Annotated in this window: 37 protein-coding genes (1 of these 37 running past the window's edge); 26 read left to right on the top strand and 11 right to left on the bottom strand. The window is 70.9% G+C overall.

Going from position 1 to position 47,259, the window contains the following annotated elements:
* Positions 1 to 168: 168 nt before the first annotated feature.
* From ABZ915_RS33595 to ABZ915_RS33580, 4 genes are all read right to left on the bottom strand, one after another.
* Positions 169 to 2,553, bottom strand: coding sequence for a DUF3488 and transglutaminase-like domain-containing protein (locus ABZ915_RS33595; RefSeq protein WP_361811061.1), 2,385 nt, complete (start codon positions 2,551 to 2,553; stop codon positions 169 to 171).
* Positions 2,554 to 2,575: 22 nt separating this feature from the next.
* Positions 2,576 to 3,934: a DUF58 domain-containing protein gene (locus ABZ915_RS33590; protein ID WP_361811059.1), complete on the bottom strand. Its 1,359-nt coding sequence runs from the start codon at positions 3,932 to 3,934 to the stop codon at positions 2,576 to 2,578.
* Positions 3,934 to 4,974, bottom strand: a complete 1,041-nt coding sequence (locus ABZ915_RS33585) for a MoxR family ATPase (RefSeq protein ID WP_361811057.1) — start codon at positions 4,972 to 4,974, stop codon at positions 3,934 to 3,936. The genes ABZ915_RS33590 and ABZ915_RS33585 overlap by 1 nt, the downstream gene beginning before the upstream one ends.
* 232 nt (positions 4,975 to 5,206) lie before the next feature.
* Positions 5,207 to 5,752: a carbonic anhydrase gene (locus ABZ915_RS33580; protein ID WP_361811055.1), complete on the bottom strand. Its 546-nt coding sequence runs from the start codon at positions 5,750 to 5,752 to the stop codon at positions 5,207 to 5,209.
* A 383-nt stretch (positions 5,753 to 6,135) separates the two neighbouring features.
* Here ABZ915_RS33580 and rsmH point away from each other — a divergent pair, with 383 nt between their 5' ends.
* From rsmH to ABZ915_RS33500, 16 genes are all read left to right on the top strand, one after another.
* Positions 6,136 to 7,092: a 16S rRNA (cytosine(1402)-N(4))-methyltransferase RsmH gene (rsmH, locus tag ABZ915_RS33575; RefSeq protein ID WP_361811053.1), complete on the top strand. Its 957-nt coding sequence runs from the start codon at positions 6,136 to 6,138 to the stop codon at positions 7,090 to 7,092.
* Positions 7,093 to 7,134: 42 nt separating this feature from the next.
* Complete coding sequence (locus ABZ915_RS33570) at positions 7,135 to 7,668, top strand: septum formation initiator family protein (RefSeq protein WP_361811051.1); 534 nt, start codon at positions 7,135 to 7,137, stop codon at positions 7,666 to 7,668.
* 5 nt (positions 7,669 to 7,673) lie between these two features.
* Positions 7,674 to 9,662 (top strand): penicillin-binding protein 2, encoded by a 1,989-nt coding sequence (locus ABZ915_RS33565; protein WP_361811049.1) that lies wholly within the window; start codon positions 7,674 to 7,676, stop codon positions 9,660 to 9,662.
* 15 nt (positions 9,663 to 9,677) lie between these two features.
* Positions 9,678 to 11,333: a UDP-N-acetylmuramoyl-L-alanyl-D-glutamate--2,6-diaminopimelate ligase gene (locus tag ABZ915_RS33560; RefSeq protein ID WP_361811047.1), complete on the top strand. Its 1,656-nt coding sequence runs from the start codon at positions 9,678 to 9,680 to the stop codon at positions 11,331 to 11,333.
* 4 nt (positions 11,334 to 11,337) lie between these two features.
* Positions 11,338 to 12,753: a UDP-N-acetylmuramoyl-tripeptide--D-alanyl-D-alanine ligase gene (murF, locus tag ABZ915_RS33555; protein ID WP_361811045.1), complete on the top strand. Its 1,416-nt coding sequence runs from the start codon at positions 11,338 to 11,340 to the stop codon at positions 12,751 to 12,753.
* Positions 12,750 to 13,823: a phospho-N-acetylmuramoyl-pentapeptide-transferase gene (mraY, locus tag ABZ915_RS33550; protein WP_361811043.1), complete on the top strand. Its 1,074-nt coding sequence runs from the start codon at positions 12,750 to 12,752 to the stop codon at positions 13,821 to 13,823. Before murF ends, mraY begins: the two co-directional genes overlap by 4 nt.
* Positions 13,805 to 15,280, top strand: coding sequence for a UDP-N-acetylmuramoyl-L-alanine--D-glutamate ligase (gene murD, locus ABZ915_RS33545; RefSeq protein ID WP_361811041.1), 1,476 nt, complete (start codon positions 13,805 to 13,807; stop codon positions 15,278 to 15,280). The genes mraY and murD overlap by 19 nt, the downstream gene beginning before the upstream one ends.
* Positions 15,281 to 15,533: 253 nt before the next feature.
* Positions 15,534 to 16,907: a putative lipid II flippase FtsW gene (gene ftsW, locus ABZ915_RS33540; protein WP_361811039.1), complete on the top strand. Its 1,374-nt coding sequence runs from the start codon at positions 15,534 to 15,536 to the stop codon at positions 16,905 to 16,907.
* Positions 16,908 to 16,913: 6 nt separating this feature from the next.
* Complete coding sequence (gene murG / locus ABZ915_RS33535; protein ID WP_361811037.1) at positions 16,914 to 18,002, top strand: undecaprenyldiphospho-muramoylpentapeptide beta-N-acetylglucosaminyltransferase; 1,089 nt, start codon at positions 16,914 to 16,916, stop codon at positions 18,000 to 18,002.
* 26 nt (positions 18,003 to 18,028) lie between these two features.
* A complete protein-coding gene (locus tag ABZ915_RS33530; RefSeq protein ID WP_361811035.1) occupies positions 18,029 to 18,832 on the top strand; it encodes an FtsQ-type POTRA domain-containing protein in 804 nt (267 codons plus the stop codon).
* A 278-nt stretch (positions 18,833 to 19,110) separates the two neighbouring features.
* Positions 19,111 to 20,322, top strand: a complete 1,212-nt coding sequence (gene ftsZ, locus ABZ915_RS33525) for a cell division protein FtsZ (protein ID WP_361811033.1) — start codon at positions 19,111 to 19,113, stop codon at positions 20,320 to 20,322.
* Positions 20,323 to 20,332: 10 nt separating this feature from the next.
* Positions 20,333 to 21,064: a peptidoglycan editing factor PgeF gene (gene pgeF, locus ABZ915_RS33520; RefSeq protein ID WP_361811031.1), complete on the top strand. Its 732-nt coding sequence runs from the start codon at positions 20,333 to 20,335 to the stop codon at positions 21,062 to 21,064.
* A 6-nt stretch (positions 21,065 to 21,070) separates the two neighbouring features.
* Positions 21,071 to 21,790 carry a YggS family pyridoxal phosphate-dependent enzyme gene (locus tag ABZ915_RS33515; protein WP_361811029.1) on the top strand — a complete coding sequence of 240 codons (720 nt, stop codon included), beginning with the start codon at positions 21,071 to 21,073 and terminating at the stop codon, positions 21,788 to 21,790.
* A 129-nt stretch (positions 21,791 to 21,919) separates the two neighbouring features.
* Positions 21,920 to 22,552 (top strand): cell division protein SepF, encoded by a 633-nt coding sequence (gene sepF, locus ABZ915_RS33510; protein WP_361811027.1) that lies wholly within the window; start codon positions 21,920 to 21,922, stop codon positions 22,550 to 22,552.
* A gap of 50 nt (positions 22,553 to 22,602) precedes the next feature.
* Positions 22,603 to 22,893 (top strand): YggT family protein, encoded by a 291-nt coding sequence (locus ABZ915_RS33505; protein WP_361811025.1) that lies wholly within the window; start codon positions 22,603 to 22,605, stop codon positions 22,891 to 22,893.
* Between the two features lie 53 nt (positions 22,894 to 22,946).
* Positions 22,947 to 24,164 (top strand): DivIVA domain-containing protein, encoded by a 1,218-nt coding sequence (locus tag ABZ915_RS33500; protein WP_361811023.1) that lies wholly within the window; start codon positions 22,947 to 22,949, stop codon positions 24,162 to 24,164.
* A 169-nt stretch (positions 24,165 to 24,333) separates the two neighbouring features.
* Here ABZ915_RS33500 and ileS read toward each other — a convergent pair whose 3' ends face one another.
* Positions 24,334 to 27,519 (bottom strand): isoleucine--tRNA ligase, encoded by a 3,186-nt coding sequence (ileS, locus tag ABZ915_RS33495; protein WP_361811021.1) that lies wholly within the window; start codon positions 27,517 to 27,519, stop codon positions 24,334 to 24,336.
* Between the two features lie 613 nt (positions 27,520 to 28,132).
* Between ileS and ABZ915_RS33490 the strand changes: the two genes are divergently transcribed.
* From ABZ915_RS33490 to ABZ915_RS33470, 5 genes are all read left to right on the top strand, one after another.
* Positions 28,133 to 29,290: a TraR/DksA family transcriptional regulator gene (locus tag ABZ915_RS33490; protein WP_361811019.1), complete on the top strand. Its 1,158-nt coding sequence runs from the start codon at positions 28,133 to 28,135 to the stop codon at positions 29,288 to 29,290.
* An 81-nt stretch (positions 29,291 to 29,371) separates the two neighbouring features.
* Positions 29,372 to 29,974 carry a signal peptidase II gene (gene lspA, locus ABZ915_RS33485; protein WP_361811017.1) on the top strand — a complete coding sequence of 201 codons (603 nt, stop codon included), beginning with the start codon at positions 29,372 to 29,374 and terminating at the stop codon, positions 29,972 to 29,974.
* A gap of 108 nt (positions 29,975 to 30,082) precedes the next feature.
* Entirely contained in the window at positions 30,083 to 31,027 is a 945-nt protein-coding gene (locus tag ABZ915_RS33480; protein WP_361811015.1) for an RluA family pseudouridine synthase, read from the top strand.
* Positions 31,024 to 31,494, top strand: coding sequence for a GNAT family N-acetyltransferase (locus ABZ915_RS33475; protein WP_361811013.1), 471 nt, complete (start codon positions 31,024 to 31,026; stop codon positions 31,492 to 31,494). Before ABZ915_RS33480 ends, ABZ915_RS33475 begins: the two co-directional genes overlap by 4 nt.
* An 86-nt stretch (positions 31,495 to 31,580) precedes the next feature.
* Positions 31,581 to 33,167 carry a Na+/H+ antiporter gene (locus ABZ915_RS33470; protein ID WP_361811011.1) on the top strand — a complete coding sequence of 529 codons (1,587 nt, stop codon included), beginning with the start codon at positions 31,581 to 31,583 and terminating at the stop codon, positions 33,165 to 33,167.
* Between the two features lie 109 nt (positions 33,168 to 33,276).
* Here the strand turns inward: ABZ915_RS33470 and ABZ915_RS33465 are convergent, their stop codons facing one another.
* Positions 33,277 to 34,386 (bottom strand): mechanosensitive ion channel domain-containing protein, encoded by a 1,110-nt coding sequence (locus ABZ915_RS33465; protein ID WP_361811009.1) that lies wholly within the window; start codon positions 34,384 to 34,386, stop codon positions 33,277 to 33,279.
* Positions 34,387 to 34,503: 117 nt separating this feature from the next.
* Here ABZ915_RS33465 and ABZ915_RS33460 point away from each other — a divergent pair, with 117 nt between their 5' ends.
* A complete protein-coding gene (locus ABZ915_RS33460) occupies positions 34,504 to 35,073 on the top strand; it encodes a dienelactone hydrolase family protein (RefSeq protein WP_361811007.1) in 570 nt (189 codons plus the stop codon).
* A 7-nt stretch (positions 35,074 to 35,080) separates the two neighbouring features.
* Here ABZ915_RS33460 and ABZ915_RS33455 read toward each other — a convergent pair whose 3' ends face one another.
* The 4 genes from ABZ915_RS33455 to ABZ915_RS33440 all read right to left on the bottom strand — a co-directional run bounded on the left by ABZ915_RS33455 (position 35,081) and on the right by ABZ915_RS33440 (position 39,859).
* Entirely contained in the window at positions 35,081 to 36,751 is a 1,671-nt protein-coding gene (locus tag ABZ915_RS33455) for an alkaline phosphatase D family protein (RefSeq protein ID WP_361811005.1), read from the bottom strand.
* Positions 36,752 to 36,826: 75 nt separating this feature from the next.
* The gene (locus ABZ915_RS33450) at positions 36,827 to 37,651 is read right to left on the bottom strand and encodes a thioredoxin domain-containing protein (RefSeq protein ID WP_361811003.1); all 825 of its coding nucleotides are present in this window, start codon (positions 37,649 to 37,651) and stop codon (positions 36,827 to 36,829) included.
* Positions 37,652 to 37,728: 77 nt separating this feature from the next.
* Positions 37,729 to 38,421, bottom strand: coding sequence for a hypothetical protein (locus ABZ915_RS33445; RefSeq protein WP_361811002.1), 693 nt, complete (start codon positions 38,419 to 38,421; stop codon positions 37,729 to 37,731).
* A 112-nt stretch (positions 38,422 to 38,533) separates the two neighbouring features.
* Complete coding sequence (locus ABZ915_RS33440; protein WP_361811000.1) at positions 38,534 to 39,859, bottom strand: DUF2252 domain-containing protein; 1,326 nt, start codon at positions 39,857 to 39,859, stop codon at positions 38,534 to 38,536.
* A 193-nt stretch (positions 39,860 to 40,052) separates the two neighbouring features.
* On the opposite strand from ABZ915_RS33440, the gene dnaE reads away from it, so the two are divergent.
* Positions 40,053 to 43,592: a DNA polymerase III subunit alpha gene (dnaE, locus tag ABZ915_RS33435; protein ID WP_361810998.1), complete on the top strand. Its 3,540-nt coding sequence runs from the start codon at positions 40,053 to 40,055 to the stop codon at positions 43,590 to 43,592.
* 101 nt (positions 43,593 to 43,693) lie between these two features.
* Here dnaE and ABZ915_RS33430 read toward each other — a convergent pair whose 3' ends face one another.
* Entirely contained in the window at positions 43,694 to 43,873 is a 180-nt protein-coding gene (locus ABZ915_RS33430) for a hypothetical protein (protein ID WP_361810996.1), read from the bottom strand.
* 225 nt (positions 43,874 to 44,098) lie between these two features.
* On the opposite strand from ABZ915_RS33430, the gene ABZ915_RS33425 reads away from it, so the two are divergent.
* From ABZ915_RS33425 to ABZ915_RS33415, 3 genes are all read left to right on the top strand, one after another.
* Positions 44,099 to 45,319: an NYN domain-containing protein gene (locus ABZ915_RS33425; protein ID WP_361810994.1), complete on the top strand. Its 1,221-nt coding sequence runs from the start codon at positions 44,099 to 44,101 to the stop codon at positions 45,317 to 45,319.
* Between the two features lie 105 nt (positions 45,320 to 45,424).
* On the top strand, positions 45,425 to 46,399 hold the full coding sequence (locus tag ABZ915_RS33420; protein ID WP_361811071.1) for an ABC transporter ATP-binding protein: 975 nt from the start codon (positions 45,425 to 45,427) through the stop codon (positions 46,397 to 46,399).
* A gap of 113 nt (positions 46,400 to 46,512) precedes the next feature.
* A protein-coding gene (locus ABZ915_RS33415) for an ABC transporter permease (RefSeq protein WP_361810992.1) crosses the window boundary here: on the top strand, positions 46,513 to 47,259 show its 5' portion. 36 nt of this gene lie beyond the right edge of the window; only the first 747 of its 783 coding nucleotides appear in the window; the start codon lies at positions 46,513 to 46,515; the stop codon falls past the right edge of the window.

Below are 47,259 nucleotides of genomic sequence, written 5' to 3'. Positions count from 1 at the left end.
GTTCTCTCCCGCTTGCTCGCGCCCCGGGGGCCCCCCCCCCCCGGGCCGCCCCGGCCCCCCCGGGGGGGGGGGGGCCGGGGGGGGGGGGGGGGGGGCGCCCCCCCCCGGGGGCCCCCCCCTCAGGCATGCCGCGAGGCCCGTGGCGTACCTGCCTCAGGCCTCAGGGACTCAGCCCTGCTGGCCCGGCGCCCTGCGCAGCGTCGGCCGGGCCTCCGTGGCCCTCGCCCCGACGGACGTCCACCACGCCGACACCGCCCACAGCACCTGCACCGTCGAGCGCGGCAGGAACAACGCCCGCAACCGCGTACCGCGGCCCACCGTGGTCTCCAGCGCGGCGGTCACCCGGCGCACGTCCTCCGCCAGCCCCGCCACCGGGCGCGGCCGGGGTGCGTAGAGGACCTGCTCCACCGCGTCCGCCAGCCGGTGCACCGCCGCCCCGGCCACCGGGTCGAGATGCCCGAGCCGGACGATCCGGGCGGCCGCTCCGCGGGGGGTCTGCGACTCGTCCGGCAGGATGCCGAAGTCCCAAGCGGTGTCGGTCAGTTCCCGCCAGGCCGCCAGTGTGTGCGCCGCCGCGCCCTCCTCGGTACGGGCGTGCGCGCCCAGCCGTACCGCGCGCAGACGGGCCCGCCAGAGCATCGGCGTGAACGGCACCAGCGCGACGGCGAGTCCGCCGAGCACCCACAGCGTGTCCACCCACCACGGCCGGGGACGCGGCTGCTCGTGGAGCGCGGCCTGCGCGGACGGGCTGTCGCACGCCTGGAGCTTGCGCTCCTTGACCGTGCAGCTCTCGCTCGGGGAGACCGGCACGACGGGCGCCGCGCTCTCCGTCTGCGAGGGCCGCACCTGGTCCGGAAGGCTGCTGCCCGGCGTGTCCGACTGGGTGTACGAGGGCGCCGTGCCCCGGGTCGGGGTCGGCTCGAAGCGGGTCCAGCCCACGCCCTCGAAGTACAGCTCCGGCCAGGCGTGCGCGTCCTTCAGGCCGACCGACACCGAGCCGTCCGCCTGTGGCGACCCGGGAGCGAAGCCCACCGCGACCCGGGCCGGGATGCCCAGCGTGCGGGCCATCGCGGCCATCGCGAAGGAGAAGTGCACGCAGAAGCCCTGCTTCCGTTTCAGGAAGTTCGCTATGGCGTTCGGGCCCCGTCCGACCTCCACCTGGGTGTCGTACTGGAAGCCGCCGGTCACGGCGAAGTAGTCCTGGAGCTTGACCGCCTCCTCGTAGTGGTTCGCCGCGCCCGCGGTGACCTCCTCGGCGGTCTTCGCCACGACCTTGGGCAGCGAGGACGGCACCTTGGTGTACTCCCGCGCCAGGGCCGCCGGCGGTTGCTTGGCCGCCGTCAGCTGCTCGGCCGTCGGCTGCACGTCCAGGCTGGTCACCGAGTACGTCGTGCCGCGCGTGGTCTGGCCGTGGTCGCCGACCAGCGTCATGCCGACCGGCTCGTACCGCCAGTTGCCGCCGATCCGCACGCTGCTCGGCGGGTACGGCATCGGCAGCCAGTCCTGGGCGTACCAGTCCGCCGCCGTGACCGTGGTCCGGACGCTGCCGCGCTTGATCTCGGGGCTCAGGCCGATCGGCGTGGGGAACTGGTTCGGCACGCCGACGATGTGCCGCTGGGACGGCTTCCAGGTGGTGCCGTCGAAGTCGTCCAGGGAGACGATCCGCAGGTACAGGTCCGAGATGTCGTTGGTGCTCGTCTTCACGGACAGCACCTCGCGGTCCTGGTCCACGTTCAGGCTGTCGCGCAACGACACCAGCGGGTTCACCGCGGAGATCGTGCCGCCGGAGCCGTTGCCCGCCCCGATGCCCGTCCCGGCCGGGTCCAGCAGGCCGCCGCTCATCGCGGGCAGCGTCCACGGCACCAGCAGGGCCACGCCCAGCGCGACCACGCCGATGCGGTGCCCCGTACGGACCGGCGCCACCGTCCCGTCCCGTGTCTCGCCGGGCGTGCGCGCCTGGCCGCCGAAGAACCGGCCCCACTGCGAGAGCCGGTCGCGGCCCTCGGCGAGCAGCAGCAGCAGATAACCCGCGGCGGCGATCAGGAACCACAGCCAGTCGTACTTGCCGTCGGACAGCCCGGCGGCGACGGAGTACAGGGCGAGCAGCGGCAGACCGGCCGGGGCCGCGCTGCGGAAGGTCACCGCGAGGGTGTCCACCAGCAGGCCGATGACCAGGACGCCGCCGACGAGCATCAGCCGGATCCCGTCGGTCAGCGGCGCGGGTATCGCGTACCGGCTGACGTCGTCCGAGCCCTCCTGGAGCAGGTCGGCCAGATGCCGGAAGGCCTCGGGGCCGGGAATCAGCCCGGCGACCGCCTGCTCATGGGCGAAGAGCAGGGTCAGCAGCAGCAGAGTCACCAGGGCCTGCGCCGCCACGGTCAGCGGCCGGGCCAGCGGCACCCGCCGGGTCGCCGCGCCCACGCCCGTCTGCACCGCCACCAGGACGGCCGCCTGGAACAGCCACGCCGGCCCGTCCACCAGGGGCAGCAGCGCACACGACACCATCAGCGTGGCCGCCGCGGCGAACAGGGCCAGCCGAGCGCGCCCGCTCATGACAGTTCCTCCCAGCCGGTCCTCACAGTGCCTCCCCACCGCTCACCGCGGCCATGTCCCGGCGGTCGTGGTCCGCCTGTCGCCACAGGTCGTTCAGGGAGGTGCCGCGCGGGACGCTCACGGCGGTCCAGCCCGCCTCGCGCAGCATCCGCGCGCTCTCGCTGTGCGGCTCCGCCGGGCCGGGCACATCGGCCGTCTCACGCAGCCACGCGCCGTCCAGCAGGAAGGCGATCGCACCGCCGCTGCGCCGGCGCATCTTGGCGACCACCGCCGCCTGTTCCTCGTCGAGGTCGCCCAGGAACGCCACCAGCAGCCCTTCGTTGCCGCCGCGCAGCACGTCGTACGCGCGGGACAGGCCCGCGCCGTCCGAGTGGTCGATCACCGCGAGCGTGTCCATCATCATCCCGGCCGCGTCCGCCGTCTCCTGGCTGGCGCCGGCGAACCCGTCGGCCCCCTCGCCGGGCACCGAGCTGCCGGTATCCGTCAGCAGCCGTACCGAGAAGCCTCGTTCGAGCATGTGCACCAGCACGGACGCCGCGCCGGACACCGCCCACTCGAAGGCCGAGTCCGGGCCGGCGCCCGCGTAGGCGATGCCCCGGGTGTCCAGCAGCACCGTGCAGCGGGAGCGTTGCGGCTGCTCCTCACGGCGCACCATCAGCTCGCCGTAGCGCGCGGTGGAGCGCCAGTGCACCCGGCGCAGGTCGTCGCCGTGGCGGTATCCGCGCGGGATCACGTCGTCCTCGCCCGCCAGTGCCACCGAGCGCTGCCGTCCGTCGCCGTACCCCTTGGCCTCGCCGCTCAGCCGCACCGGCGACAGCGGCTCCACGCGCGGGATCACCGTCAGGGTGTCGTACGAGGAGAAGGAGCGGGTGAGTTCGCACAGCCCGAAGGGGTCCGTCAGGCGCAGTTGCAGCGGGCCCAGCGGATAGCGGCCGCGCAGGTCCGAGCGGACCCGGTAGGACACCTCGCGCCGGCCGCCCGGCTCCACCCGGTCCAGGACGAAGCGGGGCCGCGGACCGAGGACGTAGGGCACCCGGTCCTGGAGCATCAGCAGGCCGGTGGGCAGCCGTGAGACGTTGTCCACCCGCAGGTGCACCCGGGCCTCGCTGGCGGCGGGCACCCGCGAGGGGGAGAGCCGGCGGCTGCCCGCGACCCGGTAGCGCGTGCGGTAGAGCACGGCCGCGCAGATCAGCGGGAGGGCGGCCAGCAGCACCCCGACCCGGAGCAGGTCGCTCTGGCCCAGGACGAACGCGCAGATCACGGCGGCGACACCGGCGGCCAGGAAGGACCGGCCGCGGGTGGTCAGCCCGGCCAGGGCCGTACGGATGCCGCCCTGCTCCCCGCGGTCGGCCTCCGCCTGCCCCGTCCCCCCGGCGGTCATCACAGCCTCCGCGGGGGCTGCGAGGGATAGTCCGGCACGCCCCGGCCGAGCCCGAGGCCGCTCTGCTGCTGCGGCGCCGCCGCGGGCACCGGTGTGTGCTGAAGGATCTCCTGCACGACCTGCTCCGAGGTGCGCCGGTTGAGCTGGGCCTGCGCGGTGGGCAGCAGCCGGTGGGCCAGCACGGCCGTGGCGAGGGCCTGTACGTCGTCCGGGAGCGCGTACTCCCGCCCGCTGAGGGCGGCGGACGCCTTCGCCGCGCGCAGCAGGTGCAGCGTCGCGCGCGGGGAGGCCCCGAGTCTGAGGTCGGGGTGGGTGCGGGTGGCGGCGACCAGGTCGACCGCGTACCGCCGGACCGGTCCGGCGACGTGGACGCCGCGCACCGCCTCGATCAGCTTGACGATCTCGTGCGCGTGCGCGACCGGCTGGAGGTCCTCCAGCGGCGAGGCCCCGCCGTGCACGTCCAGCATCTGCAACTCGGCCTCGACGCTGGGGTAACCGACGGAGACACGGGCCATGAAGCGGTCGCGCTGGGCCTCGGGCAGCGGGTAGGTGCCCTCCATCTCGACCGGGTTCTGCGTGGCCACCACCATGAAGGGGCTGGGCAGTTCGTAGGTCTGCCCGTCCATCGTGACCTGGCGCTCCTCCATCGACTCCAGCAGCGCGGACTGGGTCTTGGGCGAGGCGCGGTTGATCTCGTCGCCGATCACGATCTGCGCGAAGATGGCACCCGGCTTGAACTCGAAGTCCCGGCGCTGCGGGTCCCAGATGGACACGCCGGTGACGTCCGAGGGCAGCAGGTCGGGCGTGAACTGGATGCGCCGCACCGAACAGTCGATGGACCGCGCCAGCGCCTTGGCCAGCATCGTCTTGCCGACCCCGGGAACGTCCTCGATCAGAAGATGTCCCTCGGCGAGCAGTACGGTCAGCGAAAGCCGTACGACCTCGGGCTTGCCCTCGATCACTCCTTCCACCGAACTGCGGACCCGCTCCACAGTGGCGGTCAGATCTGTGAGGCTCGCTCGATCGTCATAGGTCGTCACCCGGCCCTCCTCGGCCCGTTCTTACTCGGGCCGGCGCTCTGCGTGGCCCACCCCGAAACACGGACACCACACGGAAAGGGTTCCGCGTGACGTCACACCCCGCATTCTTGCTGCCGTTACCGTTTCGTGTCATCCGACTGTGGACAACTGCCCGCACTATGTCGGTCTTACAACCTTTTCGACCGGACTTTCGATGTCGGGCGGCGGGGTGATTCCGGGGCGGGCGGTCCGGTCAGGCCGCGTCGACCTCGCGCAGCAGGCCGGTCTTGACGTCGAAGACGAAGCCGCGCACATCGTCGGTGTGCAGCAGGAACGGTGAGGTGCGCACCCGCTGCATCGACTGGCGTACGTCCTGGTCGACGTCCTGGAAGGACTCCACCGCCCATGCCGGGCGCTGGCCGACCTCCATCTCCAGCTCGTTGCGGAAGTCCTCGGTGAGGGACTCCAGGCCGCAGCCGGTGTGGTGGATGAGGACGATGCTGCGCGTGCCCAGCTTGTGCTGGCTGATCGTGAGGGACCGGATCACGTCGTCGGTGACCACGCCGCCCGCGTTGCGGATGGTGTGACAGTCACCGAGTTCGAGGCCGAGCGCGGCGTGCAGGTCGAGCCGGGCGTCCATGCAGGCCACCACGGCGACGTGCAGGACCGGGCGGGCGTCCATGCCGGGATCGGTGAACGCGGAGGCATACCGCGTATTGGCCTCCACGAGGCGGTCGGTGACCCTGCCCCGCGTTATGGCGCCTTCGGGTCCAGTGGGAGCTGCTGCGGAAGTCGTCATAGTCATGACGTTACAAGTGCGCAGCTCAGGTGGCCTGCTGTGGGAGGGGACAAAGAACGTCATTGTGGCTTGTTGTGAGCTAACCCACACGGAGGGCAAAACTGGGCCGAACGGGTGATTCCTTTCGAATTGTGCCCCCGCCCGGGATGCGGTACGCGACGCGCAGGCCGGTTGATTGACCGCGCGACACCGTGGACTAAAGTGACGCGAAGCGGGAGGCGACGCTCTCCCTGCTGGACTGATCTACCCGCGCGGCGCGTACGCACGGCCCGGCCTCCTCCCGCTCTCGGCCGGCTGACGCCTCCGGCGCCGGCAGGCCTCCCCTTCACGAGCGGGCGGGGACCCGGCGGTGCGTACGCCCGCGCCGCACATGAGAGGCCCCCTTGAGCCAGAGTCGACACGTCCCTGTGATGCTCCAGCGGTGCCTGGACCTGCTGGCGCCCGCCCTGGAGCGGCCGGGAGCGGTGGTCGTCGACTGCACCCTCGGGCTCGGTGGCCACAGCGAGGCGCTGCTGACGAGGTTCCCCGAGGCCCGGCTCGTCGCGCTCGACCGCGACAAGGAGGCCCTGCGCCTGTCCGGTGAGCGGCTGGCGCCGTACGGGGACCGGGCGGCCCTGGTCCACGCCGTGTACGACGAGCTGCCCGCGGTGCTCGACCGGCTCGGCATCCCGCGCGTGCAGGGCGTGCTGTTCGACCTAGGTGTCTCCTCCATGCAGCTCGACGAGGCCGACCGCGGCTTCGCCTACGCCCAGGACGCCCCCCTGGACATGCGTATGGACCAGACGGCCGGCATGAGCGCCGCCGAGGTCCTCAACACCTACCCGGCCGGGGAGCTCGTGCGGATCCTGCGCGCGTACGGCGAGGAGAAGCAGGCCAAGCGGATCGTCTCCGCGATCGTCCGGGAGCGCGAGAAGGAGCCGTTCAGCAACAGCGCGCGGCTCGTCGAGCTGATCCGGGACGCGCTGCCGCAGGCCGCCAAGCGCACCGGGGGAAACCCGGCCAAGCGCACCTTCCAGGCCCTGCGGATCGAGGTCAACGGTGAACTCTCCGTCCTGGAAAGGGCGGTCCCGGCCGCGGTGAAGGCCCTCGCGGTGGGTGGCCGGATCGCCGTCCTGTCGTACCACTCGCTCGAGGACCGCCTGGTCAAGCAGGTGTTCGCGGCCGGCGCCGCCACCACCGCGCCGCCCGGCCTGCCGGTCGTCCCCGAGCGTTACCAGCCCCGGCTCAAGCTGCTCACCCGCGGTGCCGAACTTCCCACCGAGGAAGAGGTCGCCGAGAACCGCCGCGCCGCCCCGGCACGGCTGCGCGGGGCCGAGCGCATCAGGGAGGACGTCGAGTGAGCGAGCCGGGCCGTTCGGCTCCCCGAACTCACCGGAGGGCAAGTGAGTAGGAAACCCGAACTGAGGGGGCGGGCGGCCCGGCTCGCGCGGCTCTTCCCGGCCGGCCCGGGACAGGCGGCGCGCACCCCGTTCGTGCTCCTCGTCGTCCTGCTCCTCGGCGGCGGTCTCATCGGTCTGCTCGTGCTGAACTCGGCGCTCAGCGAGGGGTCGTTCAAACTCGACGACCTTCAGAAGCAGACCAAGAACCTCACCGACCAGCAACAGGCCCTCCAGCGGGACATCGACGCCTACTCCGACCCCGAAGCCCTCCAGCGCCGCGCCCGCGCCCTCGGCATGGTGCCCGGCGGGGACCCGGCCTTCCTCGATCCCGACGGCACCGTCAAGGGCGTCCCCAGCCCGGCCGCCGCGGACGAGTCCGCCGGCCCCGCCGTCCCCCTGATGGCCCCCGCCACCGCCCCGCCCCCTTCCGCCTCCCAGACCGCGACGACCCCGCCCCCGGCCCAGGCCCGGCCCCTGCCCACCACCTCGGTGCCCCCCGCCCTCCAGCCGTCCACGACCTCGACCCCCGGCAGGTGACGGAAGTGTCCGACAGGGAACCCCCGCGCCGCCGCGTGCCCGGTCCCGTGAAGCCGCCCGGTCCCCGTAAGGGCGGGGGCGGCGGCGGGGCGGGGCGTCCTGGGCCCGGTGCCCGGCCGGCCCGGCGCCCGGCCCGGCCGGCCGCCCGGTCGCGGCCGCCGGCGGCGCGCAGCATCCGGCTCGGCAGCCCGCGCCCGCGCCTGCGCATGGTGAGCCTCGCGCTCACGCTGGTGCTGGTCGCCTTCGTCGTACGCCTGCTCCAGGTCCAGGCCGTCGACGCGAGCGCGTACACCGCCAAGGCCGAGCAGAACCGCTACGTCGTCCACACGCTGGCCGCCGAGCGTGGCGGGATCACCGACCGCAACGGCGTGGCCCTGGCGATCAGCGAGGACGCCTACGACATCACGGCCGACCCCACGATGTTCAGCCGCAAGCAGCTGAAGATCGACGACGGCCCCGAGCAGGCGGCCGCCCTGCTCGCCCCGATCCTCGGCCAGGACCAGGCCGACCTGCTGCGCAAGCTGCGGCCCGCGAACAAGAACCTGCGCTACGTGAAGCTGGCGAGCCGCCAGACCCCGGAGGTCTGGAACCAGATCAAGGACATCAGGTCCGCGCTCACCGAGAAGGCGGCCAAGGACCACTCCACCGTCAACGTCCTCGCCGGCGTCTTCTCCGACCCCAGCAGCAAGCGCGTGTACCCCAACCGCGGCCTGGCCGCCGGGATACTGGGCTGGGTCAACGCCGACGGCAAGGGCGGCGGCGGCATCGAGCAGCAGCTGAACAAGCGGCTCACCGGCAAGGACGGCAAGGTCCGCTACGCCCAGTCCGGCGGCCGCCAGGTCCCCACCGCGGGCTCCACCGAGACCCCCGCCGTGCCCGGCGCCGACGTCGAACTCACCATCGACCGCGACATCCAGTGGGCCGCCCAGAACGCCATCACCGAGCAGGTGAAGAAGTCCGGGGCGGACCGCGGCTACGTGATCGTCCAGGACACCCGCACCGGCGAGATCCTGGCCATGGCCAACGCGCCCGGCTTCGACCCCAACGACCTGGCGAAGGCCGACGGCGCGGCGATGGGCAACGCGGCCGTCCAGGACGTCTACGAGCCCGGCTCCACCGCCAAGATCATGTCGATGGCGGCCGTCCTGGAGCAGAACGCCGCCACCCCGCTGACGCACGTCGTCGTGCCCAACCGGCTGCACCGCGGAGACCGGCTCTTCTCGGACGACGTCGACCACGCGACCTGGTACCTCACGCTCAACGGCGTGCTGGCCAAGTCCAGCAACATCGGCACCATCCTGGCCACCGGCCAGCTCGGCAGGACCCAGCCGCAGGCCAACAAGGTCCTCTACTCCTATCTGCGCAAGTTCGGCATCGGCAGCGCCACCGGACTCGGCTTCCCCGGCGAGACCAAGGGCATCCTGGCCCCGGCCGGCAAGTGGTCGACGTCGCAGCAGTACACGATTCCTTTCGGCCAGGGCTTCTCCCTCAGCGCCATGCAGGCCGCCTCCGTCTACTCGACCATCGCCAACGGCGGCCTCCGCGTACAGCCGACCCTGGTGCGCGGCGAGGAGGGCGCCGACGGCCGCTTCACTCCCGCGTCGAAGCCCAAGAAGACCCGGGTGATCAGCGAGAAGACCGCCAAGACCCTCGCCCGGATGCTGGAGTCGGTCGTGGACGACGAGCAGGGCACCGGTATCAAGGCCCGTATCCCGGGGTACCGGGTGGCCGGCAAGACCGGCACGGCCAACCGCGTGGATCCGGCCACCGGCAGGTACCGCGGCTACACCTCGTCGTTCGCCGGATTCGCACCCGCGGACAAGCCGCGCATCACCGTCTACTGCGCGATCCAGAACGCCACGAAGGGCAGCTACTTCGGCGGCCAGATCTGCGGCCCGATCTACAAGCAGGTGATGGAGTTCGCGCTCAAGACCCTCCAGGTCCCGCCGACCGGCGCCAAGCCCGCGAACCTGCCCGTCGACTTCAAGCCCTGACCAGGAACGATTCCCGTGACAACGATCACTCCCGCCCCCGGGAGCCCCGATGCCCCCCGGCCCTCGCTTCGCTCCGGAGCGGGTACTCCCGGTACGCTCACCGCCGTGCCACAAGCTGATCAGTCCCAAACCACCCAGAAGGGCGCTTCCGTGACATATCCGGGGCCGCCGAGGCCGGTTCAGATCTCCGCCACACCCCTCGTGGAGCTCGCCGATCAGCTGGGTGTCGAACGACCGGAGAGTGCCGCGCGGGTCACGGGCATCACCCACGACTCGCGCGCCGTCCGCCCCGGCGACCTGTACGCCGCCCGCCCCGGCGAGCGCGTGCACGGCGCCGACTTCGTCACCCAGGCCGCCGGGCTGGGCGCGGTCGCGGTCCTGACCGACCCGACCGGCGCCGAGCGCGCCGCCGCGACCGGACTGCCGGTCCTGGTCGTGGACGATCCGCGGGCGTGCATGGGCGAACTGGCGGCCACGATCTACGGCCGGCCCGGCCGGGACCTGCTCCAGATCGGCATCACCGGCACCTCCGGCAAGACCACCACCGCCTACCTCGTCGAGGGCGGTCTGAAGACGGTGAGGTCCACCGGGCTGATCGGCACGGTCGAGATGCGCATCGGCGACGAGCGCATCAAGTCCGAGCGCACCACCCCCGAGGCCACCGACCTCCAGGCGCTGTTCGCCGTCATGCGCGAGCGGGGCGTCGAGGCGGTCGCCATGGAGGTCTCCAGCCACGCCCTGGTCCTCGGCCGGGTCGACGGCTGCGTCTTCGACATCGCCGTCTTCACCAACCTCAGCCCGGAACACATGGAGTTCCACTCCGACATGGAGGACTACTTCCGGGCCAAGGCGCAGCTCTTCACCCCGGAACGCAGCAAACTGGGCGTGGTCAACGCCGACGACGAGTACGGCCGCCGGCTCGCCCGGGAGGCGACCGTCCCGGTGATCACCTTCTCCGCGGAGGGCCACCCCGACGCCGACTGGCGCGCCGAGGACGTCGAGGTCGGCCCGATGGACTCGACGTTCACCGTGCTCGGCCCCCAGGGCGAGCGGATCACCGCCAGGTCGCCGCTGCCGGGTCCCTTCAACGTGGCGAACACCCTCGCCGCCGTCGTCGCCCTCGCCGCCGCCGGTCTCGACCCGCAGGCCGCCGCCGACGGCATCGCCGCCGTACCGGGTGTGCCGGGCCGCCTGGAGCGGGTGGACGCCGGGCAGCCGTATCTGGCGGTCGTCGACTACGCCCACAAGACCGACGCGGTCGAGTCGGTGCTCAAGGCCCTGCGCAAGGTCACCAAGGGCCAGCTGCACGTCGTCCTCGGCTGCGGCGGCGACCGCGACACCACCAAGCGCGTCCCGATGGGCGCCGCCGTCGCCCGGCTCTCCGACACCGCCGTACTGACCTCCGACAACCCCCGCTCCGAGGACCCGCTCGCGATCCTGGCCACCATGCTCCAGGGCGCGGCCTCCGTGCCCGCGCACGAGCGCGGCGAGGTGCTGCTCTTCGAGGACCGGGCCGCCGCGATCGCCGCCGCCGTCGGCCGGGCGCAGCCCGGGGACACCGTGCTGGTCGCGGGCAAGGGCCACGAGCAGGGCCAGGACATCGCCGGCGTGATCCGTCCCTTCGACGACCGCCAGGTGCTTCGCGAAGCTATCCAGAAGACCCAGGGATGAACTTGTGATCGCCCTCTCCCTCGCCGAGATCGCAGCAGTCGTCGGCGGGCAGACGCACGACATACCGGATCCGTCCGTCCAGGTCACCGGGCCAGTGGTCCGGGACTCCCGGGAAGCGGTTCCGGGCAGCCTGTTCGTCGCCTTCGTCGGCGAGCGCGTCGACGGCCACGACTTCGCCGCGCAGGTCGTGGCGGCGGGCTCGGTGGCCGTCCTGGCGTCCCGGCCCGTCGGGGTGCCCGCGATCGTCGTCGAGGACGTGCAGAGCGCCCTCGGCGCCCTCGCCCGGCACGTCGTACGACGGCTCGGCACGACCCTCGTGGCCCTCACCGGCTCGGCGGGCAAGACGAGCACCAAGGACCTGATCGCCCAGGTGCTCCGGCGCAAGGCGCCGACGGTGTTCACCCCCGGCTCGCTCAACAACGAGATCGGGCTGCCGCTGACCGCCCTGTCCGCCACCGAGGAGACGCGCTTCCTGGTGCTGGAGATGGGCGCCCGGGGCATCGGCCACATCCGCTACCTCGCCGAGCTGACCCCGCCGAGGATCGGCCTCGTGCTCAACGTCGGCACCGCCCACATCGGCGAGTTCGGCGGCCGTGAGCAGATCGCGCAGGCGAAGGGCGAGCTCGTGGAGGCCCTGCCCCCCGCCGAGGACGGCGGGGCCGCGATCCTCAACGCCGACGATCCGTTGGTCCGGGCCATGGCCTCCCGTACCCAGGCGAAGGTGATCCTTTTCGGAGAGTCGGCCGAAGCGGACGTACGGGCCGAGAACGTGCGACTCACGGACAGCGGACAACCCCTATTCAGGCTTCACACACCCTCCGGTGCAAGCGATGTGACCATGCGCCTGTACGGTGAGCACCACGTGTCGAACGCGCTCGCCGCGGCCGCCGTGGCCCATGAGCTGGGCATGTCCGCGGAAGAGATCGCCACCGCGCTCTCCGAGGCGGGCTCCCTCTCCCGCTGGCGCATGGAGGTCACCGAGCGCCCGGACGGCGTGACCATCGTCAATGACGCCTACAACGCCAATCCCGAGTCCATGCGGGCCGCGCTGCGCGCGCTCGCGGCCATGGGCCAGGGGCGGCGGACCTGGGCGGTGCTCGGCAAGATGGCCGAGCTCGGGGACGAGGCGCTCGCCGAGCACGACGCTGTCGGGCGGCTCGCCGTCCGGCTCAACGTCAGCAAGCTCGTCGCGGTCGGGGGGGTCGAAGCCTCCTGGCTGCAACTGGGCGCATATAACGAGGGTTCGTGGGGTGAGGAGTCGGTGCACGTGTCCGACGCACAGGCGGCGGTCGACCTGTTGCGCAGCGAGTTGCGCCGGGGGGACGTCGTGCTCGTGAAGGCGTCCCGTTCGGTGGGGTTGGAGAGCGTTGCCCAGGCGCTCGTCGAGAGCGGTGCCGAGGGTGAGGTTGCCGCCCGATGATGAACCAGATCCTGTTCTCGGGAGTCATCGGCCTCTTCCTGACGCTGGTCGGCACCCCGCTGCTGATCAAGCTGCTGGCCCGCAAGGGCTACGGTCAGTACATCCGTGACGACGGCCCGCGTGAGCACGCCAGCAAGCGCGGTACGCCGACCATGGGCGGTATCGCGTTCATCCTGGCCACGATCGCCGCCTACTTCCTCAGCAAGGTGATCACCGGGAAGCCGCCGACCTACTCCGGGCTGCTGGTACTCGGCCTGATGGCGGGCATGGGCCTGGTCGGCTTCCTCGACGACTACATCAAGATCGTCAAGCGGCGTTCGCTGGGTCTGCGGGCCAAGGCGAAGATGGCCGGCCAGCTGATCGTCGGTATCGCCTTCGCCGTGCTGTCGCTGATGTTCTCCGACTCGCGCGGCAACACCCCGGCGTCCACGAAGCTGTCGTTCATCACGGACTTCGGCTGGTCGATCGGCCCGGTGCTGTTCGTGATCTGGGCGCTGTTCATGATCCTCGCGATGTCGAACGGCGTGAACCTGACGGACGGCCTGGACGGTCTCGCCACCGGCGCCTCCGTCCTGGTCTTCGGCGCCTACACGTTCATCGGCGTCTGGCAGTTCCAGGAGTCCTGCGCCAACGCGCAGACGCTGACCAACCCGAACGCCTGCTTCGAGGTGCGCGACCCGCTGGACCTCGCGGTCATCTCCTCGGCGCTGATGGGTTCCTGCATCGGCTTCCTGTGGTGGAACACCTCGCCGGCCAAGATCTTCATGGGCGACACCGGTTCGCTCGCCCTCGGCGGTGTCCTCACGGGCCTGGCCATCCTCTCCCGCACGGAGCTGCTGGTGGCCCTCATGGGCGGTCTGTTCGTCCTCATCACCATGTCGGTGGTCATCCAGGTCGGCTCCTTCCGGCTCACCGGAAAGCGCGTCTTCCGGATGGCGCCACTCCAGCACCACTTCGAACTCAAGGGCTGGTCCGAAGTCCTTGTGGTGGTCCGATTCTGGATCATCCAGGGCATCTGTGTAATTGTCGGACTGGGCCTCTTCTACGCGGGATGGGCAGCGGAAAAGTGACCGACTGGCAGGGCAAGCACGTCACCGTCGCCGGGCTCGGCGTCTCCGGCGTCCCGGCGGCCAAGGTGCTGCACGGACTCGGTGCGAAGGTCACCGTCGTCAACGACGGCGACGACGAGCGGGCACGGGCCCAGGCGGCCGAGCTGGAGGCGCTCGGGATCACCGTACGCCTCGGTGACGGCGACACCCTGCCGCAGGGCACCGAACTGATCGTCACCGCACCCGGCTGGAAGCCCGACAAGCCGCTGTTCGCCGCCGCCCGGCAGGCCGGCGTCCCCGTCTGGGGCGACGTCGAACTCGCCTGGCGGCTGCGCGGTCCCGACGCCGCTCCCTGGCTGGCCGTCACCGGCACCAACGGCAAGACCACCACCGTCCAGATGCTCGCCTCCATCCTCGGGGCGGCGGGCCTGCGCACGGCGGCCGTCGGCAACATCGGCGTCTCGCTGCTGGACGCCGTGCTCGGCGACGAGGAGTACGACGTCCTCGCCGTGGAGCTGTCCAGCTACCAGCTGCACTGGGCGCCCTCCCTGCGCGCGCACTCGGCCGCGGTGCTGAACCTCGCCCCCGACCACCTCGACTGGCACGGCTCCATGGAGGCCTACGCCGCCGACAAGGGCCGTATCTACGAGGGCAATCGGATCGCCTGCGTCTACAACGTCGCCGACAAGCTCACCGAGGACCTGGTGCGCGAGGCGGACGTCGAGGAGGGCTGCCGGGCCATCGGCTTCACCCTCGGCACCCCCGGGCCCTCCCAACTCGGCGTGGTGGACGGCATCCTCGTCGACCGCGCCTTCGTCGAGAACCGGCAGAAGAACGCCCAGGAGCTCGCCGAGGTCTCCGACATCGGCCCGCCCGTCGCCCACCACCGCCCTTCCAAGGAAGGCGCTTCGCGCCCCCACTTTGTTGCCCCGCACAACATCGCCAACGCCCTTGCCGCGGCGGCCCTCGCGCGCGCCTTCGGGGTGCCTCCGCAGGCCGTACGGGACGGCCTGCGGGCCTTCACCCCGGACGCCCACCGCATCGCGAAGGTGGCGGAGCTGGAGGGCGTGACCTACGTCGACGACTCGAAGGCCACCAACACCCACGCGGCCGAGGCCTCGTTGGCGTCATATGAGTCGATCGTATGGATTGCGGGCGGTCTGGCGAAGGGCGCCACCTTCGACGAGCTGGTCGCCAAGTCGGCAAAGCGACTTCGCGCCGCCGTCCTCATCGGTGCCGACCGCGCCCTGATCCGTGAGGCCCTCGCGCGACACGCGCCGGAAGTACCCGTCGTCGACCTCGACCGGACCGACACTGGGGCGATGCTCCAGGCGGTGACGGAAGCCAAGCGGCTGGCGGTCGCCGGCGACACCGTGTTGCTTGCGCCGGCCTGTGCCTCCATGGACATGTTCACCAACTACAACCAGCGCGGTGACGCGTTCGCGGAAGCGGTTCGCGAACTCGGCGCGGGCGCCTGACGACGGGTCCCGTCTCCACGGGTGCTTCGGGGCCCCAGGGCCTGTTCTGAGTTCCCCGTCTGCGCCCCGACGCCCGGCACGCACGCTCGGCGCACGGCGCCGCAGGACAGGTGGCTCCGCCACATGACCTGCGACACCGCACACCGAGCGCACGCACCGAACGCCGCTGCGCCCGCGCTCCGCGCGGACGACGGGGAACTCAGAACAGGCCCTAGGAGGGACGCGTGACTCGGATGTGGCTGAAGGTCGGGAGGTGCCGGTGAAGTCCGGTAGCCGTACAGGCCGTCCTCCGGTTCAGCGGGCCGTCAGACGGTCCCCGTCCCCCCGGCCGCCGCGCGACAACCCCGTACGACGGCTCTTCACGCGCGCGCGGAAGGCCTGGGACCGGCCGCTGACCGCCTACTACCTGATCCTCGGCGGCAGCGTGCTGATCACCGTGCTGGGGCTGGTGATGGTCTACTCGGCCTCCCAGATCACCGCGCTCCAGCTGTCGCTGCCGGGGTCGTACTTCTTCCGCAAGCAGTTCCTGGCCGCGGCCATCGGCGGCGGGCTGATGTTCGCCGCCTCCCGGATGCCGGTGAAGCTGCACCGGGCGCTGGCCTATCCCATCCTCGCGGGCGCCGTCTTCCTGATGGCCCTGGTGCAGGTGCCGGGGATAGGGATGGCGGTCAACGGCAACCAGAACTGGATCTCGCTCGGCGGCTCCTTCCAGATCCAGCCCAGCGAGTTCGGCAAGCTCGCGCTGGTGCTGTGGGGCGCCGACCTGATCGCGCGCAAGCACGACAGGAAGCTGCTGACCCAGTGGAAGCACATGCTGGTGCCGCTCGTACCGGTCGCCTTCCTGCTGCTCGGGCTGATCATGCTCGGCGGCGACATGGGCACCGCGATCATCCTCACCGCGATCCTCTTCGGGCTGCTGTGGCTGGCGGGGGCGCCGACCCGGCTGTTCGTCGGCGTGCTGTCGATCGCCGGCCTGATCGGTGTGGTCCTGATCAAGACCAGCCCCAACCGCATGGCCCGCCTCGCCTGCATCGGCGCCACCGAGCCCCGCTCCGGGGTCGCCGACTGCTGGCAGGCCGTGCACGGGATCTACGCGCTCGCCTCCGGCGGACTCTTCGGTTCCGGGCTCGGCGCGAGTGTGGAAAAATGGGGCCAACTACCGGAAGCCCACACCGACTTCATCTTCGCCGTCACCGGTGAGGAACTGGGCCTGGCGGGGACGCTGTCGGTGCTCGCCCTCTTCGCGGCTCTAGGCTATGCGGGTATCCGCGTGGCCGGACGCACGGAGGATCCCTTCGTGAGGTACGCCGCGGGAGGCGTGACCACCTGGATCACCGCCCAGGCGGTGATCAACATCGGTGCGGTGCTCGGTCTGCTGCCGATCGCCGGCGTCCCCCTCCCGCTGTTCTCCTACGGAGGGTCCGCCCTGCTGCCGACCATGTTCGCCATCGGGCTGCTGATCGCCTTCGCGCGCGACGAGCCCGCTGCGCGGGCGGCGCTTGCGATGCGGCAACCTCGCTTTGGTAGAAAGCGGGGGGCTGGGGGTCCTGTGTTTAATCGGGGGCCCCGGAGATGGAACACGATGCGACGGCGCGCCTCGGTGGCGCGCTCGTCCGGAGAGCGGTGAATTTCGGTGCATGTCGTACTCGCCGGTGGGGGGACCGCCGGCCACATCGAGCCCGCGCTCGCCCTCGCGGACGCCCTGCGCAGGCAGGACCCGACCGTGGGGATCACGGCCCTGGGCACGGAGCGGGGACTGGAGACCCGGCTCGTCCCGGAGCGCGGCTACGAACTCGCGCTGATCCCGGCGGTGCCGCTGCCCCGCAAGCCCACACCTGAGCTGATCACCGTCCCGGGCCGGCTGCGCGGCACGATCAAGGCCGCCGAGCAGATCCTGGAGCGCACCAAGGCGGACTGCGTGGTCGGCTTCGGCGGTTACGTCGCCCTGCCCGGCTATCTGGCCGCCAAGCGCCTCGGCGTGCCCATCGTGATCCACGAGGCGAACGCCCGCCCCGGCCTGGCCAACAAGATCGGCTCGCGGTACGCCGCCCGGGTCGCGGTCTCCACGCCCGACAGCAAGCTGCGCGACGCCCGCTACATCGGCATCCCGCTGCGCCGCTCCATCGCCACCCTGGACCGCGCCGCGGTCCGCCCGGAGGGCCGTGCCCGCTTCGGGCTCGACCCGAACCTGCCCACGCTGCTCGTCTCCGGCGGTTCGCAGGGCGCCCGCCGCCTCAACGAGGTGGTCCAGCAGGTCGCCCCGTGGCTCCAGCAGGCCGGGATCCAGATCCTGCACGCGGTCGGCCCGAAGAACGAACTGCCGCAGGTGCACCAGATGCCGGGAATGCCTCCCTACGTCCCGGTACCGTACCTGGACCGGATGGACCTCGCGTACGCCGCGGCCGACATGATGCTCTGCCGCGCGGGCGCGATGACCGTCGCCGAACTCTCCGCCGTCGGGCTCCCGGCCGCCTACGTCCCGCTGCCCATCGGCAACGGCGAGCAGCGGCTGAACGCCCAGCCGGTGGTCAAGGCCGGCGGCGGCCTTCTGGTCGACGACGCGGAACTGACGCCCGAGTGGGTGCAGCAGAACGTCCTGCCCGTGCTCGCCGACCCGCACCGGCTGTACGAGATGTCCCGTGCCGCCGGTGAGTTCGGCCGCCGGGACGCCGACGACCTGCTCGTCGGCATGGTGTACGAGGCGATCGCCTCACGCCGATAGGACGATATGCACGGAGGGCAGTGAGCGTGGCCGGACCGACGACCGCCGAGCGCGGTGATCGCCAGCAGGAGTCGTCCGGCCCGCCGCCGGGAAGGCGGTTGGGGAGACTCCGCCTTCCCCGCCTCCGCGGAGTCGTCGTCCTGGCCGCCGCCCTCGTGCTCCTCGTCTCCGGGGTGGTCTGGCTGCTGTACGGCTCCAAGTGGCTGCGGGTGGAGAGCGTCTCGGTCTCCGGGACCGTGGTCCTGACGCCCGCACAGGTCCGCCAGGCCGCCCAGGTGCCGGTCGGCAAGCCGCTGATTTCCGTGGACACGGATGTCATCGAGGCCCGACTGCGCCGGAAACTGCCCCGAATTGACTCGGTTCAGGTCGTCCGTTCCTGGCCTCATGGAATCGGGCTGAAAGTGACCGAGCGTGTCCCGGTGCTCCTCATGAAAAAGGGCGGAAACTTCATCGAAGTGGACGACGACGGTGTCCGCTTCGCCATGGTTCCGCAGGCCCCGAACGGCGTTCCGACCCTGGAATTGACCCCGTCCCGCTCCGCTTCCGCCGCCGCGAGCCTGCGCCGCTTCGACCAGGACCGTCTGGTGCGGGCGGCCGTGGGGGTGGCCGGTGACATTCCGGCCACCGTCGGGCGCGAGACGCGGGCCGTCAAGGTCCGTTCCTATGACGACATCTCGCTGGAGTTGAGCGGCGGGCGCACGGTGCGGTGGGGCAGCGACGAGAACGGCCGCGTGAAGGCCCGTACCCTCAACGCTCTCATGAAAGCCGCCCCCGACGCACGGCACTTCGATGTCAGTGTTCCCACCGCGCCTGCGTCATCAGGGAGTTGACGCACATCCGCGCAGGCCAGCACCCTGGTTGGGCACCGCTATGCCTGATCACATAGGGTGAAAAGAAAAACGGGAGGTTCGGCGTGTTCGTTGAACGTGCGCCACTTGTCGACTTAGTGTCCTGTTCAGAAGACTTCAAGGAACAGGCACACTGGTAACCCTAAACTTCAGCGTTAGGGTTCGGGTCGGCACTCGGACCGTCCCATTCGGCATCAGTCGTCGGATCGCGGCAAGGCCGTGAGGCGGCGACACGTAACTCGAGGCGAGAGGCCTTCGACGTGGCAGCACCGCAGAACTACCTCGCAGTCATCAAAGTCATCGGTGTCGGCGGCGGTGGTGTCAATGCCATCAACCGGATGATCGAGGTCGGTCTCAAGGGCGTCGAGTTCATCGCCATCAACACCGACGCACAGGCGCTGTTGATGAGCGACGCCGACGTCAAGCTCGACGTCGGCCGCGAACTCACTCGCGGACTCGGCGCCGGCGCCAACCCGGCCGTCGGCCGCAAGGCCGCCGAGGATCACCGCGAGGAGATCGAGGAGGTCCTCAAGGGGGCCGACATGGTCTTCGTGACGGCCGGTGAAGGCGGCGGCACCGGCACCGGCGGCGCGCCCGTCGTGGCCAACATCGCCCGCTCCCTGGGCGCCCTCACCATCGGCGTGGTCACCCGCCCGTTCACCTTCGAGGGGCGGCGCCGGGCCAACCAGGCCGAGGACGGCATCGCCGAACTCCGCGAAGAGGTCGACACCCTCATCGTCATCCCCAACGACCGGCTGCTGTCCATCTCGGACCGCCAGGTCTCGGTCCTGGACGCCTTCAAGTCCGCGGACCAGGTCCTGCTCTCCGGTGTCCAGGGCATCACCGACCTCATCACCACCCCCGGTCTCATCAACCTCGACTTCGCCGACGTGAAGTCGGTCATGTCCGAGGCCGGTTCCGCCCTCATGGGCATCGGTTCGGCCCGCGGCGACGACCGCGCGGTGGCCGCCGCCGAGATGGCGATCTCCTCGCCGCTCCTCGAGGCCTCCATCGACGGCGCCCGGGGTGTCCTGCTCTCCATCTCCGGCGGCTCCGACCTCGGCCTGTTCGAGATCAACGAGGCCGCCCAGCTGGTCAGCGAGGCCGCCCACCCCGAGGCCAACATCATCTTCGGTGCGGTGATCGACGACGCCCTCGGCGACGAGGTCCGGGTCACGGTGATCGCGGCCGGCTTCGACGGGGGCCAGCCACCCGCCCGCCGGGACACCGTTCTCGGGTCGTCGTCATCCTCCTCGTCCTCGGCGCGGCACGACGAGCCGATCCCGGTACGGCAGCCCGAGAGCCGCCCGTCCTTCGGCTCGCTCGGCAGCGTCATGCCCAAGGAGGAGCCGGAGGCCGCCGCGGCGGAGCCGGTGGCCGAGATCCCGGTCGCCCCGCCGATCCCGCCGGCCCCGCGGACCTACTCGGACAGCGCCGCGGAGGAGCTGGACGTACCGGACTTCCTCAAGTGATCCTCCTGACGTGATAGGACGGCACGACATCGTGAACGGCGCGCATTTCGCCTTCACCGACCGGTGGGGCGGGGTGAGCGCCGTTCCGTACGAGGAGCTGAACCTCGGCGGCGCGGTCGGCGACGACCCCGACGCCGTACGGAATAACCGCGAACTGGCCGCGAAGTCGCTGGGCCTGGACCCGGCGCTGGTGGTCTGGATGAACCAGGTGCACGGGGCGGACGTGGCCGTGGTCGATGAGCCCTGGGGCACGGGGAGGCCGGTGCCCGAGGTCGACGCGATCGTCACGGCCCGGCGGGGACTCGCCCTGGCGGTGCTCACCGCCGACTGCACTCCGGTGCTGCTCGCCGACCCGGTCGCCGGGGTCGCCGCCGCGGCCCACGCGGGCCGGCCCGGCATGGTCGCCGGGGTCGTCCCCGCCGCCGTACGGGCCATGGTCGAGCTCGGCGCCGAGCCGGGCCGGATCGTCGCCCGCACCGGACCGGCCGTCTGCGGCCGGTGCTACGAGGTTCCGGAGGCGATGCGCGCCGAGGTGGCCGCCGTCGAACCGGCGGCGTACGCCGAGACGAGTTGGGGCACACCGGCGGTCGACGTGAGCGCCGGAGTGCACGCGCAGCTAGAGCGCCTCGGGGTGCGCGACCGGGAGCAGTCGCCGGTGTGCACGCTCGAATCGGGCGATCACTTCTCGTACCGCCGGGACCGCACCACCGGGCGGCTCGCGGGCTATGTGTGGCTGGACTGATCGGATATGACGGACCGTAAGGGTGAACTCGCCGCAAACCTGGCGAAGGTCGAGGAGCGCATCACGGCGGCCTGTGTGGCCGCCGGGCGCAAGCGGGAGGAGGTGACCCTGATCGTGGTCACCAAGACCTACCCGGCGAGCGATGTGCGGATCCTGTCGGGGCTCGGTGTGCGCCACGTCGCGGAGAACCGCGACCAGGACGCGGCCCCCAAGGCCGCCGCCTGCTCGGATCTGCCGCTTTCCTGGCACTTCGTGGGTCAGTTGCAGACCAACAAGGTGCGATCCGTGGTCGCCTACGCCGATGTCGTGCAGTCCGTCGACCGTGCCAGGCTCGTGACGGCACTGTCGAAGGAGGCCGAGCGGACCGGGCGCGAGCTGGGCTGCCTCGTCCAGGTCGCGCTCGACGCGGCAGAGAGCGCGAGGGGTGAACGCGGTGGCGTGGCGCCCGGCGGAATCGAAGAGTTGGCCGACCTCGTCGCCCGCGCTCCGGGGCTGCGGCTCGACGGACTGATGACCGTCGCGCCGCTCACCGGGGAGTACGCGGGGCGCCAACGGGCCGCGTTCGAGCGGATGATGGATTTGTCGACTGACCTGCGCCGGGCCCATCCGGCTGCGAACATGGTGTCCGCAGGGATGAGTGCGGACCTCGAGGACGCCGTGGCCGCCGGAGCGACACATGTACGCATCGGCACCGCGGTACTCGGAGTCCGCCCCAAGCTCGGGTAACGTCGCCAAGAAGTCGGACCACAGCAGAAAATATGGTCAATGTCGCCGAAAGGCGTGCAGAACGACCTCGTGGATCGCGGGCACTTGGCGGTCGTCAGCGGATCCACCACAGAGCGGAGGACTCAGAGCATGGCCGGCGCGATGCGCAAGATGGCGGTCTACCTCGGCCTCGTGGAGGACGATGGGTACGACGGCCGCGGTTTTGACCCCGACGACGACTTCGAGCCCGAACTGGACCCGGAGCCCGAGCGAGACCATCGGCGGCATGAGCCGTCACACCAGTCGCATCAGTCCCAAAGGGACGAATCGGTACGAGTCATGCAGCCACCCGCGCCGCGCGACCCGATTCCTCATGCCGCTTCGCTCCCCGCGGAATCGGGACGCCCGGCGCGGATCGCGCCCGTGGCGTCCATCACACAAGAACGTCAGTCCCTGGAGAAGAACGCACCGGTGATCATGCCCAAGGTCGTGTCGGAACGAGAGCCTTACCGGATCACCACGCTTCACCCCCGGACCTACAACGAGGCCCGTACCATCGGGGAACACTTCCGCGAGGGCACCCCGGTGATCATGAATCTGACCGAGATGGATGACACGGACGCGAAGCGACTTGTCGACTTTGCGGCCGGTTTGGTGTTTGGTCTTCACGGCAGTATCGAGCGGGTGACGCAGAAGGTGTTCCTGTTGTCTCCTGCTAACGTCGATGTCACGGCGGAGGACAAGGCCCGCATCGCAGAGGGCGGGTTCTTCAACCAGAGCTGAGAAGTACGACCGGAACGAAGCACGAAGCAGGGGAGAGGGAAGCACAATCCATGAGCGTGTTCGCGCAGGTGATCTACATCGCGCTGATGGTGTTCCTCATCGTGCTCATCTTCCGGCTGGTCATGGACTATGTCTTCCAGTTCGCCCGCTCGTGGCAACCCGGCAAGGCCATGGTGGTCGTACTGGAGGCCACCTACACTGTCACCGATCCACCGCTGAAGCTTCTGCGGCGGTTCATTCCGCCGCTGCGTCTCGGGGGCGTGGCGCTCGACCTGTCCTTCTTCGTACTGATGATCATCGTCTACATCCTGATCTCCATCGTGGGAAACCTGATGGGGTGAACTGTGGACGATACGGTCTTGCCGACTGCCGATGACTACGTTGAGGTGAAGAGATGCCGTTGACCCCCGAGGACGTGCGGAACAAGCAGTTCACGACCGTCCGCCTCCGAGAAGGCTATGACGAGGACGAGGTCGATGCCTTCCTCGACGAGGTCGAAGCCGAACTGACCCGTCTGCTCCGCGAGAACGAGGACCTGCGCGCCAAGCTGGCCGCGGCCACGCGCGCGGCCGCGCAGAACCAGCAGAACATGCGCAAGCCCCCGGAGCAGGACCAGCAGCAGGGCGGCATGCAGCAGGGCGGTATGCCGCAGGGTGGTATGCAGCAAGGCGGCATGCCGCAGGGTGGTATGCAGCAGGGCGGTATGCCGCAGCAGGGCATGCGAGGTCCCGGCGCTCCGGTGCCCGCCGGAATATCGGGCCCGCCGCAGCAGCAGATGGGTGGCCCCATGGGTGGCCCGCCCCAGCTGCCGAGCGGTGCCCCGCAGCTGCCCGCCGGTCCCGGCGGTCAGGGTCCGGGTCCGCAGGGTCCCGGCCCGATGGGTCAGGGTCCGATGGGTCAGGGTCCGATGGGTCAGGGCCCGATGGGTGGTCAGCCCCCCATGCAGCAGCAGATGGGCGGTCCGATGGGCGGCCCCATGGGCGGTCCGATGGGCGGCCCCGGTCAGGGCCCCGGTGGCGACAGCGCCGCCCGAGTCCTCTCGCTGGCTCAGCAGACCGCCGACCAGGCGATCGCCGAGGCCCGCTCCGAGGCCAACAAGATCGTCGGCGAGGCCCGCAGCCGCGCCGAGGGTCTCGAGCGTGACGCCCGCGCCAAGGCCGACGCGCTCGAGCGGGACGCGCAGGAGAAGCACCGCGTGGCCATGGGCTCCCTGGAGTCCGCGCGCGCCACGCTGGAGCGCAAGGTCGAGGACCTGCGTGGCTTCGAGCGCGAGTACCGCACGCGCCTGAAGTCGTACCTCGAGTCCCAGCTGCGTCAGCTGGAGACCCAGGCCGACGACTCCCTGGCCCCGCCGCGTACTCCGGCCACGGCCTCCCTCCCGCCGTCCCCGGCGCCTTCCATGGCTCCGGCCGGCGCGAGCGCCCCGTCCTACGGCGGCAACCAGCCCATGGGCGGTCCGCCGAGCCCCGCTGCCCCGTCCTACGGCGGCCAGCAGCAGATGACCCCGGCGATGACCCAGCCGATGGCTCCGGTCCGTCCGCAGGGCCCGTCGCCCATGGGCCAGGCTCCCTCGCCGATGCGCGGGTTCCTGATCGATGAGGACGACAACTGACGGCCGGCACGGTCAGTAGTACGCCTTAGGCGTCGGCAGCGTTCAGGGCGGGACCCCGGACTTCGGTCCGGGGTCCCGCCCTATTTACGCGTGTTGACGCCGGTGACGCCGAAGGCCCGGCCCCCAGGGGGCCGGGCCTTCGTGGTGCTGCCGCTGCCGCTGCCGCTGCCTACGCCTTGCGCAGGCGGAAGGTGAGGGACAGTCCCTCGTCGGTGAACGGGTCGCCGTAGGAGCCGTCCGCCTCGCCCTGCGAACCGTGCTCATTCACGAAGGCCGTGGCCAGGACCTCGTCGGCGATCAGGGGCGCGTGCTCGGTCAGGGCCGCGACGACCGCCGGGTCCGTGGAGGTCCAGCGCAGCGCGATGCGGTCGGCCACGTCGAGGCCGCTGTTCTTGCGGGCCTCCTGGATCAGCCGGATCGCGTCACGGGCCAGGCCCGCCTGCCGCAGCTCCTCGGTGATCTCCAGGTCCAGCGCGACCGTGGCACCGGAGTCGGACGCCACCGACCAGCCCTCGCGCGGGGTCTCGGTGATGATCACTTCGTCGGGGGCGAGGGTGATCGTCTCCCCGTCGACCTCCACCGACGCGGTGCCCTCGCGCAGCGCCAGGGACAGCGCGGCGGCGTCGGCCGCGGCGACGGCCTTCGCCACGTCCTGGACGCGCTTGCCGAACCGCTTGCCCAGCGCGCGGAAGTTCGCCTTCGCCGTCGTGTCGACCAGCGAGCCGCCGACCTCGCTCAGCGAGGCGAGCGCCTCGACGTTGAGCTCCTCGGTGATCTGCGCGTGCAGTTCGGTGTCGAGGGCGTCGAAGCCGGTTGCCGCGACGAGCGCGCGCCTCAGCGGCTGGCGCGTCTTCACGCCCGACTCCGCGCGCGTGGCGCGGCCCAGCTCCACCAGGCGGCGGACCAGGACCATCTGCTTCGACAGCTGCGGGTCGATCGCCGACAGATCCGCCTCGGGCCAGGAGGCCAGGTGCACGGACTCGGGGGCGCCGGGGCTGACCGGCACCACCAGGTCCTGCCAGACCCGCTCGGTGATGAACGGCGTCAGCGGGGCCATCAGCTTGGTGACCGTCTCGACGACCTCGTGCAGGGTGCGCAGCGCCGCCTTGTCGCCCTGCCAGAAGCGACGGCGGGAGCGGCGGACGTACCAGTTGGAGAGGTCGTCGACGAACGCCGACAGCAGCTTGCCGGCGCGCTGGGTGTCGTACGCCTCCAGGGCCTGGGTGACCTGGTCGGTCAGCGCGTGCAGCTCGGACAGCAGCCAGCGGTCCAGCAGCGGACGGTCGGCCGGGGCCGGGTCGGCCGCACTGGGCGCCCAGCCGGAGGTGCGGGCGTACAGCGCCTGGAAGGCGACGGTGTTCCAGTAGGTCAGCAGCGTCTTGCGGACGACCTCCTGGATCGTGCCGTGACCCACCCGGCGGGCCGCCCACGGGGAGCCGCCGGCCGCCATGAACCAGCGGACCGCGTCCGCGCCGTGCCGGTCCATGAGCGGGATCGGCTCCAGCGTGTTGCCCAGGTGCTTGGACATCTTGCGGCCGTCCTCGGCGAGGATGTGGCCCAGGCAGACGACGTTCTCGTACGAGGACTTGTCGAAGACCAGGGTGCCGACGGCCATGAGGGTGTAGAACCACCCGCGCGTCTGGTCGATGGCCTCGGAGATGAACTGCGCCGGGTACCGGCTCTCGAACAGCTCCTTGTTCTGGTACGGGTAGCCCCACTGCGCGAACGGCATCGAGCCCGAGTCGTACCAGGCGTCGATGACCTCCGGCACGCGCGTGGCCGTCTTCGCGCACTGCGGGCAGGCGAAGGTGACCTCGTCGATGTACGGGCGGTGCGGGTCGAGCCCCGACTGGTCGGTGCCGGTCAGCTCGGTCAGCTCCGCTCGGGAGCCGACGCAGGTGAGGTGGTCGTCCTCGCAGCGCCAGATCGGCAGCGGGGTGCCCCAGTAGCGGTTGCGGGACAGTGCCCAGTCGATGTTGTTGTTCAGCCAGTCGCCGTACCGGCCGTGCTTGACGGTCTCCGGGAACCAGTTGGTCCGCTCGTTCTCCTCCAGCAGCCGGTCCTTGATGGCCGTCGTGCGGATGTACCAGGACGGCTGGGCGTAGTAGAGCAGCGCGGTGTGGCAGCGCCAGCAGTGCGGGTAGCTGTGCTCGTACGGCAGGTGCTTGAAGAGCAGGCTGCGCTGCTGGAGGTCCGCGGTGAGCTTTTCGTCGGCCTTCTTGAAGAAGACGCCGCCGACCAGCGGGACGTCCTCCTCGAAGGTGCCGTCCGGGCGGACGGGGTTCACGACCGGCAGGCCGTAGGCGCGGCAGACCTTGAGGTCGTCCTCACCGAAGGCGGGGGACTGGTGGACCAGGCCCGTACCGTCCTCGGTCGTGACGTATTCGGCGTTGACGACGAAATGGGCCGGTTCCGGACTGTGCCCATTGGTTCCCTCGCTGACGCTCGGGAACTCAACCAGCTCGAACGGACGTTGATACGTCCAGCGCTCCATTTCGGCGCCGGTGAAGGTCTGGCCCGTGGTCTCCCAGCCCTCGCCGAGCGCCTTGGCGACGAGCGGCTCGGCGACGACGAGCTTCTCCTCGCCGTCGGTGGCGACGACGTAGGTGACCTCCGGGTGCGCGGCGACCGCCGTGTTGGACACCAGGGTCCAGGGGGTCGTCGTCCACACCAGGAGCGCGGCCTGGCCGGCGAGCGGACCGGAGGTGAGCGGGAAACGGACGTACACGGAGGGGTCGACGACCGTCTCGTAGCCCTGTGCCAGCTCGTGGTCCGACAGTCCCGTGCCGCAGCGGGGGCACCAGGGGGCGACGCGGTGGTCCTGGACCAGCAGGCCCTTGTCGAAGATCTCCTTCAGCGACCACCAGACGGACTCGATGTACGTCGGGTCCATGGTGCGGTAGGCGCCGTCGATGTCCGTCCAGTACCCCATGCGGGTCGTGAGGGCTTCGAAGGCGTCCGTGTGCCGGGTCACCGACTCGCGGCACTTGGCGTTGAACTCGGCGATGCCGTACGCCTCGATGTCCTGCTTGCCGGAGAAGCCCAGCTCCTTCTCGACCGCCAGCTCCACCGGGAGGCCGTGGCAGTCCCAGCCGGCCTTGCGGGCCACGTGGTAGCCGCGCATGGTGCGGAAGCGGGGGAAGACGTCCTTGAAGACGCGGGCCTCGATGTGGTGGGCGCCGGGCATGCCGTTGGCGGTGGGCGGGCCCTCGTAGAACACCCACTCCGGGCGGCCCTCGGACTGCTCCAGGGTCTTGGCGAAGATCTTCTGCTCGCGCCAGAAGTCGAGCACCGCGTGCTCGAGCGCGGGCAGGTCGACCTGGGCGGGTACCTGGCGGTACGTCGGCGCTGTCATCAGCGAGCTTCCTCCAACGGACTTGCTGCCTTCCGTCGGAGGGACGAGAGCCGTATGTGCTACGTGCGCCGGGTGCGGCGCGCTCCCGCGGTACCACCCTCCTTGGCTCCCCGTGCGCGGTATGCGCCGGTGAGCCCCCTCATTGGGGTCGCGATGCCGGTTCTACCGGCCCCTGGGCCTGCGCTGGGGCTTTCTTCCGGCGGCTCCGGGGTGATCTTCGCGTCGCGCTCGCCCCCGGGCTTCCACCGTCCCCGGGTCGCTCTGGGCTGCGTACGCCGCTACTCGTCCCCATCCACGCTTTTCGCTTCGCCCAGTGTACGGCGCCCCGGCGACAGCGGCAGACCGATTTCGGGTGCGGGGAGGCGACCGATGGGGAAGGGTTGGTATGTCCTGAATGTGCCCTGAATGGCGAGGTACGCGTGTTCGGATCCTGGGATGCCCGGCTCGGCGGATTACCCGGCGGGGAGCTGGGCACAACGCATGCATGCTTGTCGCGCGGGGGTCGCGGGGTGGGCGAATCGGGCGGCGTGCCCCGTTGCCGCGGGACTCAAGTCGATTTATCGTCCCAGCACGATTCGCGAACAAGATCACAATATGTGAAGGGGCCGCGGCCATGGTGGCGAAGAAGACCGCCGTACAGCAGTCGGCGGCGCCCGGCAGGGCCAGGGGAGCGGTTGCGGGTGCCTCCGGAGGGACGAAGTCCTCCGTCAAGGGGGCTGCCGAGAAGAGTGCGGGTGGGGCGGGGAAGAAGCCGGTCGCCAGGAAGGCCACCGCCGGCAAGGCGACGGCCGGTGACGAGGAGGCGAGAGCCGGCGCGGGGAAGGGCGCCGCGAAGAAGACGGCGGCAGCCGCCAAGAGCGGTTCCGGGAGGACCGCCGTCCCGGCCGGGAAGAGCGGACCGCGGAAGGACGCGGCCAGGAGGACCGGCGCCGGCGGAGCCACGACCGAGAAGGCGGGCGCCGAGGAAACCGTGACGAAGGAGCCCGGCACCAGGGCACGGGGCGGCAAGGAACCCCGCGCCGAGGGACCGCGCGGCAAGGAATCCCAGGTCAAGGCGCCGGGCGGCAGGAAACCCGGCCTCAAGGAACCGGGCGGCAGGAAGACCGGCCGCAAGGAACCGGGCGGCAGTGGGCCCGGGGCCGGCGTGGCCGGTGCGGGAGGGGGCGGCGCCGCGGAGGTGGGCGCCGCGCGGGCGGCAGCGCAGCAGGCGGGCACCGAGGAGGCGGTGGCCGGGAAGAGTTCGGCCAAGAAGGCGGGCGCGGCGCAGGCCGCGAAGCAGACGGGAGCCACGACGGTGGTTGCGAAGAAGACTCCTGGCACGGCCACGGCGGCGAAGAACGCGGTCCCCAAGGCACGCTTCGCCGCGGTGGACCCCGGCGACCTCGCGGTGCGCCCCGGTGAGGATCCCTGGACCTCCGAGGAGGTGGAGGAGGCGCGTGCCGAGCTCCAGTCCGAGGAGGCGCGGCTCAGCGCCGAGATCACCAACTCGGAGCAGTCCCTCGCGGGGCTCATGCGGGACTCCGGGGACGGTGCCGGCGACGACCAGGCCGACACCGGCACCAAGAACATCACGCGCGAGCACGAGATGGCGCTGGCCGCCAACGCGCGCGAGATGCTCATCCAGACCGAGCGAGCCTTGGAACGGCTGGACGCGGGCACGTACGGTCTGTGCGAGAACTGCGGCAACCCCATCGGCAAGGCCCGCATGCAGGCCTTCCCGCGGGCCACCCTGTGCGTGGAGTGCAAGCAGAAGCAGGAACGCCGGTACTGAACCGGTGCCGACCTGCACGGGGGCCCGCCGGGGCGTGCCGTAGTCTCGTGTGAAGTCAGGTACCTAGGTTGAGGGACTCACGTGGCAGAGGCGGAACACATCATCGGTACGCCGGACACCCCGGATGCTTCGGGAGCGGGACACGATGAGACCCCCGCGCGCGCGGGGACCGCGACGACCCCGGCCGAGCAGCCCCGGGGGCGGCGCCGGGTCGCGGTGCTGTTCTCGGTGGCCGCCTTCGCCTACGCCCTCGACCTGATCAGCAAGCTGATCGTGGTGGCCAAGCTGGAGCACCACGCGCCGGTCAAGGTCCTCGGGGACTGGCTGGAGTTCACCGCCATCCGCAACGCGGGCGCGGCCTTCAGCTTCGGGCAGGCCTACACGGTCATCTTCACGGTCATCGCGGCCGCCGTGATCGTGGTGATCGTCCGCCTCGCCCGCAAGCTCTACAGCCTGCCCTGGGCGATCGCGCTGGGCCTGCTGCTCGGCGGCGCGCTGGGCAACCTGACCGACCGGATCCTCCGCTCGCCGGGGATCTTCCAGGGCGAGGTCATCGACTTCATCGCGCCCAAGGGCTTCGCGGTGTTCAACCTGGCCGACTCGGCGATCGTCTGCGGCGGCGTCCTGATCGTGCTGCTGTCCTTCCGCGGCCTGGACCCGGACGGCACGGTCCACAAGGACTGAGGCCCCGGGCCCGTCCGGCCGGTCCGGCAGGCCTGGCCGGCTTGTGCACAGGCCGCGTTGTCCACAGGCTCGTTCGGGGCCGTCGGACCCGTCCGGCATACTCGTCGGGTGAGCACGCTTCCCGAGATCCGTACCCTGCCCGTGCCCGACGGCCTGGAGGGCGAGCGCGTCGACGCCGCCATCTCCCGCATGTTCGGCTTCTCCCGTACCAAGGCGGCCGAGCTGGCCGCGGCGGGAAAGGTCCAGGTGGACGGCTCGGTGGTCGGCAAGTCCGAGCGCGTGCGCGGCGGTGCCTGGCTGGAGGTCGAGATGCCGGGGGCGCCCGCGCCCGTGCAGATCGTCGCCGAGCCCGTCGAGGGCATGGAGATCGTGCACGACGATGATGACGTGGTCGTGATCGTGAAGCCCGTGGGCGTGGCCGCGCACCCGTCGCCGGGCTGGACCGGGCCGACCGTCATCGGCGGCCTCGCCGCCGCCGGGTACCGGATCTCCACCTCCGGGGCCGCCGAGCGCCAGGGCATCGTGCACCGCCTGGACGTGGGCACGTCCGGCCTGATGGTGGTCGCCAAGTCCGAGTACGCGTACACGTCGCTCAAGCGCCAGTTCAAGGAGCGCACGGTCGACAAGCGGTACCACACGCTCGTCCAGGGCCACCCGGACCCGACCAGCGGCACCATCGACGCCCCCATCGGCCGCCACCCCCACCACGACTACAAGTGGGCCGTCACCGCGGACGGCAAGCCGTCCGTGACCCACTACGACCTCATCGAGGCGTTCCGCGCGGCCTCCCTCCTGGACGTGAAGCTGGAGACGGGCCGCACCCACCAGATCCGCGTCCACATGGCCGCCCACCGCCACCCGTGCGTCGGCGACCTGACCTACGGCGCCGACCCCACGCTCGCCAAGCGGCTGCGCCTGACCCGCCAGTGGCTGCACGCCGTACGGCTCGGTTTCGAGCACCCCGGGGACGGCCGGTGGGTGGAGTTCGAGTGCGGCTACCCGGAGGACCTCCAGACGGCGCTCGACCAGGTCCGCGAGGAGACCTACGGATGAGTGGCACGCCGTACTCCGTGCGGATCGCCGAGGACCCGGCCGACCGGGTGGCCTGCTTCGCGGTGCGCAAGGAGGTCTTCGTCGCCGAACAGGGCGTCCCCGAGGACATCGAGTACGACGCCCACGACGCCGCCGCCGTGCACGTCCTGGCGGTCCGGGAGGACGGCGTGCCGCTGGGCACCGGACGGCTGCTGTACGGCGCGGCGGCCGCGGCGCAGACCGGCGGGGACGCCTCGGTGGGTTCCCTGGGACGGCTCGCCGTCACCAGGGAGGCACGCGGCCTGGGCGTCGGCGTGGCCCTGGTGCGGGCCATCGAGGACGCGGCACGCGCGCGCGGGCTGACGGCCGTCGACCTGCACGCGCAGACCCACGCGCTGGGCTTCTACGAGCGGCTCGGTTACGCGGCGTACGGGCCCCAGTACCCGGAGGCGGGCATCCCGCACCGGGCGATGCGGCGCACGCTGTAGTCCCGGCGGGTGCCGGACGGCCGGTGACCGCAGGGACGTGGCAGGCTTGAGGCCTGCTGTGTGACGTCGACCCCGGAGCGCTGGCCGTGGATCAGTTGGCCCTGCTGTTCGTGCTGCTGCTCGGGGCCCTGGTGAGTGTGCCGGTGGGGGACCGGTTCGGAGTGCCGGCGCCGGTGCTGATGACGCTGCTCGGCATCGTGCTCGCGGTGGCCGACTTCGTCCCGAACGTGAACATCCCGCCGGAGCTGATCCTGCCCGGACTGCTGCCGCCGCTGCTGTACGCGGCGGTGCGGCGGACGTCCTGGCGGCAGTTCACCGCCAACAAACGGCCGATCTTCCTGCTCGCCGTCGCCCTGGTGTTCGTCACCACGGTGTGCGTCGCCGCCGTCGCCTCCGCGATCGTGCCCGGACTGCCGGTCGCCGCCGCCGTCGCGCTGGGCGCGCTGATCGCCCCGCCCGACCCGGTCGCCGCGACCGCCGTCGCCGGACAGCTCGGGCTGCCGCGCCGGCTGGTGTCGATCCTGGAGGGCGAGGGGCTGTTCAACGACGTCACGGCCATCGTGCTGTACCACGTGGCGATCGCCGCCGTGGTCAGCGGGAGCTTCTCGCCGTGGCGGGCCGGACTGGACCTGGTGCTGTCCGCGGTGGTCGCCGTGGTCGTGGGACTGGCACTCGGCTGGGGTGCGAACTGGCTGATGGACGTGCTGGAGGACGCCACCCTTCAGATCGGGCTGACGCTGCTGGTGCCGTACGCCTCGTACGTGCTCGCGGAGGAGCTGCACGGCTCCGGGGTGCTCGCCGTGCTGACCACCGCGCTCTTCCTCGCCGAGTACGCCTCCCACCCGGACGACGTGATGACGCGGCTCGCCGGGCACACCTTCTGGGACATCGTCGACACGCTCGTCACGGGGGTGGCGTTCGGGCTGATCGGCCTGGAGCTGCACAACGCGATCCGGACGGCGTCCGGGCGGTGGGGCGAGCTGCTCGGCTGGGCGGCCACCATCGCGGGCGTGGTGGTCCTCGTACGCCTGCTGTGGCTGATGCCGGCGACCTGGCTGACCAAACGGCTGCACGCCAGGCGGGACTACGACGAGGACATCCCGACGAGCTGGCGGGAGACCGTCGTGATGTGGTGGTCCGGGATGCGGGGCGTGGCGTCGGTGGCGCTTGCGCTGGCCGTTCCGCTCAGGACCGACGACGGGTCGCCGTTTCCCGACCGGAACGAGATCGTCTTCATCGCCTTCGGCGTGATCATGGCGACGCTGGTGCTCCAGGGGCTGACCCTGCCGTGGCTGGTGAAGCGGCTGGGCGTGCGGGCGGACACGGAGCGGGAGAAGGAGTTCGAGAAGCAGCTGGCCGTGCGGGCGGCCAAGGCGGCCAAGCGGCGGCTGAAGGAGATCGAGTCGGTCGAGGACCTGCCGGAGGACCTGTCCGAGCAGATGGCGCGGCGGGCCTTCGACATCGGGCTGCGGATCAGTCCGGACATGGGGGAGGACGAGCGGCGCGACGCGCACGAGAGGCGGGTGCGCCGGCTCAAGCGGGTGCGGCGGATCCAGGGGGAGATGCTGAGTGCCGCGCGGCACGAGGTGATGGCCGCGCGGAGTGAACCCGGGGCGGATCCGGAGATCGTGGACCGGGTGCTTCGGCATTTGGACGTGCGCAGTCTTCGATGACGGTTCGTTGGGCGGTGCGGGTTGTGGGGGTGCGCGGGCGGGAGGTCTCCCGCCCGCGCACCCCCCGTTTCCAGTCGGTGCGCCGTCGGCGGCCGTGCGTTCGTGGGTGTCAGGCGCCGCCCGTTCGCGGGGTCTCGTAGGCGCGGTGGTGGTTGCCGTCCTGGGGTGGGATGCGGGGGCTGTGCGGGGGCAGGGCCGCGTCGGCGGTGTTGACTCGGGGCAGGGCGTACGGGTGTTCCGCGCACAGCCAGGTGATCATCAGCTCGCGGACCGTGACCCGCACCGTCCAGATGTCGTCGGCGTCCTTCGCGGTCACCAGGGCGCGGACCTGGATCGTGGTGGGCGTCGAGTCGGTCACCACGAGGCCGTGGGCGCGGCCGTCCCAGGCCGGGCACTCGCGCAGGATGTCCCGCAGCTTCTCGCGCATCGCCTCGACGGGCGCCGTGTGGTCGAGGTGCCAGTAGACGATGCCGGTCATCTGCGGGGTGCCGCGCGACCAGTTCTCGAACGACTTGGATGTGAAATACGACACAGGCATCGTGATCCGGCGCTCGTCCCAGGTCCGCACCGTCAGGAAGGTCAGCGTGATCTCCTCGACGGTGCCCCACTCGCCGTCCACCACCACGGTGTCCCCGATCCGCACCATGTCGCCGAAGGCGATCTGGAGCCCGGCGAACATGTTGCTCAGCGTGGACTGCGCGGCGACACCGGCGACGATGCCGAGGATCCCGGCCGAGGCCAGCAGCGAGGCACCGGCCGCGCGCATCGCCGGGAACGTCAGCAGCATCGACGCGGCGGCCACGACGATCACGACCGCCGACACCACCCGCATGATCAGCTCGACCTGTGTGCGCACCCGGCGCACCCGGGCCGGATCCCGGTGGGCCCGTGCGTACCGGCTGTACGAGGTCTCGACGATGGCCCCCGCGATCCGGATGACCAGCCAGGCGGCCGACCCGATCAGCACCAGTGTCAGAGTCCGGCCGATGCCGGCCTGGTGCTGCTCCAGCAGCCGCGCCTGGTCGTACGACCCTCTCAGCATGGCCGCGCACAGCACGAGCTGGTAGGGGATGCGCCCGCGGCGCAGCAGTCCCCACAAGGGCGTGTCGTGGTCCCGTTCGTCTGCCTTGCGCAGCAGCCGGTCGGTGGCCCAGCCGATGAACAGGGTCAGGGCGACCGCGCTGCCGATCACGATCAGAGGGCGGAGTACGTTCTCCATGCCTCCGAACGTAACCGGCCACCGGCAGGCTTGAACATGTGACTTCGGCACGTTCCTGGGTAGCGCCCGGCGCGATCACGGTCGGTCACTGTCGTACCCGGCTGGCACCATGGCCTCATGAACATCATGCTCTTTCACTCGACCTACGGCCTGAGGCCAGCGGTGCGCCGGGCCGCGGACCGGCTGCGCGGCGCGGGGCACGAGGTGTGGACGCCGGACCTCTTCGAAGGACGTACGTTCGACACGGTCGAGGAGGGCATGGCCTTCAATGACGAGGTCGGCAAGGACGAGCTGCTGAAGAGAGCCGTCCTGGCCGCCGCGCCGTACTCCGAGCGGGGGCTCGTGTACGCGGGGTTCTCGCTCGGCGCCTCCATCGCGCAGACCCTCGCGCTGGGCGACGGCAAGGCGCGCGGGCTGCTGCTCCTGCACGGCACGTCGGACCTGGCGCCGAACGTCTCCGTGGACGAGCTGCCGGTGCAGCTGCACGTCGCCGAGCCGGACCCGTTCGAGACGGACGACTGGCTGAGCGCCTGGTACCTCCAGATGGGCAGAGCCGGCGCCGACGTCGAGGTGTACAGATACGCCGGGGCCGGTCACCTCTACACCGACCCCGACCTGCCGGACTACGACGAGGAGGCCGCCGAGGCCACCTGGCGGGTGGCGCTCGGCTTCCTCGAATCGCTCTAGCGGGCGGCTACACCGGGTCGTAGGTCCGCTCGACCTGCTGCGTGCCGCTGCGTGTGCGGTACGAACGCACCCAGGTGGAGGTGGCGTTCGCGTCCGTGCGGTCGGACAGCACGTAGTAGTCCATCTGCGCGCGGTCGGCGGTGATGTCCAGGACGCCGTAGCCGTGGCGGTCGGTGTCGACCCAGTGCACGTGCCGGTTGGCGGCCTTGATGATCGGCGCGGCGATGGCGGAGACGGTGCCCTCGGGGACCTTCACGATGTCGTCGAGGTTGTCCGAGGTGACCGAGGTGACGACGAACTCGGTGGCGGCCGACGCGGACAGCGGGTAGGTCCCGGCGTCCACCGGCACGTCGTTGGCCCACGCCATGTGGATGTCACCGGTCAGGAAGACGGTGTTGCCGATGGCGTTGGAGCGCAGGTGGGCCAGTAGTTCGCGGCGGTCGTCGGTGTAACCGTCCCACTGGTCGGTGTTGAGGGCGAGGCCGTCCTGCGGCAGCCCGAGCAGCTTCGCGAGCGGCTTGAGCAGGTCGGCGGAGAGGGAGCCGATGGCGAACGGCGAGATCATCACCGAGTTGCCGACGAGCCGCCACCTGGTGTCGGAGGCCTTCAGGTTGGCCTTCAGCCAGTCCAGCTGGGCCCGGCCGGTGATGGTGCGGTCCGGGTCGTCGACCGAGCCGCTGCCCGTGGCGGCCTGCTGCGAGCGGAAGGAGCGCAGGTCCAGCAGGGAGAGGTCGGCGAGCTTGCCGAAGCGCAGCCGGCGGTAGGTGGTGCCCGCGACGGCCGGGCGGACCGGCATCCACTCGAAGTACGCCTGCTTGGCGGCGGCCTGACGGGCACTCCAGGTGCCCTCGGCGCCCTCGGTGTGGTTGACCGCGCCGCCCGACCAGGCGTTGTCGGCGAACTCGTGGTCGTCCCAGATGGCGACGACCGGCGCCTTGTGGTGCAGGGCCTGGAGGTCGGGGTCGGTCTTGTACTTGCCGTGCCGCGTCCGGTAGTCGGCGAGGGTGAGGATCTCGTTCGCGGGGGCGTGCGGGCGGACCACGGTGCCGCGGGCCGCGTACTCGCCGGACTTGTACTCGTAGATGTAGTCCCCGAGGTGCAGCCAGGCGTCGAGGTCGCCCCGCGACGCGAGGTGGCGGTACGAGGCGAAGTAGCCGGCCTCCCAGTTGGCGCAGGAGACCACGCCGAAGCGCAGTCCCGCCACGCTCGCGTCCGCCGCCGGCGCGGTGCGGGTGCGCGCCACCGGGGAGTCGGCGGAGCCGGCCGAGAAGCGGAACCAGTAGTCGGTGGCGGGCTCCAGGCCGCGGATGTCGGCCTTGACCGTGTGGTCGGAGGCGGCCGACGCGGTGAGGGACCCCTTGGCGACGACGGTGGTGAACGCCTTGTCCTTCGCCACCACCCAGCTCACCTCGGTGTCCGGGCCGAGCCCGGAGCCCGGTATCGCCTCGGCGGTGGGTGTCACCCGGGTCCACAGCAGGACCCCGTCGGACAGCGGGTCACCGGAGGCGACGCCGTGCAGGAAGGCGGGCGAGCCCGTGGCGGCCCGAGCGGGCAGCGCGGCGGCGAGCGGGCCGGCCAGGACAGCAGTGGCCGCCGCGGCCTTGACGACCGTACGGCGGCGGGGAGAGAGGGAGTTGACGCCCTGGGATGTCTCGGGGGCTCTGTATCGACTGGTCACGGCCGATCAGGTTACTGACCGGTATGGAAAAAGGGCAGGCGAACTCGCAAAGTTCGCCTGCCCGTCATGTGGTGACTAGGCCTTGAGGGCCGCGTCCACCAGGCGGTTGAAGTCCGCCACCGACATGGGCGGGTTGCCGTCGGGCTGGCCGTTGACGGTGAGCTTCTTGCCGTTCATCACGAAGCTCGGCGTGCCGGTGACGCCTTCCTTGTTGGTGTCGAAGGTCTTCGACATCGCCATCGCCCAGGCGTCGTACGTGCCCTTCTTCACCGCGTTCTGGAACGCGGTGTTGTTCTTCAGCGCGGGAACCGTGTCGGCGACCTTGATGAGGTAGCTGTCGTCCTTGAACTTGTCGACCTTCTCGTCCGGGTGCCACTTCGTCGAGTACAGCGCGGTCTTGTACTCGGCGAACGCCTCCGGGCTGACGTTCAGCGCCGCGCCCATCGCGCTCAGCGCGTTCTTGGAGCCCTGGCCGTTGTCGTGGTTGTCGATGAACGTGCCACCGATGTACTGGATCTTGTACTTGCCGTCGTCGATGTCCTTCTTCACGGTGGCGCCGACGACCTGCTCGAACTGGGCGCAGACGGGGCAGCGCGGGTCCTCGTAGACCTTGAGGGTCTTCTTCGCGCTGTCCTTGCCGATGACGACGGTGGTGCCCTTCGTGCCCGTGGTGTTCGCCGGGGCGACGACCTTGGCGTCCTTCAGGCCCTCCCAGTAGGCGGGCTTGTTGGCCTGGACGACGGCGTAGCCTATGCCGCCGGCCGCCGCCAGGACGGCCACGACCGAGCCGGCCACGATGGCCTGCCGCTTGGCCTTGTCGCGCTTGGCCTGGCGTTCGCGCTCCTGGCGCAGCCGCTCCCGGGCCTGCGTCTTCGCCGCCTGGGTGTTCCGCTTGCTCATCTTGGTGATCTCCATGTGGGACGCGCACAGGTCGTACGCGGGATACGTGTGGGGGACTGGTCGTGCTCAGGTGCCGCTCAGACGAAGGCGGCCGAGCACGGCGGTCCACGCCGTCCCAGGGAGTGCACGAGGAGCCGGTCCCGGGCGAATGCCGTGCGGGGGTGCGGGAGCCGTACCGGCCGCACCGCCGGATCCGGCCGGACGGTCACCGCGGCCACCGCCAGCAGCAGCGGCCGGAACGTGGTCGCGGCCACCGCGCGCACCAGCTGGGCCAGCGCCCGCTCGCCCCGGCGCAGCCAGGCGGCGGCCAGCAGGCCGACGCCGACGTGCGCGGCCAGCAGCAGCCAGGCCGTCGCCGGATCGGCGTGGGCGAGCAGCGCGGCGAGCCGGTCGGTGTCGGTGCCGGTGACCTGGGCCAGCGGGGTGCCCACGCCGGCGCCGTTGCCGCACAGCACGTCCCAGCCGACCGAGCGCAGCGGGCCCGCGACGGGGCCGCCGGCGCGGCCGTAGCAGACGTGCTGGCCGGTGGTGAAGACGGTGTCGGCGGTCAGTTCCAGCGGGATCAGCACGGCGGCGATCCGGCCGAAGCCGCGCTCGCGGCCCGCGAGGGCGTACGCGAGGAGGAACACGGCGACCGCGACCGCGGCCACCGTGTTCACCGGCAGCGGGGCCCGGGACAGCAGCACGTGCGACGCGCTGCTGAGCGTCACGACCAGTGCCGTGAACAGTGCCGCGCGTACGGCTCTGAGCTGGATCCCGGATATGTCCATAGCGGGGAGAGTGTGTCATGTGCCGCTGTAAGAGACCCCTAAAAGGTACCTGTGAGCGGCCCGTCGGTCACAGATCTGTCGTTCACAGACCTGTCATTCACAGATTTGTCGTTCACAGACCCGGAATGCGGCCGTTGCGGAACAGGTCGACGAAGATCTGGTGGTCGGCACGCGCGCGTGCGCCGTAGCCGTGCGCGAAGTCGGTCAGCAGGTCCGCGAGGCCCTCCTCGTCGGCCGCGATCGCCGCGTCGATGGCCCGCTCGGTGGAGAACGGCACCAGGGACTCGCCGGAGGTGTCGTCCGCCGCCGCGTGCATGGTGGCGGTGGCCCGGCCCAGGTCGGCGACGACGGCCGCGATCTCCTCCGGGTCGTCGATGTCGCTCCAGTCCAGGTCGACGGCGTACGGCGACACCTCGGCGACCAGCTGGCCCGTCCCGTCGAGCTCCGTCCAGCCCAGCCACGGGTCGGCGTGCGCCTGGAGGGCGCGCTGGGAGATCACCGTGCGGTGGCCCTCGTGCTGGAAGTAGTCCCGGATCGCCGGGTCCGTGATGTGCCGGGAGACGGCCGGGGTCTGGGCCTGCTTGATGTAGATCACGACGTCGTTCTCCAGGGCGTCGCTGTGGCCCTCCAGCAGGATGTTGTACGAGGGCAGCCCGGCCGACCCGATACCGATGCCGCGCCGCCCGACGACGTCCTTGACCCGGTACGAGTCCGGGCGGGCCAGCGAGGTCTCCGGCAGCGTCTCCAGGTAGCCGTCGAAGGCCGCCAGCACCTTGTAGCGGGTCGCCGCGTCCAGCTCGATGGAGCCGCCGCCCGGGGCGAAGCGGCGCTCGAAGTCCCGGATCTCGGTCATCGAGTCCAGCAGCCCGAAGCGGGTGAGGGAGCGGGCGTCGCGCAGCGCGTCCAGCAGGGCGCCCTGCGCGGTGTCCAGCGTGAAGGGCGGCACCTCGTCGCTCTTCGCACCGGTCGCCAGGGCGTGGATACGCTCGCGGTAGGCGGCCGCGTAGACCCTGACCAGCTCGGTGATCTGGTCGTCGCCGAGCGCCTTCGCGTACCCGATGAGCGCGATGGAGGCGGAGAAGCGCTTCAGGTCCCAGGTGAAGGGGCCGACGTACGCCTCGTCGAAGTCGTTGACGTTGAAGATGAGCCGGCCGTTGGCGTCCATGTACGTGCCGAAGTTCTCGGCGTGCAGGTCGCCGTGGATCCAGACCCTGGAGGTGCGCTCGTCGAGGTACGGGCCGCCACGCTTCTCGGCGTCCAGGTCGTGGTAGAAGAGGCACGCCGTGCCCCGGTAGAACGCGAAGGCCGAGGCCGCCATCTTCCGGAACTTCACGCGGAACGCGGCCGGGTCGGCGGCCAGGAGCTGGCCGAAGGCGGTGTCGAAGACGGCGAGGATCTCCTCGCCGCGCTGCTCGTCGTTGAGCTGGGGTGCCGACATCGCTGGGTGCCTCCTGGTGCATCAATGGGTGCGACGGCGTTGCTGCCGTCTCCAACGCACGAAGGTACGCGGGAGTGCCCGGCGAGTGTCAGTCCCGGGGCATAGACTTCGACGCTGTCCCCCAGACTGTCCGCAGTCGGTCCGCAGCCGGTCGGAAGATCGTCGACGCCCGTTTTCCTTGGAGGCCGAAACCGTGTCAAAGCCGCCCTTCACGCACCTGCACGTCCACACCCAGTACTCGCTGCTGGACGGTGCCGCGCGGCTCAAGGACATGTTCAACGCCTGCAACGAGATGGGCATGACGCACATCGCCATGTCCGACCACGGCAACCTCCACGGGGCGTACGACTTCTTCCATTCCGCGCAGAAGGCCGGAATCACCCCGATCATCGGCATCGAGGCGTATGTCGCCCCCGAGTCGCGGCGCAACAAGCGCAAGATCCAGTGGGGCCAGCCGCACCAGAAGCGGGACGACGTCTCCGGTTCCGGTGGTTACACCCACAAGACGATGTGGGCGGTGAACAGGACCGGCCTGCACAACCTCTTCCGGCTGTCCTCGGACGCGTACGCCGAGGGCTGGCTCCAGAAGTGGCCCCGGATGGACAAGGAGACCATCGCCCAGTGGTCCGAGGGGATCGTCGCCTCCACCGGCTGCCCCTCCGGCGAGCTCCAGACCCGGCTGCGCCTCGGGCAGTACGACGAGGCCCTGAAGGCGGCCGCCGACTACCAGGACATCTTCGGCAAGGACCGCTACTTCCTGGAGCTGATGGACCACGGCATCGAGATCGAGCACCGGGTCCGCGACGGCCTCCTGGAGATCGGCAAGAAGCTCGGCATCCCGCCGCTGGTGACGAACGACTCGCACTACACCTACGCGCACGAGGCGACCGCCCACGACGCCCTGCTGTGCATCCAGACCGGCAAGAACCTCTCCGACCCGGACCGCTTCAAGTTCGACGGCACCGGCTACTACCTGAAGTCCACGGACGAGATGTACGCCATCGACTCCTCGGACGCCTGGCAGGAAGGCTGCGCCAACACCCTCCTGGTCGCCGAGATGGTCGACACCACCGGCATGTTCGAGGCCAAGAACCTCATGCCGAAGTTCGACATCCCCGACGGCTACACCGAGGTCAGCTGGTTCAAGGAGGAGGTCCGCCGGGGCATGGACCGCCGTTTCCCCGGCGGTGTCCCGGACGACCGGCAGAAGCAGGTCGAGTACGAGATGGACGTCATCATCCAGATGGGGTTCCCGGGCTACTTCCTCGTGGTCGCCGACTTCATCATGTGGGCCAAGAACAACGGCATCGCGGTCGGCCCCGGCCGAGGCTCCGCGGCCGGCTCGATCGTCGCCTACGCCATGGGCATCACCGACCTCGACCCGATCCCGCACGGTCTGATCTTCGAGCGGTTCCTCAACCCCGAGCGCGTCTCCATGCCCGATGTCGACATCGACTTCGACGAGCGTCGGCGCGTCGAGGTGATCAGGTACGTGACCGAGAAGTACGGCGCCGACAAGGTCGCCATGATCGGCACCTACGGGAAGATCAAGGCCAAGAACGCCATCAAGGACTCCGCGCGCGTGCTGGGCTACCCGTACGCGATGGGCGACCGCCTCACCAAGGCCATGCCCGCCGACGTCCTCGGCAAGGGCATCGACCTCGACGGCATCACCAACCCCTCGCACCCGCGCTACAACGAGGCCGGCGAGATCCGCGGGATGTACGAGAACGAGCCGGACGTCAAGAAGGTCATCGACACCGCGAAGGGCGTCGAGGGCCTGGTCCGGCAGATGGGTGTGCACGCCGCCGGCGTGATCATGTCCAGCGAGCCCATCGTCGACCACGCCCCGATCTGGGTGCGGCACACGGACGGCGTGACCATCACGCAGTGGGACTACCCGCAGTGCGAGTCGCTCGGCCTGCTGAAGATGGACTTCCTGGGCCTGCGCAACCTGACGATCATGGACGACGCCGTCAAGATGGTGAAGTCCAACAAGGGCATCGACCTCGACCTGCTGGCCCTGCCGCTCGACGACCCGAAGACCTTCGAACTCCTCCAGCGCGGCGACACCCTCGGCGTCTTCCAGTTCGACGGCGGCCCCATGCGCTCGCTGCTGCGTCTGATGAAGCCCGACAACTTCGAAGACATCTCCGCCGTCTCCGCGCTCTACCGTCCGGGCCCGATGGGCATGGACTCGCACACCAACTACGCGCTGCGCAAGAACAAGCTCCAGGAGATCACCCCGATCCACAAGGAGCTGGAGGAGCCCCTGGAAGAGGTCCTGGCCGTCACCTACGGCCTGATCGTCTACCAGGAGCAGGTCCAGAAGGCCGCCCAGATCATCGCCGGGTACTCGCTCGGCGAGGCCGACATCCTGCGCCGAGTGATGGGCAAGAAGAAGCCCGACGAACTGGCCAAGAACTTCGTCCTCTTCCAGAAGGGCGCCCGGGACAAGGGCTACAGCGACGAGGCGATCCAGGCCCTGTGGGACGTGCTGGTCCCCTTCGCCGGCTACGCCTTCAACAAGGCGCACTCCGCCGCGTACGGACTGGTCTCGTACTGGACCGCCTATCTGAAGGCGAACCACCCCGCCGAGTACATGGCCGGGCTCCTCACCTCGGTCAAGGACGACAAGGACAAGTCGGCCGTCTACCTCAACGAGTGCCGCCGCATGGGCATCAAGGTGCTCCCGCCGAACGTCAACGAGTCGGTGCACAACTTCGCCGCGCAGGGCGACGACGTGATCCTCTTCGGCCTCGAAGCCGTGCGCAACGTCGGCACCAACGTGGTGGAGTCGATCATCAGGAGCCGCAAGGCCAAGGGCAAGTACGCCTCCTTCCCGGACTACCTCGACAAGGTCGAGGCCGTCGCCTGCAACAAGCGCACCACGGAATCGCTGATCAAGGCGGGCGCGTTCGACACCCTGGGACACACCCGCAAGGGCCTGACCGCCCAGTACGAGCCGATGATCGACAACGTGGTCGCGGTCAAGCGCAAGGAGGCCGAGGGGCAGTTCGACCTCTTCGGCGGGATGGGCGAGGAGGAGACCAGCGAGCCCGGCTTCGGACTCGACGTCGAGTTCACCACCGAGGAGTGGGAGAAGACCTATCTGCTCGCCCAGGAGCGGGAGATGCTCGGTCTGTACGTCTCCGACCACCCGCTCTTCGGCCTGGAGCACGTGCTCTCCGACAAGGCCGACGCGGGCATCGCCCAGCTCACCGGCGGCGAGCACGCGGACGGCGCGGTCGTCACCATCGGCGGCATCATCTCGGGCCTCCAGCGCAAGATGACCAAGCAGGGCAACGCCTGGGCCATCGCCACGGTGGAGGACCTCGCCGGGTCCATCGAGTGCATGTTCTTCCCGGCCACCTACCAGCTCGTGTCGACCCAACTCGTCGAGGACGCGGTCGTCTTCGTCAAGGGCCGCCTCGACAAGCGCGAGGACGTGCCGCGGCTCGTCGCGATGGAGCTGATGGTCCCGGACCTCTCCAACGCGGGCACCAACGCGCCCGTGATCCTCACCATCCCGGCCACGCGGGTCACCCCGCCGATGGTCAGCCGCCTCGGTGAGATCCTCAGCCACCACAAGGGCGACAGCGAGGTCCGCATCAAGCTCCAGGGCCCGCGCAAGACGACGGTCCTGCGCCTGGACCGGCACCGCGTGAAGCCGGACCCGGCCCTCTTCGGCGACCTCAAGGTGCTGCTCGGCCCGTCCTGCCTGGCCGGCTGATCACCTCCCGGTGTGCCGGGCGGGCGACGTGAGCGAGGGGCGTATCCGCGACCGGATACGCCCCTCGTCCGTGCCTGGGCCCAAAGGCCCGCGCGCCGGTCTCAGTTGTGACCGAAGCGCTTGTGCTGCTTGCGTGCGACATCCGCCGGGCTGCCCGGTACGTGCGCCATCTCGGGATCGTGCGCCTCCGGGGCGCGCTGCGTGTGCTCCTGCGGCTGCTCGGCCTGCGAGGAGCGGTTCTTCGGGCCGGCCTGCTTGCGGTTGTTCTTGTTCTTGGCCATGGTGATCTGCCTCCTGAGGGGGATCTAGGGGCCAGGGCCGCCCTCAGATTCACATAGGCTGACAATGAACGCATTCCGGATAATTACCGTCTGTGACAGGCTTGTCGGAGGGCGCGGCCCCGAAACGCCACGCCGAAGATCGAGTTCGAGCCGTTAACCCCCGTGCGGTCGGGCAGACTCGAAGGAAGCCGCAAGCAGAAACCTCCCGGGAAGAAGGTGAGTCGCGTGGACCGCTGCATCGTCCTGGTGGACGCCGGGTACTTGCTGGGGGCCGCAGCCAGCCTCCTCGCCGGAGAGCCCTCACGGTCCCGGATCACCGTCGACCACGCCGCCCTCATCCAGGCGCTGCGCGAGCGGGCGGAGGCCGACACCGAACGCCCCCTGCTGCGTATCTACTGGTTCGACGGCGCCCCCGACCGCGTCCCCCAGCCGGAGCACCGCCGGCTGCGCGTGATGCCCCGGGTCACCGTCCGGCTCGGCGCGCTGACCCGCAGCGACGGACGCTGGGCGCAGAAGGGCGTGGACGCCGCCATGCACGCCGAGCTCACCGAGCTGGCCCGCAACCGCGCCTGCTCCGACGTCGTCCTGGTCACCGGCGACGGCGACCTGCTGCCCGGCATGATGGCCGCCAAGGAGCACGGCGTCGCCGTCCACCTGTGGGCCGTACAGGCCGCCGACGGCGACTACAACCAGTCCGAGGACCTGGTCGCCGAGGCCGACGAGCGACGCGTGCTGGACCGGGCCTGGATCACGCAGGCGGTACGGGCCAAGGAGCTCACCGGCATCTGCGCGCCGCCGCCCGCGCCCCGCCCGGAGATCGCCGCGATCCTCTCCGCGCCGCTGCCCGAGTCCGCGCTGGCCGCCGCGCCCGAGCGGCCCGCCGAGGAGGGCGAGCACACGTCGGCCGCCCCCGCCGCGCAGAACGGCGCGCAGGAGCGGGTGCCCACGGCCAAGGGCGTACCCACCCCCAAGGACCTCGCCGCGCTGCGCGCGCCCGGCGCGCAGACCGTGCAGAATCCGGCCACGGCCACCCTGCGCTGGTCCTCCGACAAGGGCTGGGTGGACCGGCCGGGCGTGGTGGCCGAGCCGCCGGAGGTCGCGTCCATGCCGACGCTGGCCCAGCTGACCACGGCCGAGCAGCGGTGGGCCGACCGCGAGGAGGACATCACCACGGTCGGCGGGGACCCGTACGAGGTCGGGCAGGTCTTCGCCCGGCGGTGGATCTCCCGCCTGGGCGACCAGGGCCACCTGCCGAAGCTCTCCGCGATGTACCCGCGCATCCCCCACCGCATCGACGGCGAGCTGCTGCGCTACGCGGCCCGCTTCGGCCTCCTCGCCCACAAGGACGACCAGATCGACGAGCACGACCGGTACGCCATTCGGGCGGGGTTCTGGCGGGAGATCGACGTACCCGCGGCGACGGAGCAGGCGCCGACCGGGGAGTGAGCCCCGCTCGCCGGGCCCCAAAGGCGAGTAAAGGGCCCGGACGGCGTACTCTCGTCCCTTGTGAGTACGCGCGTGGCACAGGCACTTCGGCAGCCGGATGACGTGGTGTGCGCCGTGCGCGGACTGACCAAGACCTATCCGGCCGTGCGCGGACGGCGCGGTGCGCCCGGGGCTCCGGAGGTCCGGGCCACCGACGATGTGGCGCTCGACGTCCGCCGCGGCGAGATCTTCGGACTGCTCGGGCCGAACGGCGCCGGCAAGTCCACCCTCGTACGCCAGCTCACCGGACTGCTGCGGCCGGACGCCGGCAGCGTGGAGCTGCTCGGCCACGACATCGTGCGGCATCCGGAGCGGGCCTCGCGCATCCTCGCCTACCTCGGCCAGGAGTCCACCGCCCTCGACGAGCTGACCGTCTCCCTCGCCGTGGAGACCACCGGACGCCTGCGCGGACTGGACGTGGCGCGGGCGCGGGCCGAGCGGGACGCCGTGCTGGAGGAGCTGGGGCTCGTCCCGATCGCCGGGCGGGCGCTGAAGAAGCTCTCGGGCGGCCAGCGGCGGCTCGCCTGCTTCGCCGCCGCTCTGGCCGGCGAGCGGCCGCTGCTGGTGCTCGACGAGCCGACCACCGGCATGGACCCGGTGGCGCGGCGCGCGGTGTGGGGCGCCGTCGACCGGCGGCGGGCCGAGCGGGGCACGACCGTGCTGCTCGTCACCCACAACGTCATCGAGGCCGAGACCGTCCTGGACCGGGTCGCCGTCCTGGACCAGGGCCGGGTCATCGCCTGCGACACCCCCGCCGGGCTCAAGGAACGGGTGGCCGGCGAGGTGCGGGTGGAACTGGTGTGGCGGGAGCAGGCACCCCTGGAGGTGCCGGAGGTCGCCGTGCTGCGCGAGCGGGCCGTGGAGGCCGGGCGCCGCTGGACCCTGCGGCTCGCGCCCGAGGAGGCCCGCGCGGCCGTCGCCACGGTCACCGGCGGGGCCGCCTTCGCCGCACTGGACGACTTCACCCTCGCCACGCCGAGCCTGGAGGACGTGTACCTGGCACTGGGCGGTGCCGCGCGGCAGGGTTTGGTGAAGGCGTGAGCACGCGGGGTGCCGCATCCGTACGGTCCCCCGAGGGACGGCTCGGCCGCCGCAGGAAAGAGGAGCAGCTCGACGTGAGTGCCGTATCCGCGCAGTCTCCCGCGGGGAGGTCCGTGTCCGTGCCGGAGCCGGCGACGGGCGCGGCCGAGCTGGGGCCGCGCGCGCGGCTGTGGCCGTCGATGGCCGCCGTGTACCGGGCGCAGCTGTCCCGGGCCCGGGTGGCGCGGATCCCGCTGCTGTTCGTGGCGACCTTCCAGTCCGTCGGCATCATGATCATGATGCGGGGGGTGGTGGACACCCGGGGCGAGGCCCAGTCCGTGGTGGCCGGGTCCTCGGTCGTCGTCGTCGCGTACGTCGCGCTGAACCTGCTGGCGCAGTACTTCGGGCAGCTGCGGGCCGGCGGCGGGCTCGATCACTACGCCACGCTGCCGGTGCCGCCGGCGGCGGTGGTGCTGGGGGCGGCGGGGGCGTACGCGTCCTTCACCGTGCCCGGGACCCTGGTGACCGCCGTGTTCGGCTGCGCGCTGTTCGGGCTGCCGCTGGGCAACCTGTGGATCCTCGTCGCGGTGATCCCGCTCGCGGGCGCCGCGCTCGCCGGGCTCGGCGCGGCCTGCGGGCTGCTCGCGCCGCGGCCCGAACTGGCCACACTGCTGGGACAGCTCGGCATGTCGGCGGCGCTGCTCCTCGGAGTGCTGCCGCCGGACCGGATGCCGGAGCTCGTACGGCTGGCTCGCGACCTGCTGCCGTCCACGTACGGTGTGGAGGCCTACGCACGGACTTTTGGGGCGCATCCCCACTGGGCGTTCGTCGCCGGTGACCTGGGCGTGTGCGCCGGGGTCGGGGTCGTGTCGCTGGCCGTG

It is taken from the genome of Streptomyces sp. NPDC046915 (assembly GCF_040644935.1).
GTDB lineage: Bacteria > Actinomycetota > Actinomycetes > Streptomycetales > Streptomycetaceae > Streptomyces.
The sequence above is the reverse complement of the archived record's forward strand: the minus strand, read 5'-3'. Positions and strand labels throughout refer to the sequence as shown.

What these genes read in the sequence shown, in the direction of transcription:
- ABZ915_RS33595 (WP_361811061.1), bottom strand. Translation starts at nt 2,553, where the DNA reads ATGAGCGGGCGCGCTCGGCTGGCCCTGTTCGCCGCGGCGGCCACGCTG.
- ABZ915_RS33590 (WP_361811059.1), bottom strand. Translation starts at nt 3,934, where the DNA reads ATGACCGCCGGGGGGACGGGGCAGGCGGAGGCCGACCGCGGGGAGCAG.
- ABZ915_RS33580 (WP_361811055.1), bottom strand. Translation starts at nt 5,752, where the DNA reads ATGACGACTTCCGCAGCAGCTCCCACTGGACCCGAAGGCGCCATAACG.
- mraY (WP_361811043.1), top strand. Translation starts at nt 12,750, where the DNA reads ATGATGAACCAGATCCTGTTCTCGGGAGTCATCGGCCTCTTCCTGACG.
- murD (WP_361811041.1), top strand. Translation starts at nt 13,805, where the DNA reads ATGGGCAGCGGAAAAGTGACCGACTGGCAGGGCAAGCACGTCACCGTC.
- ABZ915_RS33515 (WP_361811029.1), top strand. Translation starts at nt 21,071, where the DNA reads ATGACGGACCGTAAGGGTGAACTCGCCGCAAACCTGGCGAAGGTCGAG.
- sepF (WP_361811027.1), top strand. Translation starts at nt 21,920, where the DNA reads ATGGCCGGCGCGATGCGCAAGATGGCGGTCTACCTCGGCCTCGTGGAG.
- ABZ915_RS33505 (WP_361811025.1), top strand. Translation starts at nt 22,603, where the DNA reads ATGAGCGTGTTCGCGCAGGTGATCTACATCGCGCTGATGGTGTTCCTC.
- ABZ915_RS33500 (WP_361811023.1), top strand. Translation starts at nt 22,947, where the DNA reads ATGCCGTTGACCCCCGAGGACGTGCGGAACAAGCAGTTCACGACCGTC.
- ileS (WP_361811021.1), bottom strand. Translation starts at nt 27,519, where the DNA reads ATGACAGCGCCGACGTACCGCCAGGTACCCGCCCAGGTCGACCTGCCC.
- ABZ915_RS33490 (WP_361811019.1), top strand. Translation starts at nt 28,133, where the DNA reads ATGGTGGCGAAGAAGACCGCCGTACAGCAGTCGGCGGCGCCCGGCAGG.
- ABZ915_RS33475 (WP_361811013.1), top strand. Translation starts at nt 31,024, where the DNA reads ATGAGTGGCACGCCGTACTCCGTGCGGATCGCCGAGGACCCGGCCGAC.
- ABZ915_RS33465 (WP_361811009.1), bottom strand. Translation starts at nt 34,386, where the DNA reads ATGGAGAACGTACTCCGCCCTCTGATCGTGATCGGCAGCGCGGTCGCC.
- ABZ915_RS33460 (WP_361811007.1), top strand. Translation starts at nt 34,504, where the DNA reads ATGAACATCATGCTCTTTCACTCGACCTACGGCCTGAGGCCAGCGGTG.
- ABZ915_RS33450 (WP_361811003.1), bottom strand. Translation starts at nt 37,651, where the DNA reads ATGAGCAAGCGGAACACCCAGGCGGCGAAGACGCAGGCCCGGGAGCGG.
- ABZ915_RS33445 (WP_361811002.1), bottom strand. Translation starts at nt 38,421, where the DNA reads ATGGACATATCCGGGATCCAGCTCAGAGCCGTACGCGCGGCACTGTTC.
- ABZ915_RS33440 (WP_361811000.1), bottom strand. Translation starts at nt 39,859, where the DNA reads ATGTCGGCACCCCAGCTCAACGACGAGCAGCGCGGCGAGGAGATCCTC.
- ABZ915_RS33430 (WP_361810996.1), bottom strand. Translation starts at nt 43,873, where the DNA reads ATGGCCAAGAACAAGAACAACCGCAAGCAGGCCGGCCCGAAGAACCGC.